The 57,671-nt window shown below is 66.1% G+C and carries 47 protein-coding genes and 1 pseudogene (2 of these 48 running past the window's edge); 19 read left to right on the top strand and 29 right to left on the bottom strand.

Annotated features, from left to right (window positions below; all coding sequences use genetic code 11):
* A protein-coding gene (locus ACOGXQ_RS17695; RefSeq protein ID WP_419944921.1) for a 6-phosphofructokinase crosses the window boundary here: on the bottom strand, positions 1–181 show its 5' end (the start). It extends 887 nt beyond the left edge of the window; the window shows 181 of its 1,068 coding nt (coding positions 1–181); the start codon lies at positions 179–181; its stop codon lies off the left edge, out of view.
* 145 nt (positions 182–326) lie between these two features.
* On the bottom strand, positions 327–1,709 hold the full coding sequence (locus tag ACOGXQ_RS17690) for an ATP-binding protein (RefSeq protein WP_419944920.1): 1,383 nt from the start codon (positions 1,707–1,709) through the stop codon (positions 327–329).
* 208 nt (positions 1,710–1,917) lie between these two features.
* On the opposite strand from ACOGXQ_RS17690, the gene ACOGXQ_RS17685 reads away from it, so the two are divergent.
* Positions 1,918–3,228, top strand: a complete 1,311-nt coding sequence (locus ACOGXQ_RS17685; protein WP_419944919.1) for a serpin family protein — start codon at positions 1,918–1,920, stop codon at positions 3,226–3,228.
* Positions 3,229–3,311: 83 nt separating this feature from the next.
* On the opposite strand, the gene ACOGXQ_RS17680 is transcribed toward ACOGXQ_RS17685, so the two are convergent.
* The gene (locus tag ACOGXQ_RS17680) at positions 3,312–3,509 is read right to left on the bottom strand and encodes a hypothetical protein (protein ID WP_419944918.1); all 198 of its coding nucleotides are present in this window, start codon (positions 3,507–3,509) and stop codon (positions 3,312–3,314) included.
* 135 nt (positions 3,510–3,644) lie between these two features.
* Positions 3,645–4,928 (bottom strand): leucine-rich repeat domain-containing protein, encoded by a 1,284-nt coding sequence (locus tag ACOGXQ_RS17675; protein ID WP_419944917.1) that lies wholly within the window; start codon positions 4,926–4,928, stop codon positions 3,645–3,647.
* Between the two features lie 179 nt (positions 4,929–5,107).
* Between ACOGXQ_RS17675 and ACOGXQ_RS17670 the strand changes: the two genes are divergently transcribed.
* The 3 genes from ACOGXQ_RS17670 to ACOGXQ_RS17660 all read left to right on the top strand — a co-directional run bounded on the left by ACOGXQ_RS17670 (position 5,108) and on the right by ACOGXQ_RS17660 (position 7,408).
* Positions 5,108–5,266 (top strand): transposase, encoded by a 159-nt coding sequence (locus ACOGXQ_RS17670; protein WP_419944916.1) that lies wholly within the window; start codon positions 5,108–5,110, stop codon positions 5,264–5,266.
* Between the two features lie 53 nt (positions 5,267–5,319).
* A complete protein-coding gene (locus ACOGXQ_RS17665; protein WP_419947425.1) occupies positions 5,320–6,129 on the top strand; it encodes an IS30 family transposase in 810 nt (269 codons plus the stop codon).
* Positions 6,130–6,460: 331 nt separating this feature from the next.
* Positions 6,461–7,408 (top strand): nucleotidyltransferase domain-containing protein, encoded by a 948-nt coding sequence (locus ACOGXQ_RS17660; RefSeq protein WP_419944915.1) that lies wholly within the window; start codon positions 6,461–6,463, stop codon positions 7,406–7,408.
* Between the two features lie 24 nt (positions 7,409–7,432).
* Here the strand turns inward: ACOGXQ_RS17660 and ACOGXQ_RS17655 are convergent, their stop codons facing one another.
* Positions 7,433–7,741 carry a hypothetical protein gene (locus tag ACOGXQ_RS17655; protein ID WP_419944914.1) on the bottom strand — a complete coding sequence of 103 codons (309 nt, stop codon included), beginning with the start codon at positions 7,739–7,741 and terminating at the stop codon, positions 7,433–7,435.
* Between the two features lie 186 nt (positions 7,742–7,927).
* On the opposite strand from ACOGXQ_RS17655, the pseudogene ACOGXQ_RS17650 reads away from it, so the two are divergent.
* Both ACOGXQ_RS17650 and ACOGXQ_RS17645 read left to right on the top strand, forming a co-directional pair.
* Positions 7,928–8,503 (top strand): annotated as a pseudogene (locus tag ACOGXQ_RS17650) (DUF5131 family protein).
* A 650-nt stretch (positions 8,504–9,153) separates the two neighbouring features.
* A complete protein-coding gene (locus tag ACOGXQ_RS17645; protein WP_419944913.1) occupies positions 9,154–9,570 on the top strand; it encodes a hypothetical protein in 417 nt (138 codons plus the stop codon).
* 187 nt (positions 9,571–9,757) lie between these two features.
* On the opposite strand, the gene ACOGXQ_RS17640 is transcribed toward ACOGXQ_RS17645, so the two are convergent.
* The 4 genes from ACOGXQ_RS17640 to ACOGXQ_RS17625 all read right to left on the bottom strand — a co-directional run bounded on the left by ACOGXQ_RS17640 (position 9,758) and on the right by ACOGXQ_RS17625 (position 11,873).
* Positions 9,758–10,330 (bottom strand): Uma2 family endonuclease, encoded by a 573-nt coding sequence (locus tag ACOGXQ_RS17640; protein WP_419944912.1) that lies wholly within the window; start codon positions 10,328–10,330, stop codon positions 9,758–9,760.
* A gap of 6 nt (positions 10,331–10,336) precedes the next feature.
* Entirely contained in the window at positions 10,337–10,747 is a 411-nt protein-coding gene (locus ACOGXQ_RS17635) for a DUF4276 family protein (RefSeq protein ID WP_419947424.1), read from the bottom strand.
* A 383-nt stretch (positions 10,748–11,130) separates the two neighbouring features.
* Positions 11,131–11,703, bottom strand: coding sequence for a Uma2 family endonuclease (locus ACOGXQ_RS17630; RefSeq protein ID WP_419944911.1), 573 nt, complete (start codon positions 11,701–11,703; stop codon positions 11,131–11,133).
* Complete coding sequence (locus ACOGXQ_RS17625) at positions 11,700–11,873, bottom strand: hypothetical protein (RefSeq protein ID WP_419944910.1); 174 nt, start codon at positions 11,871–11,873, stop codon at positions 11,700–11,702. Before ACOGXQ_RS17625 ends, ACOGXQ_RS17630 begins: the two co-directional genes overlap by 4 nt.
* Positions 11,874–12,048: 175 nt before the next feature.
* On the opposite strand from ACOGXQ_RS17625, the gene ACOGXQ_RS17620 reads away from it, so the two are divergent.
* The 7 genes from ACOGXQ_RS17620 to ACOGXQ_RS17590 all read left to right on the top strand — a co-directional run bounded on the left by ACOGXQ_RS17620 (position 12,049) and on the right by ACOGXQ_RS17590 (position 22,974).
* Positions 12,049–12,345 carry a helix-turn-helix domain-containing protein gene (locus tag ACOGXQ_RS17620; RefSeq protein ID WP_419944909.1) on the top strand — a complete coding sequence of 99 codons (297 nt, stop codon included), beginning with the start codon at positions 12,049–12,051 and terminating at the stop codon, positions 12,343–12,345.
* A 177-nt stretch (positions 12,346–12,522) separates the two neighbouring features.
* Positions 12,523–14,229, top strand: coding sequence for a tetratricopeptide repeat protein (locus ACOGXQ_RS17615; protein WP_419944908.1), 1,707 nt, complete (start codon positions 12,523–12,525; stop codon positions 14,227–14,229).
* A gap of 364 nt (positions 14,230–14,593) precedes the next feature.
* Entirely contained in the window at positions 14,594–16,702 is a 2,109-nt protein-coding gene (locus ACOGXQ_RS17610) for a type I restriction-modification system subunit M (protein WP_419944907.1), read from the top strand.
* Positions 16,699–18,075 (top strand): restriction endonuclease subunit S, encoded by a 1,377-nt coding sequence (locus ACOGXQ_RS17605; RefSeq protein WP_419944906.1) that lies wholly within the window; start codon positions 16,699–16,701, stop codon positions 18,073–18,075. The genes ACOGXQ_RS17610 and ACOGXQ_RS17605 overlap by 4 nt, the downstream gene beginning before the upstream one ends.
* Complete coding sequence (locus tag ACOGXQ_RS17600) at positions 18,075–21,179, top strand: type I restriction endonuclease subunit R (RefSeq protein WP_419944905.1); 3,105 nt, start codon at positions 18,075–18,077, stop codon at positions 21,177–21,179. The genes ACOGXQ_RS17605 and ACOGXQ_RS17600 overlap by 1 nt, the downstream gene beginning before the upstream one ends.
* A 311-nt stretch (positions 21,180–21,490) precedes the next feature.
* Positions 21,491–22,300: an HNH endonuclease gene (locus tag ACOGXQ_RS17595; RefSeq protein WP_419944904.1), complete on the top strand. Its 810-nt coding sequence runs from the start codon at positions 21,491–21,493 to the stop codon at positions 22,298–22,300.
* Positions 22,301–22,341: 41 nt separating this feature from the next.
* Complete coding sequence (locus tag ACOGXQ_RS17590) at positions 22,342–22,974, top strand: hypothetical protein (protein ID WP_419944903.1); 633 nt, start codon at positions 22,342–22,344, stop codon at positions 22,972–22,974.
* Positions 22,975–22,992: 18 nt separating this feature from the next.
* Here ACOGXQ_RS17590 and ACOGXQ_RS17585 read toward each other — a convergent pair whose 3' ends face one another.
* The 11 genes from ACOGXQ_RS17585 to ACOGXQ_RS17535 all read right to left on the bottom strand — a co-directional run bounded on the left by ACOGXQ_RS17585 (position 22,993) and on the right by ACOGXQ_RS17535 (position 36,773).
* Positions 22,993–23,922 (bottom strand): hypothetical protein, encoded by a 930-nt coding sequence (locus ACOGXQ_RS17585; protein WP_419944902.1) that lies wholly within the window; start codon positions 23,920–23,922, stop codon positions 22,993–22,995.
* A 112-nt stretch (positions 23,923–24,034) separates the two neighbouring features.
* The gene (locus ACOGXQ_RS17580; RefSeq protein ID WP_419944901.1) at positions 24,035–24,991 is read right to left on the bottom strand and encodes a hypothetical protein; all 957 of its coding nucleotides are present in this window, start codon (positions 24,989–24,991) and stop codon (positions 24,035–24,037) included.
* A gap of 133 nt (positions 24,992–25,124) precedes the next feature.
* On the bottom strand, positions 25,125–26,747 hold the full coding sequence (locus ACOGXQ_RS17575) for a hypothetical protein (protein ID WP_419944900.1): 1,623 nt from the start codon (positions 26,745–26,747) through the stop codon (positions 25,125–25,127).
* 419 nt (positions 26,748–27,166) lie between these two features.
* Positions 27,167–27,787: a DUF4276 family protein gene (locus ACOGXQ_RS17570; RefSeq protein ID WP_419944899.1), complete on the bottom strand. Its 621-nt coding sequence runs from the start codon at positions 27,785–27,787 to the stop codon at positions 27,167–27,169.
* Positions 27,784–28,887, bottom strand: coding sequence for an AAA family ATPase (locus ACOGXQ_RS17565; protein ID WP_419944898.1), 1,104 nt, complete (start codon positions 28,885–28,887; stop codon positions 27,784–27,786). The genes ACOGXQ_RS17570 and ACOGXQ_RS17565 overlap by 4 nt, the downstream gene beginning before the upstream one ends.
* 185 nt (positions 28,888–29,072) lie before the next feature.
* Positions 29,073–30,437 carry a cytochrome P450 gene (locus tag ACOGXQ_RS17560; RefSeq protein WP_419944897.1) on the bottom strand — a complete coding sequence of 455 codons (1,365 nt, stop codon included), beginning with the start codon at positions 30,435–30,437 and terminating at the stop codon, positions 29,073–29,075.
* A 15-nt stretch (positions 30,438–30,452) separates the two neighbouring features.
* Entirely contained in the window at positions 30,453–31,424 is a 972-nt protein-coding gene (locus ACOGXQ_RS17555; RefSeq protein WP_419944896.1) for a TIGR03621 family F420-dependent LLM class oxidoreductase, read from the bottom strand.
* Complete coding sequence (locus ACOGXQ_RS17550) at positions 31,421–33,178, bottom strand: PEP-utilizing enzyme (protein ID WP_419944895.1); 1,758 nt, start codon at positions 33,176–33,178, stop codon at positions 31,421–31,423. The genes ACOGXQ_RS17555 and ACOGXQ_RS17550 overlap by 4 nt, the downstream gene beginning before the upstream one ends.
* 167 nt (positions 33,179–33,345) lie before the next feature.
* Positions 33,346–33,738 (bottom strand): Rieske (2Fe-2S) protein, encoded by a 393-nt coding sequence (locus ACOGXQ_RS17545; protein WP_419944894.1) that lies wholly within the window; start codon positions 33,736–33,738, stop codon positions 33,346–33,348.
* Positions 33,735–35,072 (bottom strand): aromatic ring-hydroxylating oxygenase subunit alpha, encoded by a 1,338-nt coding sequence (locus ACOGXQ_RS17540; protein ID WP_419944893.1) that lies wholly within the window; start codon positions 35,070–35,072, stop codon positions 33,735–33,737. Before ACOGXQ_RS17540 ends, ACOGXQ_RS17545 begins: the two co-directional genes overlap by 4 nt.
* A 108-nt stretch (positions 35,073–35,180) precedes the next feature.
* Complete coding sequence (locus ACOGXQ_RS17535; RefSeq protein WP_419944892.1) at positions 35,181–36,773, bottom strand: AMP-binding protein; 1,593 nt, start codon at positions 36,771–36,773, stop codon at positions 35,181–35,183.
* A 102-nt stretch (positions 36,774–36,875) separates the two neighbouring features.
* On the opposite strand from ACOGXQ_RS17535, the gene ACOGXQ_RS17530 reads away from it, so the two are divergent.
* The 3 genes from ACOGXQ_RS17530 to ACOGXQ_RS17520 are packed head-to-tail and all read left to right on the top strand — an operon-like array spanning position 36,876 to position 37,948.
* Positions 36,876–37,061: a hypothetical protein gene (locus ACOGXQ_RS17530; RefSeq protein ID WP_419944891.1), complete on the top strand. Its 186-nt coding sequence runs from the start codon at positions 36,876–36,878 to the stop codon at positions 37,059–37,061.
* A 24-nt stretch (positions 37,062–37,085) separates the two neighbouring features.
* Entirely contained in the window at positions 37,086–37,379 is a 294-nt protein-coding gene (locus tag ACOGXQ_RS17525; RefSeq protein WP_419944890.1) for a carboxymuconolactone decarboxylase family protein, read from the top strand.
* The gene (locus tag ACOGXQ_RS17520) at positions 37,379–37,948 is read left to right on the top strand and encodes a pyridoxamine 5'-phosphate oxidase family protein (RefSeq protein ID WP_419944889.1); all 570 of its coding nucleotides are present in this window, start codon (positions 37,379–37,381) and stop codon (positions 37,946–37,948) included. The genes ACOGXQ_RS17525 and ACOGXQ_RS17520 overlap by 1 nt, the downstream gene beginning before the upstream one ends.
* A gap of 131 nt (positions 37,949–38,079) precedes the next feature.
* Here ACOGXQ_RS17520 and ACOGXQ_RS17515 read toward each other — a convergent pair whose 3' ends face one another.
* Positions 38,080–38,523 (bottom strand): nuclear transport factor 2 family protein, encoded by a 444-nt coding sequence (locus ACOGXQ_RS17515; protein WP_419944888.1) that lies wholly within the window; start codon positions 38,521–38,523, stop codon positions 38,080–38,082.
* 87 nt (positions 38,524–38,610) lie between these two features.
* Here ACOGXQ_RS17515 and ACOGXQ_RS17510 point away from each other — a divergent pair, with 87 nt between their 5' ends.
* A complete protein-coding gene (locus ACOGXQ_RS17510; RefSeq protein ID WP_419944887.1) occupies positions 38,611–39,708 on the top strand; it encodes a phosphotransferase in 1,098 nt (365 codons plus the stop codon).
* 25 nt (positions 39,709–39,733) lie between these two features.
* Complete coding sequence (locus tag ACOGXQ_RS17505) at positions 39,734–41,068, top strand: cytochrome P450 (protein WP_419944886.1); 1,335 nt, start codon at positions 39,734–39,736, stop codon at positions 41,066–41,068.
* A gap of 95 nt (positions 41,069–41,163) precedes the next feature.
* On the opposite strand, the gene ACOGXQ_RS17500 is transcribed toward ACOGXQ_RS17505, so the two are convergent.
* Positions 41,164–42,222: a lysylphosphatidylglycerol synthase transmembrane domain-containing protein gene (locus ACOGXQ_RS17500; protein WP_419944885.1), complete on the bottom strand. Its 1,059-nt coding sequence runs from the start codon at positions 42,220–42,222 to the stop codon at positions 41,164–41,166.
* Positions 42,223–42,297: 75 nt separating this feature from the next.
* Between ACOGXQ_RS17500 and ACOGXQ_RS17495 the strand changes: the two genes are divergently transcribed.
* Complete coding sequence (locus tag ACOGXQ_RS17495; RefSeq protein ID WP_419944884.1) at positions 42,298–43,542, top strand: glycosyltransferase; 1,245 nt, start codon at positions 42,298–42,300, stop codon at positions 43,540–43,542.
* Between the two features lie 26 nt (positions 43,543–43,568).
* On the opposite strand, the gene sucD is transcribed toward ACOGXQ_RS17495, so the two are convergent.
* From sucD to ACOGXQ_RS17460, 7 genes are all read right to left on the bottom strand, one after another.
* Positions 43,569–44,453: a succinate--CoA ligase subunit alpha gene (gene sucD, locus ACOGXQ_RS17490; protein WP_419944883.1), complete on the bottom strand. Its 885-nt coding sequence runs from the start codon at positions 44,451–44,453 to the stop codon at positions 43,569–43,571.
* A 161-nt stretch (positions 44,454–44,614) separates the two neighbouring features.
* Entirely contained in the window at positions 44,615–45,757 is a 1,143-nt protein-coding gene (gene sucC, locus ACOGXQ_RS17485; protein WP_419944882.1) for an ADP-forming succinate--CoA ligase subunit beta, read from the bottom strand.
* A gap of 62 nt (positions 45,758–45,819) precedes the next feature.
* On the bottom strand, positions 45,820–48,186 hold the full coding sequence (locus ACOGXQ_RS17480) for an ATP-dependent helicase (RefSeq protein WP_419944881.1): 2,367 nt from the start codon (positions 48,184–48,186) through the stop codon (positions 45,820–45,822).
* A 102-nt stretch (positions 48,187–48,288) separates the two neighbouring features.
* Complete coding sequence (gene argJ, locus ACOGXQ_RS17475; protein WP_419944880.1) at positions 48,289–49,587, bottom strand: bifunctional glutamate N-acetyltransferase/amino-acid acetyltransferase ArgJ; 1,299 nt, start codon at positions 49,585–49,587, stop codon at positions 48,289–48,291.
* 296 nt (positions 49,588–49,883) lie between these two features.
* Entirely contained in the window at positions 49,884–56,153 is a 6,270-nt protein-coding gene (locus ACOGXQ_RS17470) for a leucine-rich repeat domain-containing protein (RefSeq protein WP_419944879.1), read from the bottom strand.
* A 214-nt stretch (positions 56,154–56,367) separates the two neighbouring features.
* Positions 56,368–57,426, bottom strand: coding sequence for a hypothetical protein (locus ACOGXQ_RS17465; RefSeq protein WP_419944878.1), 1,059 nt, complete (start codon positions 57,424–57,426; stop codon positions 56,368–56,370).
* A 144-nt stretch (positions 57,427–57,570) separates the two neighbouring features.
* Positions 57,571–57,671, bottom strand: the final stretch of a protein-coding gene (locus ACOGXQ_RS17460) for a hypothetical protein (RefSeq protein ID WP_419944877.1). 457 nt of this gene lie beyond the right edge of the window; only the last 101 of its 558 coding nucleotides appear in the window; the start codon falls outside the window, past its right edge; its stop codon occupies positions 57,571–57,573.

Below are 57,671 nucleotides of genomic sequence, written 5' to 3'. Positions count from 1 at the left end.
GCGCGCCACGCATGGCCTCGGAGTTCAGCTCGACGCTGTCTCCGTCGAGCACGCCGTTCCAGCCCCGCTTGTACCCGACGACGCTGCGGTCGAACTCGTGGCCGGCCACCCGGACGACTGCCCGGATCGCCGCATTCAGACCTGCACAGTCGCCGCCGCCTGTCAGCACCCCGATTCGCACGGGCTCAAGCTACGCGACTTCTGCCGGGCGCCCTCCACACACCCAAAATGCCCCGAACGAACCGGCCCCGCCGCCGCACACCGCCGAAAACCGGCACCCAACACACCCCAAAAGCGGCCAGAGCAATTCCCGTGAGCAATCAGGGCTAGACAGCGGCCGCCAGGATCCACTCATAGGCAGGCTGAGCGCGTACGCCCGCGGGCGCCTCGGCAGGAAGGCCACGGTGGTCGAGCGTCAGCAAAGACCGCTCAGCCGACGGGAACGCTTGACCGGCAGCGGCGAGAGCACGGAGTTCACGGGTGCCTGTCTCCGCGTCAGTGGCATCCGCGCACACCTGGATGAGTTCGGTGGTTCCATCGAGATGACGTGCAAGGAAGTCCACTTCGAAACCCTCGGGTGTCCGGACGTAGGTGACCTCGCTCCCCCGACGCTCCAGCTCGATCAGGACTGCCGTCTCCAGGGCGTGCCCCGTATTCGCCCTCCCGGTTCGGTCGTAGACACTGATGAGTCCAGAATCGATCGGGTACGCCTTGCGGGGGTTGACCATCCGCTGCCGCACCGACGCGGCCTCCATCCACACCGTTCGCACCAGAAAGCTGTCCTCGAGGCAGCTCAGATGCTGATGCACGGTGTCTCGCGCAATCGCGATCCCCTGGGAACGCAACGAACGGTGAAACTTCTCGACGCTGAACATCGCGCCAGCGTTGGCCAGCAGTTGACGTGCCAGCCATCGCAAGCCGACGACGTTGGTAACGCCGTGGCGGTCGATCACGTCCCTCAGCAGGGCAACGTCCACATAGTCGGTCAGCAGCCGGCGCCGCATCGCGACATCCAGTCCCTGTGCTTCGGGGAAGCCGCCGATGTCGAGCCACTCGACAAACGCATCCTCGACGTGCGCCCGCTCGGCGCGGCGCATCAGTCGGGGAGATTCGGGCAGCGTCACGCCGCGATGTCGCAGCGCCTCGTCAAAGCCGAACGGGTGCATAAGAACCTGCCAGGCCCTGCCCCGAAGCTCGGTTGCGATTTCGCGCGACAGCAAAGCCGCCGAGGAGCCCGAGACGAACACCTCCGCGCCGTCAGAATCGAGCAGGCGACGAACGAGTCGCTCCCAACCCGGCACGACCTGGATCTCGTCAAGAAACCAGCACATCGGCGCGTGAGCGCTAACGGACGCTGCGAGCCAATGTCGGTCGGTGTACTCGTCAATCAACGCACCCAGCTTCGGCGCGTCGAGCCCATTCAGGCGTTCGTCTTCCAAGGTGATGAAGGGAAGATGTTCGTCAGGCGTACTTGCAGCGCTGCGCTCGGAGCGCAGCTGGTGCAGGTACGTCGTCTTGCCCGCACGACGCATGCCGACTACCGCAGTGGCCTTGCCGACGAAGGCGGATCGGCCGGCGACGCGGCGCGGCGTGAGCGCAGCCGGACGGCGCGCTTCCTCCAGCCGTGCGAAGAAGGCGTGACGCAGTCGCGGCGAGGGTGCGTCTGCCGCCGCCGTGAGCGCCCACGTGTCGTCTGCTGATGATGCCACCGCAAGTATTCTCCTTCTCAAAAGGAGAATCTAGCACCAATTTCGCCTCTGGAAAAGGAAAATTAACCAACGGCACGGATCGCCGCTGCCGTTCGCGTTTCTGTGCCGCCACCTGCTGTCACGGCAGTGACGACCCTACGGCTGCGGAGCAGTCCTGTCGCCCGGTTTTCTGGACAGCTTCGACAGGCAGCGATAGCGTCGAAGGGACATGAACAGGTCGCTCGGACTCCTAGCCGTGTTCTGCGCGGTTGCTGTGGCCTGTGGCTCGTCCGCATCCAGCCCGAGCGCAGACGGGACTGCTGGCGGTTCCGAGGCCCCTGCGACGACGGCGGCGGCAGCGTCCACCAGTGCTGCGGCAGCCGAGCCGTCGGTTCCCGCGGCGATAGAGCCGGTCGCCGATCGTCTGGCGGCAGATCCCGAGGCGCCGATGGCCGAGTGGGTCGCGGGGATCAACACAGCCGGATGGGACTTCCACCGGCACCTGGCCGGCAACGCGGTGTCCAGCCCGATGAGCATCGGCGTCGCCTTCAGCTTGAGCCGCGCCGGAGCGTCGGCCGACACCGCAGCGGTGCTGGATGACATCTTCGGGTTCCCGTCGGCGGGCAGCCACAGCGCTGCCAACGCGGTCGACCGCTTGCTGGCTGAGGCATCAGCGGAACCCAACACCGTGGAAGTCGCCAACCGCCTCTTCCCCGACGACGGATTCTCGCCGCGACCCGAGTTCCTCGAGACCGCAGCAACGCACTACGGGGCGACGATCCAGCCAGTCGACACCGCTGACGGCGATGCCGCAGCCGAGGTCATCAACGACTGGGTCTCGGGCCGCACCCGTGGCCTCATTCGGGTGATCGTCAACCCCGACGCCGTCCAAGACCAAAGGCTGGTCTTGGTGAACACGGTGTATCTCAAAGCCGACTGGCTCGAGCCCTTCCTGGCAGACCTCACCCGCGACGGCGAGTTCACCACCGACACCGGCCAGGCAGTCACTGTGCCGTTCATGCAGGACCACGAAGCCGTCCCCCGCAACCATGTCCTGCTGGATGGCGCCGACGCCGTGGAACTGCCTTATGTCGGCAACGACCTGGCCATGTGGCTCATCGTCCCGCACGAACCCGACGGCCTCGCCGCCGTCGAAGCCTCGCTCGACGCTGCCTCGCTGGCCGAACTGCCCGAGATTGCTCGGCGGGGCACCGTTCACCTCACCATGCCCAAATGGGAGCAGACACTGCCGCCCGCCGACCTGTTCAAGTGGCTGTGCCCGCAGGGATTCTGCGCCGGCGCAGGGTTCGACGGCATCGCCCCCGGCATCTTCATCACCTCGGCACTGCACAGCGCCAAAGTGATCGTCGACGAGAAAGGCACCGAAGCAGCAGCAGCCACAGCCATGGCGTTCAACGAGTCCGCGCCTCCCCCACCCGATCTCACCGTCGTCGCCGACCGGCCGTTCCTGTGGACGATCCTCCACCCCGAGACACAAGCCATCCTCTTCGTCGGCCGCCTCGTCAACCCTGCCGCCTAGGAGGCTGGTCGGTTCTTGAGGTTCGCGGTTGGTGGTGTGGGCGGGTGGCCGCGGGTGGTGGTGTGTGGCGGTCGGGGTGTGTGTCAGGCGATGACGCCGAGGCGGCCGGCGAGGTCTGGGTTGAGGGCGGCGGTTCGCCATTCGAGCCAGTGGCCGGCTTTGGCGAGGCCGCGCCAAGGGGAGATCAGTTGCTCAAGGTCCGATGGTGAGACCACCCGCCGTAGCCACGAGCTCGCCGCGAGCAGCACCGCTGCGGCACGACCTGCGCCGCGGCTGCTCACGCCCCTTGCGGACGCTCTGTGCCACCTCCGCCGCCGGGCGAGCTATGCGGATTCGCTCCTGCCACGATCCGCCCAGCGCGGCTTCCGTGATCGGCGGCGTCGGTCGAGCCCGGCACGCGCAGCGGCGAACCCGGCTCAGAGCCCGCCGACATAGTCGGCGGTGGTCGATTGAAGCTGAGAATGCGCAACGGAACTCGGCGGGCACTCAATGTGCCGGAGTTCGGCAGACCTTTCGCGACTGATGGAGACGGTGTTGCCGCCGGGCACCGAAATGCTGTGCGGGGATTGAGAGTCTGCGAACCCGCTCTGTGCGCTCCCCGCATTGACAGTCACTCGTGATCTTTTCTTGCTCGTCGTGGTTGTGCTGGGACTCGTATCTCCATAGGTGCTGCAAATTCGGCTCGCGGTGATGTCGAGAGTTCGGAGTCCGGTGAGATTGGCGATGTCGAGATCGTTGAGCACGTCGTTGTACTGGAGATGGAGGTCTTCGAGTGTGCTGTTGGCGTTGGGGAAGGTGATGCTCATGCGGTCGCCGTCGAGAGAGGTGTAGGCGACCCGTTGGTCGTTGATCAGCAGCTTCGTCAGCGACGGGATGGCGCTCTGGGCGGGCAGCGCCCACGACTTGACCCGGTTGCGAGTCAGCACCAGCGTCTCCAGGGCGGGCTTGTCGCCCAGGCTCAGCGCGCTGAGCGTGTTGCCCCGCAGGTCCAGTTCGCGCAGCTTGGGCAGGCTCGCCAAGGTGATGCCACTGAGCCCGGCCTCGCGAACGTGCAGTATCTCCAGGCATTCGAGGTTCGGCACCGACTGCGGGCCCGACAGCGGGTTCGCTGTCAGATACAGCCGCTTCAGCCGCGACAGGTCGCCCAGGCCGTCGAGGTCGTCCAGCGACGTGATGCGGTTGGCCTTCAGCGACAGCGTCTCCAGCGACCCGAGCTCTGACAGGTCGACCTCGGTGAGCCGGTTCGCGCCCAGCGACAGGTACCACAGCGAGTCGAAACCCGCGAAGCTGATCATCCCCGCATCGGTGATCTCGTTGCCCCACAGCGACAGCTCGCGCAGCCCCGTCGCGTACTGCAGTCCCTCCAGGATCCGGATCGGCGCCGCTTGGGTGTCCAGTCGCGACGCCGACAGCTTCCGCAGCGACCGCAGAGCGCCGCGGGTGACCGGCTCGCCGGGCCCGAGACCCAGATGATCCTCCAGCACCGCCAGCAGCACCGGATCGGGGACCGTCACCGTCTCATCGTCATCAGCCGCAGCAGCTACCTCGGCCGCAGCGACGCGAGCGCACGGGCCCACGGACTCCTCGTCGGAGCCCATTCCCTGGGCGCCGACCCCCCCCCCCCCGGGAGCGGACGTGACGACCACGGCCGCCCAGACCGCGACTGCCAACACCAGCTGAAATACACGAGCGTTCCTCATGACCGCGAACCCTACACAACCTTGGCAGGATTGCATTGCCTCGTTTGGTCTCATCCGTCGGCATGGGGCCAGATGCCGTGCGGTTAGTCCGATGGTCGGCCTGACCAGCTCGTGCGCGACGGAGTCCTGCGCACCAGCACGAAGACTGGCTCCGCGACGCCAGCGCCGTCGACACCTTCTTGGCGTGGCACCCCCAGATTCTCGACTGGCACCACACAGGACGGCCCAGCAACGGCCGCATCGAAGGCACCAACAACCTCCTCCAAGTCCTGCGCCGCCGAGCCCACGGCTTCACCAACCACACGAACTTCGAAGCCCGCGGCATCCTCACCACCTAACCTGACCCCGCCGAGCCCAGCAGCCCCACCCCACAAAAACGCGAAGGCTCACGATTTATCGCGAGCTGGGCCGCTGCGGCGGGGTCGAGGGTGTCTATGACGCTGAGGCAGCGCAGGCCGATGCCCGGCTGCGGGCGTTGCGTCCCAAGGCCGCCAAGCTCGAAGCGGGCCCGGCGCTGGCCGGCGAGGTGAACGACAGGCTGGGTCTGTGCTGGTCGCCGCACGCGATCAGCGCCGATCTGGCCGCTGTGGGCGCGTCGGTGTGCGCGGAGGCGATCTATCGGGCGGTGTGCAGCGGCCGCTGCCTCGGCGGCGACGCGTGGAAGTGCCTGCCGCGCCAGCAGCGCTGCCGCAGGCGGCGCAGCCGCCGCGGCGACAAGGCCAGCCCGCTGGGCGAGTACCGCCCGCTGGGCGAGCGGCCCGCCGCCGCGGCGGACCGGTCCGAGCCGGGCCGCTGGGAAGGAGACCTGATCATCGGCGCGAACAACAAGACCGCCGCGGCCGCCCTCGTCGAGCGCACCAGCCACCACGCCCTCGTCGTGGCGCTGCCCGACGGGTACCGCGCCCCTCAAGTCGCCGAAGCGGTCACCGCAGCCCCGGCCCGCCAGCCGGCCCATCTCGTGCGCTCGCTCACCTGGGACCAAGGACGCGAACTCGCCCGCTGGGCCGACATCGAAACCGAGCTCGGCATCGATGTCTACTTCTGCGAGCCCCACAGCCCCTGGCAGCGCGGAACCAACGAACAGACCAACGCACTGCTGCGACGCCGGCCGCCCAAAGGAACACCCCTGGACCTCAACCCCCTGCGACTGTCGATCATCGAGGACAGCCTCAACACGATGCCCCGCCGACTCCACAACTGACAATCAGCCGCCGACATCTACACTCAACTCACTCGCAACCACCGATAGAGCTTGCCGTGCGTCGGCAATTTGCGCAGGGCCTGCCGAAGCCTGTTTCCGCAGGTCAGCGGGCCGCGACCTGCCCGCAAGAAAACCGCGACACACCACTAGAAGCCCAGCTCGACGTCACCGCTCGTAGGCGGTTCTATCTCGAGCTGCTCCCCCGCGATACGCGAATTGCGGAGCGTGCTCGCTCATGGCCCTCCAGACCTACCGGTAGTCGATGTCGAAACACCTGTGCGACACGAGGTTCTTCATTCCTCGCCGTCCGACGTGCAGGTATTCTCGTTCTATGGCCGCCCCGGACATCGAAGCAGCGCGCCGAGCTGCCGACGAACTGGTGCGTGCCGGCGCTGGGCGCGTGTTGCTGTTCGGATCGGTAGCGCGCGGGGAGGCGACAGACCGCAGCGACATCGACTTGGTGGCGATCTACGACGATCTGGACTACAAGGTGCGCTCCAAGCGTCGCTGCGCCCTGGAGGCCCAGGCCGGTGCCGTTGCGGGCTGCCCAGTCGACGTAGTGGTCACTGATGCTCCCGAGTGGCAAGTGCGCACCACCCGGGTGCCGTGCTCGGTTGAAGCTCGTATCGCCGGCTACGCGGTCGAACTGGCCGACACCGGCCGCCACGCAGGGATCGACTGGAACAAGGAGATCGGATTGCCTTCCAACCCAACCGCAGAGCTGGCCAGCCGATTCGGGGAGATCTACAACGCAGCGCTCCGCCTCGAGAACCACCTCCGACCCACTGTGGCCGAGATCAGGGACGCCGACGCCGGCAACACCGCCAGCCAGCACCACAAGGAAGGCGTGCGCTTCGCGTCCGCTATGTCCGAAGTCCTTGCCATCGTGGAATCAGCGGCGAAGGCCACTCACATCGCCTCTGTGGGCACTGCGCCGGCATGGAAGCACAACATTCCCGCTCTGCTCAAGAACCAGCCCGAGCCGATCCGCAATGCCTTCTTTGCGTTGGCGGGCAGCACCCTCGACCTCACCGTCCTCGACGAGTGGCGGAAATCGAACTACCTCGAGAACCGGCCTGATCTCCCGACCGAGGACGACCTCCGCGAACAATGCACCGTGGCGCTGCACATCGCTGCGATCGCCGTCGACCAGTGCCGCCTGCAAGGCATTCCCGAGCAGGATCTCGCACTGTGGGACGAACAGGTCTCACTGGTGTCTGATCTCCTTGACGGCCCGCTCCGATACCGCGACACACCCGACATCGGAATCGAGCTGTGATCGGCACGGCACAGCCCGTTCCTTTCAGCCCTCCAGCTGTCCCCTGAGCTTGGCCACGGCTCGGCTACCGCCCTCGTACTGCGCGAGCGCCGCGACCACCTCGTCTCGCGGGTGGTCGCCTTCGCTGAGGCCGAGTTCCGACGCTGCGGTTCGGGTGACTCGGACTGCAGGGGCTGGCGGCTCCCGCCACTCAGGGAGGGCCTCCTTCCAGCCGTCGACGCAGCCAACAGCGTGCAGGGTGCAGCGACGCCAGAAGTAGTCGTCCTGCTTCTTGTCGGGAGCCTTCCAGGTCACGACGGTGGCGTCGTAGCAGTTGCGGGGGTTGTCGGTCACTTGCAGATTCCTGTGTCCGGTACGCAAGGCGTGGCTCACGGCCTCGATGACCTGTTCCCGCGTGGCGCCGGTGGTGAGGAACGCCAGCTTGCCCTGCACGCCTTCCACGAGACCGTCGCCGGCGAAGACGATCGGCACCGACTCTTCCTGCTTGCGCTTCCAGTACTGGTCCCGCTCGCGCTGAGCCTGCAGGTCGGCTACGCGTTCCTCTGGACCGAGGCGACGTGGAACCCGGCCACGGGCGGCGATCGGGTGTCGCCGGGCTGTGACCGCTGCTATGCGCAGACCCTGGCCGAGCGGCTCAAGGCGATGGGGTCGCCCAAGTACCAGGACGACGGCGACCCGTCGACGAGCGGGCCGGGCTTCAAGCTCACCTTGCATCGGTCGTCGCTCGATGTGCTTCGACGCTGGAGCGCATCCCGCCTCGTGTTCGTGGACTCGATGAGCGATCTCTTCGGTGACGATGTGCCGCCCGAGTTCATCGTGCAGGTCTTCGGGGTGATCAGCGAGACGCCCCAGCACACCTGCCAGGTGCTCACCAAGCGAGCGCAGCGGCTGAGCCGGATCGCCGGCGGGCTCGACTGGCCGTCGAACCTACCGATGGGCGTGAGCGTGGAGACTCGCCGGTAAGCGTTCCGCATCGATCACCTGCGCAAGGTGCCCGCAGCGGTGAGGTTGTGGGGAGGCAGGACGCCCAAGGCCGGCGGCCGGGAGCTCGAGGGCGAGGTGTGGGATGAGCTGCCTGTCGGGGCAGTGAGCTAGCGCTTCGGCGGTCGGTAGTCCCGGGGGTCACGACACGCGTCGTACATCGCCTTGTCGATTGGCAGCCACGTAGTGCCCGGGACGCCCCTCGACGATCGCACACGACGGCCGGCGGGAAATGCGGACTCGTAGACGAGTTGCCGACCTTGGGCTTGAGCAATCGTCTTGGCCAGCCGGACTGCAGGGCCAAAGTCGGTGTCCTGGCTGACGATGATGGCGAGGTCGTAGCGCTGTTCGTGCGTTGCCCGGACCAGGTCCCCCGCGAGGTTGCAGCCCAGCGGGCGGGGAGCAGATGCCCGCAGCGTAGCGGGCTGTCCGACTCAGCATCTATACAGCGCACTCCGCTGACGGGTGACTGCGCGGAGCATCGCTCGAAACCAGGTTGGTTGGTGCTCGGCCCGTGACTTATGGTGCTCGTGTACTACAACCTCTGTGGGCATTACACCTAGCAGGCTGCTGAAACATGCAGGTCTGGCCGGAAGCGCAAGCCCCTGACCTGCGGGTTTGCAACTGGACACCGCCTGAAAATCGACTGTTTCAGCATCCTGCTAGACGAGGCACTCACCTCGATTTTGTGGCCCACACGACCCGACGACAACCTTGGTAACTACCAGATCGAGATTGATCGCCATCTGCCTGGCAACGAGCACATGCGTTTGCGCAGAGCGGAGCGGCTTGACCTCAGGTCCTGGGTGATGATGTCGTTGTCGTACCCCAACGGAGAGGTCCGTTGGGTCGGCGTCGACGAACTCAACTTCGTCGCATGGGAGCTCGCAGTGCGCTACGAGACCGCTTGCCGACTCGCCGAACTGCACTACACCCAAATCTGCGACGGCCCAACTGACGAAGAGTTTGCGGTCCGCGTCTCCGAGATCGAACGGCTGCTCGGCGAAGCCGATCGTCTGTCTCAGATGGAACTCTCGATACGCCCAGCAATCCCCGATGACAGCGGCATCATCCGGCTGCTTGCTGCGTCGCCCCGCCCGCAGCCGATCATTCCGAGACGCTCCCGCCTCGAAGAGCTGGCGCGTTCCTGCCTTCCCGATGCTCGCGGAGATGCGGTCTGAGACCCATACCGTCCAGTCCCACGCCAGCATCCCGAAGCGAAACGGCTTCTTGCTGCCAGCAGCACCCTGAGGCTCTTCGCAACCTGATCAGCCGAGAGAGTGATCTCCATGAACACAATGCGACCGTCAGCGAGCTGCTGCCTCAGATCAGGCGTCTTCTGCGCGGCGGTTAGCGCCGCAACCTCGCTCAGTCGGCGAAGAGGCGGCTGAGCGGGTAGGTGAAGCCGGGCAGCACTGAACCGCCATCGAGGATGTCGGCCTCGGTCAGGGTCTCGGCTGCGTCGGTGCCGGCGCTGCGGATGTCGACTGTCTTCGAGTCGGGATGCACCACCCACACCAGCCGCACGCCGAAGCCGAGCCACATCGCAGCACGTTCTGCGAGCTCGCCGAGCCGATCGTTCGGCGACGCCACCTCGACCACGAGGTCGGGCACCACTTCGGCATATCCGACGGACACTTGCCCGGGCGGCAGTCGCGCCGCCGAGGTAAAGGCGAGGTCCGGTTCGCGCACCGTGTCGGGATCGTGCTCAACCAAGATGCCGGAATCAGTGCCGACGACGGTGCCGAGGCCGTGAGCCTCGGCATGGTCGGCAAGCCGTGCGCCCAGCCGCAGAGCGAGCTTCCCGTGCAGCTGTCCGGCAGACATGGTCTCGCGGAACACTCCCCTGACCAACTCGCCACACACGCCCTGAGCGTCGAGGCGCAGCAGGTCCTCGGCGGTGAGCAACGTAGCCGGGAAGGTGGGTGTGACGATTGCCATTTATTCTCAATATCTTTCGTTCTGCCGACAGCCGACTTCAGCAAGCACCTCAGGGGCGCTGTATCGACATTCTCTCATCCGGCGGGGCGATGGGAGAAACGAATTCCCCGAAACCCGCGGACGAGGCGATGGCGTCGTCGCGATTGGAAACCGAGGGATTCGTCGAATCGGCAGGCCACGAATGCGAGTCCTGCAGGGCCTCAAGCCGGCTCGTCCAGGCATGGAAGCGGGGCAGGCTGCTCTGATTGCGTCAAGTCCGATCTCCTTTGCGATGGCTGGGCCATGCAGGCGCTTGCGAAAACTCGGAACTACGAGTTCGATGCGCCTGCTCGGCGCCGTGGCCCGATCGTCGTTGATGTCTTCAGGGGCAAACTGGCGAGCAACCTGTTCGAGCGCATGCAGTGCGCCGGACGGCAGACCCGGAATGATGTTGAATGCCGTCGGATCTGAGAACAGCAGCGCCTCGAATTGGACTTGCCAGACCCATTCGCCCTGATGAGCACCGTGACGTCACCGAGATCGGTCAACTCCACATCAGCAAGCGAACGAAAGCCGCGCACCGACACTCGCTCAAAGCGGCTTCGAGACTCAGCCGGCGGCGCCCCGGGCTCTCGCAGGTCGGGTTCGCTGTCCATGAGACCGGCAACCTTGCGTCGAAGTCAACCCAGCGTCCGCCCCGCATCCTGAGATGCGCCCAGACGCATCGCGATCCTACGGCGAGGGCCAAGCGGCATGGCCTGCACGGGGGTTAGCGTGATGCTCGACAACCGCGAGGGGTCGCGTTCAGCGGCTTCCGGGGTTCAGTCGGCGAATAGCTGGCTGAGCGGGTAGGTGAAGCCGGGGAGCGTTGGGGTGCCGTCGAGCCTGTCCGCCTCGGTCAGCGTTTCCACGGCGTGGATGTCGGCGGTGCGGACCTCGACCGTCTTCGATTCGGGATGCACTACCCACACCAGCCGCACGCCGAAGCCGAGCCACATGTCGGCGCGCTCTGCGAGTTCGCCCGGGCGATCGTTCGGCGAGGCCACTTCGACCACGAGGTCGGGCACGACATCGGAGCAGCCGGTGGGGGCGGCGCTCGGCGGCAGTCGGTCTGCCGAAGTGAATGCGATGTCAGGCTCTCTGACGGTGTCGGGATCGCGTTCGAGCAGGATGCCTGCATCGGAGGCCACCACGGTGCCGCAGCGCCGCTCGTCGGCGTAGTCGAGGAGCCTGGCGGCCAGCCTCACCACGATCATCCCGTGTCGGTATCCGGCAGGCGTCACTTCGCGGAACACTCCCCTGACCAGCTCGCCTCGCACGCCCTGAGCGTCGAGGCGCAGCAGGTCCTCAGCGGTGAGCAACGCAGTCGGGGAGGAATGAATGGCAGTCTTCATTTAATTTGAATGCCTTTCATCACTTCAGGCAACGGCCCTACACCGCGAGCGTATTTGACGACGGTGATCGAGATGCTGTCTCGCCATTCTCGCGCCCCGACGATCCGCCAGAGAAACGAATTCCCGACAGCAGCGCTGGCGGGCGAGGACTTGGGCTGGTTGCCTTCCATATCGGTCGCCCGGCGGTGTCAGCCGATTGCGTGCGCACTGGGTTCGCGGCATGATCCGCCTCCACCGGCAGCTTCAGCCCATGCCATGCGGTCGCGTCTTGCTACGACTGGGTCCTGCGAGACTGCTGACGGCGGTGGTGTTGCCAGTTTTGGCAACACCACCTAGGATGCCTGTATGGCACCCGAACGCCGTGTAGCAGACATCTTGCGCAAAGCTCGCGAGGCCCACGGGCAGTCGTTGCGCGGTGCCGCGCGAGAACTCGGCGTCGACGCGTCATACCTGTCGCGAGTCGAGTCCGGCGAACGGTCGCTGACGCCTGGGCTGCGGGAGCGCGCGGAGAGTCTGTACGGGATCGATGGCGATGCTCTGGCCTTGTCGGCGGGGCAGGTGCCGACTGATGTAGTCGAGATTCTCCAGCGTCATCCTGAGTTGCTGGATGAGATACGAGCCAAGCATGGTCAGCCCGGCTAGCGCGTACCTCACCCAGACTCTTGCTGGCCGGTTTCAGCTCGTTGGGCATGTGGCGGACGGCAACTTCTCCCATGTGTTCAAGGCCGTCGACCAGCGCCACAATGCTGTGGTCGCTGTGAAGATGCTGCGGCCAGATGCCGCTGTGATGAGCTCACCTCGGAAGTCAGGACGAAGGAAATGACGATCACCCTGCCCGACGACCGAACTGTCAAGCCGTTCGGCTTGCAGTCCAGCCGTATCTCCGTTCCGCCGGCATCCGAACAGCCGGCATCTGACGTGGCCGGGGCCTCAGATGACTTCGCTGAGCATGTCGACGGGGATCTGCTGCAGGCACGTGCACTGGCCGAGAAGCACCCCGACTCGCCGACTTCGTTGGCGCGACTGGCTGCTAGCGAGCTTAGTTTCGGGAACCGGGTGAGTGCCCGCGCAGCGGCTGATCAGACGCTCACGTCTGACAGCCTCGATCCGCCGGCGATGTTGGTCGCTGCGCACACTTTTCTGACCTTGGGGGAGATCGATTCGGCCGATCAAGCGCTGCAAAGGGTGCTCGGCGAATCCGGCGCTGGTGAGGGCGCCAAACGCGCTGCAGCTGCGCTCGCTGCACGCATAGCAGCGCACAACGGACAGCCGCACGCAGCGCTCGAGCTGCTCGAGCAATGCGATGACCTAGCAGGCCTGACGCTCAAGGGCACTCTTCTGATTGAGACAGGCCGCTACCACGACGCGATCCGTGCGCTGCGGGCAGCGTTGAACGAGGCGCCTGACTCTCCCGAGGCCCTGTGCAACCTCGGCTACGCGTACGCCGCAGCGGACTCTGTCCGCAAGGCGATGCGCAGTACGTTGGCGGCGACGGCTCTTGATCCGACAGATCGAACTGCTGGCCTCAATCTCGCCTCTCTCATGCTTCCCAAGGATGCAGCAGGGACGGTAGACGTCATCGACCGGTTGATCTCCTATCACCCTGACGATCTCCGGCTCGTGCGCGCAGCAGCTGCGGCAATGTACGAAGCTGGCGACAGGACCGGTGCCCTGCGTCGCCTGCGGCGCCTCCAGGGCTCCACCAGGCTGCTCGAAGCCACTCCTGTCGAACGCGAGGAATTCAACCTCGATGTCCTCCTGCTGTCCGAGCAGCACATGGTCGCCCCGTCGTATGCCTTCGAGCACGCAGCGCAAGCACTCAAGCGGTGCGAATACCGCAGCGCAGCAATCGCCCGCCTGCTAGCTGCGGGGGCCACCACATCGAAGGATCTGCCGATCCTCGAAAGGGCCTACGGCGAGCTGCTCAAGCAGCACGAACGGACCGCGCTCTTTGCTGTTGAGTACACATTGGCGCTGCTCCGGTTCGATTTCGACCGCTGCGTAGAGGTGTCCGAGGAGTGGGTGCAGCACGAACCGTTCTCGGCTGACGCCCACGTAGCCGCCACCTACGTGCTCGCTTCCTACGCAGGCCACTACAGCGAAGCAGCCCGTGTCGGGCTCACGGCGCTCAGGCGAGGCATTCACAGCGACGGCCTCCGCAACAACACAGCGTTCGCTCTCGCCATGGACGGCAGGCCCGATCGGGCAGCACGCGTGCTCCCCGACTTGTCGGAATGCGAACTGGCGCTGGCAACAGCGGGACTCATCGAGGCAGTCCGGGGCGATGTCGACAGGGGCGTCAAGATGTACGGAGAGTGCGCGGACCAATTGCGTTCCGATGGACGCGACGATGTTGCTGAACTGGTCAGCCTCTACCAGCTTCTCGCAGAGGTGATCGGCGGCAAGGAACAACCCGAAGGTTGGTTCGAGGCAGTTTCCAGCTGTTGCAAGAGCGCAGATCCCCGTTTCGCGATCATCTTCAACGCAATCACACGTGAAGCCGCACGTTCCGGGGACTTCCGCTGAGTCTGGCGAGCTTGGCTTCAGCCAGCGGCCCCTAGCCAGTCCAGTTGGGGTCGAGTTCCATCCGTCGGCCGATCCGATGCAGCAGAACGGGGCTGAGCTTCTGACCGAGTAGAACCGTCACTGGCCGAACGGCAACGAGAGGGCGATCAACAGGGACGGGTGGCCAAGAGTTCCGGCATCCGCGCGGTCTGATGCGAATGTCCGCCCGCGTGTGGGGTCGGTGAACTCCACCGGTGGTTGCAAACTCCACGACCGGCCGTCTTGACGGTCAGATACAGCCGCCAGTGGAGTTCGCCCTGCATCGCGGTGGAGTTCCGCAAGAATGCTGCCCGGCGTAGTCAAGTCACGAGCGAACGGGGATCGTGTGAACGCACAGACGCACAGTGAGCTGGCGAATTTCATCTGGGATATCTGCAATTTGCTGCGGGGTCCCTACAAGCGCAACGAGTACCGCAAGGTGATTCTGCCGCTGACGGTGCTGCGCCGGTTCGACTGTGTGCTCGCGGACACCAAGGACGACGTGCTCGCTGCGGACAGGGTGCATGCCAGCCAGTCCGAGAACGTGCGCCGTCAGTTGCTGGCAGCGGCGGCGCAGCGGCCGTTCTACAACACCTCTCCGTTCGACTTTCCCCGCCTGCTCGACGATCCCGACCAGATTGCTGCGAATCTCAACGCGTACATCGCCGCGTACTCGCCGAACGTGCGCGACGTGATGGAGCGCTTCGACTTCGGGTCCCAGATCGCCCGCCTCGACGAGCGCCGGCGCCTGTTCCAGGTGATCCAGCGGTTCGCAAGCCTCGACCTGTCGCCGCAGCGCGTTGACAACATGCAGATGGGCTACGTGTTCGAGGAACTGATCCGCATCGGCGCCGAGCAGTCCAACGAGGAGGCCGGGGAGCATTTCACGCCTCGCGAGGTCATCCGGCTCATGGTCAGCCTGCTGCTGTCGCCCGAGCCTGACCTGGGCAAGGCGCACATCGTCAAGACCATTTACGACCCCGCCTGCGGCACGGGCGGCATGCTCACCGTTGCGGAGGATTTCCTGCGCAGCCACAACGCCGACGCCCGCCCGCACCTGTTCGGCCAGGACATCAACAACGAGTCCTGGGCGGTGTGCCGCTCGGACATGCTCATCAAGTGCGACAACGCCGACAACATCGTGCTGGGCGACTCGTTCACCGACGACGGGTTCCGGCGCCGATCCGACGACACGCCGTGGACGTTCGACTACATGCTGGCCAACCCGCCGTTCGGTGTCGAGTGGAAACAGCAGCAGAACGCCATCAAGCGAGAACGCGACACCCTCGCCTACCAAGGCCGCTTCGGCGCCGGCCTGCCGCGCATCAACGACGGCTCGCTGCTGTTCCTCCAGCACATGCTGTCCAAGATGCAGCCTGTCGCCGTCGACGGAACCGGAGGCAGCCGCATCGCCATCGTGTTCAACGGGTCGCCGCTGTTCACCGGCGACGCAGGCAGCGGCGAGAGCGACATCCGCAAGTGGATCATCGAGAGCGACTGGCTCGAAGCGATCATCGCCCTGCCCGACCAGCTCTTCTACAACACCGGCATCTCCACCTACATCTGGATCCTCACGAACCGCAAGGAACCGCAGCGCCGCGGCAAGGTGCAGTTGATCGACGCCCGCGAGTTCTACGTCAAGATGCGCCGCAGCCTCGGCGACAAGCGCAACGAACTCTCCCCGGACCAGATCGCCGACCTCACCCGCATCCACGGCAGCTTCACCGACGGCGAGACACGCCCCATTACTGACGAGGACCCCATCACGCATGAGCCGCGCACTCGGGACCGCGTGGTCAGCAAGGTCCTCGACAACGACGACTTCGGCTACCGCAAGATCACCGTCGAACGGCCCCTGCGGCTCAGCTTCGCCGCCACTCCCGAACGCATCGCCCGCGTCGAGGACCAGACCGCGTTCGCCAAGCTCGCCACCAGCAAGAAGTCGCCGGGATCGGCCTACGACGCCGAGGTGGCCCAAGGCGAAGCCCGTCAGCAGGCCATCCGCGACACGCTCGCAACCCTCGCAGACACAACCGGAGGGGAGACCGTCAGCAACCGCGACGAGTTCACCGCACGTCTGCGAGCCGCCGCCGAAGCGCACGACGTCAAGCTGTCCGCACCCGAGCGCAACGCCGTCCTCGCAGCGCTCAGCGAACGCGACCCCCAAGCCGACGTCTGCCAGGACCGCAACGGAAACGACGAACCCGACGCCAGCCTGCGCGACACCGAGAGCGTGCCCCTCGGCGAGGACATCGAGGACTACATGGCACGCGAAGTCCGCCCCCACGTCCCCGATGCCTGGGTCGACGACGCCAAGACCAAGACCGGCTACGAGATCCCGCTCAACCGCCACTTCTACGTCTACGAGCCGCCCCGGCCACTCGAAGCCATCGAAGCCGACCTCAAGACACTCGAATCCGAGATCGGGCAACTGCTCGCAGAGGTCACCGCATGAGGCAGTCCTACGCGGCCTACCGGGACTCGGCCGTGGACTGGGTGGGGAGAATCCCGGAACACTGGCAGATCATGGACTTGGGTCGCATCGGCTCCTTTTTCAAAGGCGGCGGCGGAACCAAGGCAGACGAGACAGAGGAAGGTCACCCCTGCGTGCGATACGGGGACCTCTACACCCGTCACGACTTCCACATCCGCGAGAGCCGCTCCCGAATCAACCCAGATCGCGCTGCTGTGTACACGCAGATTCAGTACGGGGACTTGCTTCTCGCAGGATCAGGCGAGACCTTGGAAGAAATTGGCAAGTCGGCAGCGAATCTGCTTCGTGAGCCGGCGTTCTGCGGCGGTGATGTCGTCATCTGTCGGCCCGAAGTCGAAATCGACGCCACATTCTTGGGCTACGCCGCCGACTGCGCCGCGTCACGGCATCAGAAATCGGGCATGGGCCGCGGCGTCACCGTGATGCACATCTACAGCAGCGAACTCAAGAAACTCGCGATCGCTGTGCCTCCCTTGGAAGAACAAGCGCAGATCGGCGTATTCCTCGACTCCGAAACCGCCCGCATCGACAAGCTGATCACGATGCAGGAGTCGCTCATCGAGCGGCTCGACGAGTATCGGACGGCCCTGATCACACGGGTGGTGACCAAGGGGCTGCCGCCCGAGGCTGCCGAGGCCGCCGGGCTGGAACCGGCGCCGCGGCTGAAGGATTCGGGCGTGGAGTGGCTCGGTGAGGTGCCGGAGCATTGGGAGGTGTACCAGTTGCGCCGAACATTCAGCATTGCGAATGGGGGAACGCCAGCAACGAGTGACGATGACAATTGGGATGGCGAAATCGTCTGGCTGACTCCTGATGACCTCGGTCGAAATGAAGGCAAGTCGATCGCCGAGGGACGACGGAACATCACGCCAGAGGGAATCCGGAACAGCGGTGCTCGTCTCTCGCCACCGAGTTCGGTAGTGCTCTCGACCCGCGCTCCCATCGGTCACCTTGCGATCACAGAGATGCCTGCGGCAACGAATCAGGGGTGCCGAACGCTTGTGCCCACGACCGGCGCTGTCGGCGGCTTTGCGTACTACTCGCTCGTTGCGAGTAGGGCCGTGCTGCAAGCCGCAGGCAAGGGATCAACTTTCATGGAGCTTTCGGCGGCGGACTTGGCGCAACACCGATTGCCGCAACCGCCTCCCAATGAGCAACAGGCGATCGCTGAGTACCTCGGCGCTCAGTCGGGCCGTATCGACACTCTGCGGTCGAAGGCCGAGTTGTCGATCGAGCGTCTTGGGGAGTACCGCTCTGCTGTGATTTCGGCGGCGGTGACGGGCAAGATCGATGTGCGCGATGAGGCGCTGGCGGGCGTCGGGGGTGGTGTGTGATGGCTGTGCAGACCTCTGAGGAGGCGTTCGAGTCGTCGGTGGAGTCGATGCTGGCAGGGGCGGGCTGGGTGTCGGTGACGCCTGATGAGTGGGATGTGGATCGGGCGCTGTTCCCCCAGCGTGTGGTCTCGTTCGTGCGCTCGACGCAGCCGGAGTTGTGGGAGCAGGCTGGGGCGTCGCAGGGCGATCAGCTTGAGTCGCGGCTGTTGGAGCGGTTGTGCAGGGAGCTTGATCTCAAGGGCAGCTTGGAGGTGCTGCGTCACGGGTTCAAGTTCTTGGGCAAGGTGTTCCGGCTGGCGTATTTCAAGCCCGCCCACGGCCTGAACCCCGATGCGTTGGCGCTGTTCGGCGCGAACGAGTTGACGGTGACTCGTCAGGCTCGTTGTCATCCGGGCAGGGGCGACACGGTCGATCTGCTGTTCGCGCTGAACGGTGTGCCGTTGGCGACGTGCGAACTGAAGAATCCGATGACGGGCCAGAACTGGCAGCACGCGGTCAGCCAGTACCGCACGGATCGTGAGCCGGGTGCGCCGCTGTTCCGGTTCGGCAAGCGGGCGCTGGTGCATTTCGCGGCGGACCCTGACGAGGTGCACATGACGACGAGGCTCGCGAAGGGCGAGACGCGGTTCTTGCCGTTCAACCGCGGCAGCCATCCGGGCGAAGTGCGCTGCGGCGCGGGCAACCCCTCTCATCCGTCGGGCTATCGGACGGGCTATTTCTGGGGCGAGGTGCTGGAGCGGGACCGGTTCTTGGACGTCATCGGCTCGTTCATGTTCACCGAGCGCCGCGAGGAGAAGGTCATCGACGCGAAGGGCACCCGCACGGTCAAGCGTGAGACGCTGGTCTTCCCGCGCTATCACCAACTCGACTCGGTGAGCCTGCTCATCGAGACCGCCCGCGCCGAGGGGGCGGGGCACAACTATCTGGTGCAGCACTCGGCGGGCAGCGGCAAGACGAACTCGATCTCGTGGCTGTCCCATCGCCTGTCGAGCCTGCACACCATGGCCGACGACAAAGTGTTCGACTGCGTGCTGGTGATCACCGACCGGCGTGTGCTCGACGCGCAGCTGCAGGACGCAGTCTCCCAGATCGAGCACACCCAGGGCGTGGTGCAGGCCATCGACGAGGACTCTGCCCAGCTTGCCCGAGCGCTTACCGACGACACCAAGATCGTGATCACGACGCTGCAGAAGTTCCCGTTCGTGATGGGGGGCCTGCTGCGCATCGCCGGCGCGGACTCGCCGGATGGGGCGGGCGATGCCGAGGCCGCTCAGGCGGCGGGGTGGGCGCAGGGGCTGGCGTCGCGGCGCTATGCGATCATCGTGGACGAGGCGCATTCGAGCCAGACCGGCGACACCGCCCATCAGATGAAAGCGCTGCTGGGGGCGGGGGCGCTGGCTGGGGGCGAGGACCCCCAGGACTGGCAGGACGGCCTGAACGCGATGGTGGAGTCACGCGGCCCGCAGGAGAACCTGAGCTTCTTCGCGTTCACGGCGACGCCGAAGGGCAAGACGATCGAGCTATTCGGGCGTCCTGACCCGAACGACCCTGACGGCAAGCCGGTGCCGTTCCACAGCTACAGCATGCGACAGGCGATCGAGGAGGGCTTCATCCTCGACGTGCTCGGCAACTACACCGACTACGACACGTACTTCAAGCTGGTCAGCACCGCCGAGGAGGACCCCGAGTTCCCCAAGCGCCAAACGGCGACCAAGCTCGCGAAGTTCGTAGCGCTGCACGAGCACAACCTGTCCCAGAAAACCGAGATCATCGTCGAGCACTTCCGCAATCAGGTGATGCACGCCATGGGCGGCAGGGCCAAGGCGATGGTGGTCGCGGGGTCGCGGCTGCACGCCGTGCGGTACATGAACCATTTCACCCGCTACATCGAAGAGCACGGCTACGACGACGTGCGCCCGCTGGTGGCGTTCAGCGGCACCGTGGTCGACCCCGACACCGGCTTCGAGTACACCGAGCCGAGGATGAACATCGACATCGTGTCGGGCAAGCCGATCAGCGAGGCCGCGCTCGCGGGCCGGTTCGACTCGCCCGACTACCAGATACTGCTCGTTGCTGAGAAGTATCAGACGGGGTTCGACCAGCCGCTGCTGCAGGCCATGTACGTCGACAAGCCGCTGTCGGGCGTGCATGCGGTGCAGACCCTGTCGCGGCTGAACCGCACCGCGGCGGGCAAGCAGCCCCCGTTCGTGCTCGACTTCGTGAACTCCCCAGCCGACATCGCCGCTGCGTTCGCCCCGTATTTCGACGTGACGCAGTTGGAGGAGCGCTCGGACCCCTACCAACTGGACAGCCTCGCCTACGAACTCGACCAGGCAGGCGTGTACCAGCAGCCCGAAGTGGACGACTTCGCCTCGGTCTTCTACCTGCCCGCCTACAAACAGCAGACCGGCGACCACGCCCGCCTCGAAGCCGCATTGCAGCCCGCCCGGGACCGCTTCGCCGACCTCGACGAGGAAGCCCAGGACACATTCCGGGACCGGCTCACCGCGTACGTGCGCCTCTACACGTTCCTGAGCCAGATCATCCCCTACGCCGACTGCGAACTCGAACGGCTCTACTCGTTCGGACGCATGCTGCTGCCCCGGCTGCACACCCCCGACGAACCTGACCCCATCGACCTCGGCGGCGATGTGGAACTGGAGTACTACCGCATCCAGAAGATGTCCAGCGGAGCCATCAGCCTCGACGACGACAGCGACGACGCCACCGTCTCCAGCCCCGGCGACGTCGGCACCGGCAAGCCCGAAGAGGAGACCGAGCCGCTGTCACAGATCGTCGACCGCCTTAACCATCTCTTCGGCACTGACTTCGCCGAGAGTGAGCGCCTGCTACTCCAATCCGTGCACAACGACGCAATGCAAGACAGCGACATGATCGTCACCGCGCAAGCCAACGACTTCGACAAGTTCTTTCTCGCCCAGCGTCCACGCCTGCGAGCGATCATGCTTGAGCGTCTCGCGGAGAACGAGACGTTCGTCAACCGCTGCCACAACGAGGCCAGCATCGGCGAAGTCGTCGACACCGGGCTGATGCAAGCGATCTTCGATGCCGCCCACACCGGCTCATCGAAGCCAGCAAGTTGATGGGCAGCTGAGTACAGCCCGACGAAGCCCCTGATGACGCGCTCGCCTCACTGCGGCAGAGTGTCCCAGTACTACCGGTGCGACTGGCCGAGGTGTCTTGGGGGGCTCTCGCCTGCCATGGGTGCACCCAGGACAGATGCGGCTCAGCGGTACTTGGCGGGGGCCTACGACTCGGTCGAGGGGCTTCTTCAGGCCTTCAAGACTCTTCGCGTGATGCGGGCAGGCCAGCAGTCGGACTCGGTCAAAAGGGCAGCTGGCCCACGTCCGAAAATGCTCCCGGAACCGGCGGCCTTCGGCGGTACGGTGCCAGTGTGACCCCCAATCACACTGCAGAGCAGGCCACGGCCGAAGGCGCCGACGAACGGGCGGCGCGTCTGGGCGCGCTGGCCCGGAGCCTCAAAGTCATTCGCTCGGACAAGTCGTACTTGGCCGTGACGCTGACTTCCGACCGCGATGGGTGGGACTTCTCGTTTCATTCAAGCTTTGCTGGCTTCCCGGATGGCAAGGGGGCCGATCACGGTGTCGAATTGCGTGAGCCGTCGCTGGTCTACCCCGAGAGGATGACCCGCATCTGGGACACCTTGGGCCAGAGCTGGATCGTCGTGAACGAGGACGCACAACTCGTCCTCTATCTGCGGATCGGCGGCCACGCCCTCGTCGCGGAAGATGTGGCGCAGCGTCACCTTGCCGAGTTCATCAAGCCGCAGGCGTACGTCAACGTCGGCCCGATGGGGTTTCGCCGCTACGACCCGGAGTCCCGCGAAGCCCAGCAGCGGCGCCCGAGACCTCGACTGAGAAAGCGAGTCCTCGCGCGGGACGCTTACATCTGCCAGATGTGCGACAACGCTCCCGTGCACGAAGACGGGCTGAGCCAGCTCCAAACCCATCACATCAAGCCGTTCGGCAAAGGTGGACCCACCGCCGACGACAATCTCATCACCTTGTGTCGAGGCTGCCACGAAGGCCTTGACCCGCACGATCAGCCGTGGCGGTTCTGGTATTCCGATGCCCCCATGTTCAGAGCGCTCGACGAACTGGACGCAGAAGCTCACGACAAGGGCATCGAGGCCTACCGTCGGCTCGTGGCCAAGGCGATCAATAGTCTCGACCGCCGAGAATAAGTGAGCCTTGATTCATCATCAGCCAACACAGAAAGCTTGCGATGACCAGCAGCGCTGACGAATCGGCGGCCACGGATCGCAGCCTGCCTGATGTTCCCCGATTGATCTTCTTGGACTCGAACATCGTTCAGAACCTCGCATCATTTGGCGAGTTCATCTACGAGAACGGACCCGTCACTGATGTCGACAGCAAGTTGGAGAACAAGGGTCAAGACATACGAGACGATGTTCTCGCGCTCGCAGAATTGATGGACCTCGGTCGACGAGGTGGTCTGCCATTCGTGATTTCGCCAAGAGTTGCTGAGGAACTCTCAGTGCCACGAAGAAGTCTCGCAAAGCGCCAACAGCTTGCGTTCAGCAGCAACGAATGGTCCCACTATTCGTCTGGGCTATTGGAAGCGGTCGCTGAGGAATCAGACTCGTCGTCATCGCCTCGCGCCATCCGAGTCAATCCGAGGCAACGGCGCTGCGGGCCTGAGTCGATGTCGACACTCCGGGATGAAGGCGACCGCCAACTCATGGTCGACGCCCTAGAACTCGGCTGCGACGCGTTTCTCACGATGGACTACAAGATCTGGGATGCGCGGGACTCCATCCGGCGCTTCGGAATCCGAGTCCTGCGCCCAGTCGAACTCATGAATGAGATGCGCCCTCTGGCCGGTTTGGTCCGCTAGCCGGCTCTCAGACTCGATTCACCACGGTAGGTAAACCTCACCGTGGACGTCGTCGGCCAGTTCGAGAAATGCCGGTGACCCGTTATAGCGACGAAGCTGGCTACTCACCGGTGCGTAGTGGCCTGAGTCGGGTTGCGATGGGGTCCGGAAGGCCTCATGGTGGATTTCCAGTGCGAGATCGATCGAGGCTCGGTCGCCGATCGGTCGCTGGGCTTGCACTTGCATGATGCCGTAGCTGCCTGAGCGAAACAGGATGCCCTTGAGCCCCTCCAACCGACGGAACCACTGCGGGCGCTGTATGGACTCGACAAGGAGCACTGTTTCGACGACGTCGGCGTCGAGGCCATTCTCAGCCGCAGCTCGCCGTGCGTAGCTCAGGAGCTCTGGTCCGATACGCCGGCGCTGCGTGGCGACGATCTCCGCGAGCGTGCGTTGCGGTGCCCGCGTGGAGCGAATGAACGCGAACGTGAGCATGGAACCCAGCAACGCAGCCCAGATCTCGTCACGGATGCTCTCGAGATCTGGCACCAATGCCGAGAGCCGGTCGCCGACAAGCATCGCCGCGGCCAAGCACGCCGCAACCGCTGCGGAGGTGACGAGATGCAGCACAAGCAGCGGGCCCCGGCGTTCGTCTGACCGTCGAAACCGCATGATGCGCCAGACAGCGCGCAACGATGTCGCCCCGGCATGGACCAAGAATGTGACGGCCGCGAACGGCCAAACAGGCCAGTCGAGTGCGTCCATCTGGCGCACCCCGAAGATCCCGACGAGCACGATCGGCCCGAAGCGGAACACGATGTAGCGGCTCGGCACCAGCGCCTTGACGTGGGACCAGTAGTCGGTCAGCGAGAAATAGTTCTGGGGCCACTCCGACTGGATGCGCCGGTAGATGAGATTCAGAGCGAGCGCGGCCACGAGTCCTGCTCCTGCCGATCCCGCCATCGTCATCTCAGATACCTCGCATCTTCCGCTCGACTGGCAGTGCAGGGCAATGTAGTGAATCCCTCCCCGATTGGGCCTCGCCTCCGCACATGCGCACCCACCAAACGCGAGACAGGATCTAAGTCATCTGCACTCGGGGTTCGCGTTCGAGTATGCGTTCGACTCGGTGGATGATCCTGTGCAGCTTCTTGAGCTTGCAGTTCTCGCCCCAGCAGGCAGCACGTCGTTCCAGCATGAAGGCAACTGCGCAAAGGGCGAGGTACAGGAACTCAAGAAAGCTGAAGTAGTCGATGGACGGACGCTTGGTGTCCCAGTTCCAGGTGCCGATGATCGCGAGTGCTTCGGAATGGACGATGCCGCTCATCCGGTGGTACGCATCAAGTCCCTGCGGCAGGTCCATCTCGTTGCAAAGCATCTCTCGAACGCGCTGAGAAGCCGAGGGGACACGACTCGGCTCCCGGCTGGAGTGCTCGTCTGCCCTCTGATGTTCCGCGTGGATGCTCCGGATGGCTCGCTCAATGTTGTGCTGGTAGACCGACGCTTGGTTCCTCGCGGAGGTTATGTCCGAGCGGAAGTCGTCGCCCCAGAACCCGGTTGCATCAGATTCCATCGCTTCGAGGGACTTCAATCTGCGGCGAAGAGGCTCCGCGGCGAGCCGCAACCCTCTCAGCAAGCGGTCCTCCGGCCGCGCTGCGGGGTCGAACACCCAAGTCGCGAATGCACAAGCCTCGATGGTCGCCCGGCATATCACATAGAGCGAATAGGCGCTGCGAGTGCCCGTCGTAGTCCGAAGCCCGACGAAATAGTCATGGACCGCGTACACGCGCAGCCGCGCTTCGGATTCGACCACTTCGACTGCGCTGCCCGGGCCGGCCTGCGTGGCAGCGCCTGGGTGCGTCCGTGTGTCGCTCCATGGCGAGCGATCGGCTGGCGCTTTCGACTCCAAGAGCCAAATGTCAGGGTCACCGTGGGCTTCGCGCATTCGCAGCCCGATCTCCCAGCGACGCAGCATCACATGAGCGCGCCTCAACGCGCCCTTGGACTTGACAGGGGTCATCCGCACGGGCTTGTCCATCGGGCTGTTGAGGGACGTCTCGTCCCGGCGTGCTCGCGCGAGGTCGAATGTGCCGCAGAGATGAGCATCGACACCTGGCGCTCATGCGAGATGCACCCACATGTTCGGAGCAACTGTGTTTCCGCGGCCGGTCTCACGCTGTCGGGGTTGAGACTGACTCGTCGTCCCCTTGGGAATCGCCGATCCATGCCCGGAGGTTGCCGAGGAGCGTCGCTGCGCTTCTGTAGAACTGCTGCATCGTGGCGATCCTGTCCTCAGTGACCCCGAGGCGGCGGAGCCGTTCTTCGTGTTCTCGGCTGCGCAAGTGCGAGCTGAGGCTGCGGACCTCGTTGAGATTCCGAAGGAATCCGATGTCGTTCTCGACTGATGGGTAGTCGAGTTCGCGGAGCCAACGCTCGAGAAGCGAAATCGATCTCATGTCTCTCGTGTCGCCAGCCAGCTCTGCTCGCAATTGCTTGGCATTGAGTGCTTCAACCAAGGCGAGATGCAGGTCCTTGATGAGATCCTCGAACTCCTTGTCAGTGTCGTTGAGAGGCGTGCGCAACCGGTCGAGCGCTGCCGCGTTCGGGCCTTCCAGTTCGCACAGCAGGTCCCAGTCGAACCGTTCCCGCCATGCGTCGCGGAACTTGCTGTACTCCTGCCTGAAGACGAACACGGGCGATTCGGCGTCCGCCCATTGGCCCATGAGCTGACGCCTGATCGCGGTCTGGCTGCCCGTTCTCGGCAGCACGACGTTGTGGGCCTTCCAGTGGTCGCGCTCGGTCGCAGGGATGTCCCGTCCGAGATCGCCGAGCCAGACCATCACGAAGCCGTCCGCGTTGTCGTTGTCGATGCGCACGCTCCACAGACCACCGCACCTCAGGTAGCCGTCGGTCACTTCGTACTTGTCCGAGTCGGCGTAGTACTTCTGCAGGACTTCGCGGCGGAACCAAACCGGCGTCAGATAATTCGGAGCGTCCGGATTCGCACCGAAGAAGTTGCCCAGCTTGTCCGGGTCGCACGTGAATCTGACTTGCCTTCCGACGTCGTCCTCGCCGATCGTGAACTCCTGGTATTCCTCGACATCCTCCTCGTTCCACGGCCAGATGCCCGATAGCTCCCGCGGAGGCGCTGGAATCACCAACTTGCCGTGCATCATCGACAGTGTCTGGTCTCCCATACCCCACTCACGACCGTGGTTGCACCACCAACGAAGTCGGTGATTCGGACCGCGCCTCTCGCAGGGGCTATCGCCGATCTCATCTGCGAACGCCGCGGTGTGATCTCCTGGGTGGAAGACGCGCGAATCCATGAAGCGCACAAGGTCCAGTTGTCGAGCGGCCAAGTACTGCATCAGGTACTTGGTGCGAATCCTCACGCTTGACTCGGACACCTCCGCTGCGGGTTCCAGCGAGCCGTCACTGATCAGCTTGTGGAACTTCGTGTGGTCGCTGTTGGGCCGCAGCTCAAGCATGTGACGGAACTCCTCAACGATCTCGGGCAGGATTTCTGGCCCGATACCTGAGTTGTCATGCACAAACACGATCGGCAGCGCATCGTCATGAGCGCAGCAGTGACGGGCGTATTCGACCCGGTCGCCGCTCCGCCAGAATCCCGGCAGACCGTCACCGACGTGACTTTCCCAGTCCTCACGAGCGAGCACCTCTGAGCGACACGTCGAAGGCATCAAGACAGCGTGGAGGAACAGTCCGTCGACAGCGTCCTCACACAGGTACACGTCGGTCCAGTATGTGCTCGTCGCAAGGAAGCCCTGCACCTGCGCTTCCTGCTTCAGGGATTCTGGTAGTGGGGTACTGCTCATCGCTCCTGTTTCACCTCTCGATCATCGGTGGGCCGGGATGTCCGCAATCTTCGCTGAGGGGTGTGACAACCGTGAACTCGAGGGCGCTTGGCCAACTCCGAGTCCAGTTCGAAGTGTGGTGAGTCCCGTGCCCTGTTTGCGACGATGCCGATGGGTGGCTGGCCGACGAGCACCGGCGTCGCCGTGCCCTGGATGACTTGATGGAGCAGTGATCAGCCGAGTCGGGGCCGCCTGACCCCGATGACGCGGCCGCGATGACCGAGCGCTTCTTCAACCGACAGTGATCCTCGACGCCAGTGTGGTGCTCGACAACCCCGAGGGATCGCGTCCAGCAGCTCCCGGGGTTCAGTCGTTCCAGCCGCGGATCGCGAGCCTTACAGGGATTCGAGCCGGCTTGTCCAGGCATGGAAGCGGGGACAGGCTGCTCTGATTGCGTCAAGTCCGATCTCTTTTGCGATGGCTGGGCCATGCAGGCGCTTGCGAAAACTCGGAACTACGAGTTCGATGCGCCGGCTCGGCGCGGTGGCCCGATCGTCGTTGATGTCCTCTGGAGTTGCAAACTGGCGAGCGAGCTCTTCAAGCGCATCCGCAGCGTTGGGCGGCAGGGCTGGAACGACACCGAATGCAGCTGGGCTCGAGAACAGCAGTGCCTCGAATTCGTGCTGCTGGACATATGCGAACTGGGGAACCGTGTCAGTACGCCGAGGATTGTGCTGCCTCACGCTCGCATCGATTCGCGCCTCGAGATCTGACGCAGACTCGCCGTCTAGCTTGCGCTTGAAACCGTAGAAATCGACCAGGGATGTGACTGCATCGAAGTTCCACGAGAGTCCGGCCAAGACAGGTGCAAGTCTGTCGACGCTGATGTTGCCACCCTGACCTCTGGGTTTCATCGCTGCCGCTGCGACGCCGTGCGCCACGAGATGCGGCGCCAGCACCTGTTTGACGAATTCTTCCTCGGTGTCGCCCTCTACGACGATGGCCAAGTGCTTCACGGACGGCCACCAAGCAGGTTCATCTGCCAGAGGTCTCCCGTCGTGTAGTCCTGATCGAGCCACCGCTCGTACTCGTCGCGACTTCTCCGGCACGCAACCGTTCTTGACTCCTGTAGCTCCATCACAACGATCTCGTCGAGGCCGAAGCAGTTCACCAGTTGCGGCGACTGTGTGGCCACGATGACTTGGCAGTGACTGGCAACAGAGTCGATCATCGAGCCAACGAGCGTGACTGCGGCCGGATGCAACCCGAGCTCGGGCTCGTCGATCAATGCGACACTCGGGAGCATCTCGGGAGGCAGGTTCAGCAGCGTGACCAAAGCAAAGAATCGCAGCGAGCCATCCGACGTCAAATGGGCGCCGAACGTCTTATCCGAGGCCGCGCTACGCCACCTCAAGAAGACGCGCCCGTGCTCTTCTTCGAGCACAAACTGATCGAAGCTCGGCAACACCCGGCGGATGTTCTCCTGCACCCATTCGAAGCGGTCGGGGTAGTCGTCCTGGAGACGCAAGAGAACCGCAGCAATATTCCCGCCGTCTGAGCGCAAACCTCGGTTGTCTGACATGTCCCAGCGCTGCTTCATGCTGGAACCGGCGGACGTGTCGTGGAACTGGAACGTGCCGCAGTCCTGGAGCAGTCGGCGGACGACCCGTGCCGTCGTCTCGTTGACATCGGCGAACTGGCCTCGCGCAGCCGAGTGGATACGGGCCTCGGTATGGCCGCTACCAAGCGATCGCAACGGTGCTTCACCCTCGATTTCGTGCCGGCTGAAGCGCATCTGTTCCTCGGTGAACACGAACCGGTCCGGGGCACCGTAGGACAGCGTGAACGAGTACTGGTTGACCCCGCCCGGTACGGCGAGACGAATGTCGGCCTCCATGCGCGGCGTCACCCTGTTGCCCATGAACAACTGGTCGTCAGCGCCGCCTTGGCGAGCTACGAACTCTTCGAGCTTCTGCGAGCGGAGCATCCAGCTCAGCATCTCGAAGAACCGGATGACGTTGGACTTACCGGACCCATTGGCGCCGATAAGCACGGTGACTTCGCCAAGTTCAGAGAACTCCACATCCGCCAGCGACCGAAATCCGCGGATGGACACGGACTCAAGTCGAGTCGGCGGCTCGCCGGAGTTCGGTTCAGTCGGCGCGAGCCTTCGCACGCGACGTTCGCTGTCCATGGGTCAGGCCACCTTGCGTCGGATTCAATCCATCACCCGTCAGACACCGCCAGATGCTTCAGGGCGTAACGCGATCCTACGGCGAGGCCCGATGAAGGCAAGAATTCTCAGGCTGCAGTCAGGTGCACATCGAGGCGCTTGAGGCCACGCAGCATGAAGCTGGGGTGGTACTCGAAGGTGTTGGCGGCGTCCAGCTCGAACGACGAGAGGCGGCTGGTGAGCTCTTCCAATGCGACCTTGCCCTCGAGTCTCGACAGGGCCGCGCCGACGCAGAAGTGGATGCCCCGGCCGAACGCCAGGTGACTGGTGGCGCCCTCGCGCTCGGGGCAGAACGACTGCGGCTCGTCGAACATGTCGGGGTCGCGGTTGGCGGCCGAGTACATCACCACCACCCGCGAGCCGGCCGGAATGTCGACCCCGGCAACGGTGGTGTCGTGGCGCACCACCCTGAACATGCCCTGGGTCGGCGTCGACAATCGCAGGGTCTCCTCGACGACCGAGCGGGCCCGCGCGGGGTCGGCGCGCAAGGCCTCCCACTCGGCGGGGTGCTCGCCCAGCAGGCGCATCATCTCGGTGAGCATCTTGGTGGTGGTCTCGTTGCCGGCAACCAGCAGCTGCTGGATGATGCTGAGCATCTCGGCCATGGTCAGCGGTGCCTCGGACACCTCGGCATCGTCGATCCCGTCCTCATCGCGGTTGACGCGGGCGTTGAGCAGGTTCGTCAGCAGGTCGTCCTGCGGCGACGTCTTGCGGATCTCAAGCTGGTGCGCGAAGTACTTCTGGTACTCGATCACCTCACGTTCGGCGTCGAGACGCTCTTCGATGCTGATGTTCGTGCCGATGCCGGCGATAGAGGCGTCGCTCCAGCGCTTGAAGTCGGCAAGCCGGTCATCGGGAACGTTCAGCGCCTTCGCGATCACCGTGACCGGCAGCGGCACAGCGAATGCCTCCACGAAGTCGAGCGCGGCGCCGTCAGCTGACTCAGTCAGCATCTCGTCGATCAGCCCGGCGGTGATATCGCGGATCGTCGGCTCGAGATCTGCGATGACCTTGGGCGTGAACGCCTTGCTGATCAGGCGCCGGAAGCGGGTGTGCGCCGGCGGATCGGCCGTGAGCATGGTCCGCACACGCGGGTAGCCGCCTTCGGACCGGTACAGCTCGGCCATGCGTTCCGCCAGCTCAGTGCTGATGTAGCCGCTGGTGTCGAACTCCGAGGAGAACGTGTCAGTGTCGCGGACCACCTCGACCACGTCGTCATAGCGGGTGATCAGGAACAGCTCCGAACCCGGCATGGCGGCCTCGAAGACGGGCGCATCCTGCTGCATCTTGGCGTAGTAGGCGTGCGGGCACTGCTGCACCGCAGGGTCGAACAGCCCGAAATCGTCGAGGTCCACGTTGGGGTCGGCATCGGCGCCGGCAGCGCCTGAGTGGCTCTCGCCTGTCTCGGTTTCGGCTGGGAGCGTCTCGGCCATGGGATGATCCTCCCGCTAGGTGCCCGACAGGGCTGCGACCACCGGTGCGAACGCCTCCATGTTCGCGCCGCCGACGGTCACGTAGCTGATGCCGTAGGCGTCGCGGCGCTGCTGCAGGGTCTCGCAGATCTCAGCTACCGAGCCGATGAGTGCATGCGGGTGGCGTGCCAGCTCGTCGGCCGGCATGCCGAATGCGCCGGCCATGGCCTCCAGCGTCGGCTGCGTCGCATCGGTGACGGTCGTGAAGTAGGCGCCGATCTCGATCTCGAGGTCGGCGAAGCGATCGCCGGCACCCTCGCGGACCCAGCCGACTTTGGCGGCGGTGCCTGCGGCAGTGCCCGAACCGATGCCGTGGGCGCCGATCTTGCCCGCGGAGTTGTCGAAGTTGATCGACACGATGTCGGCCATCTCGCCCGCGGTGCGCAGCACGCGCGGCGAGCCGCCGCCGATCATGATCCGTGGCCCGCCCGGCTGCGGCGACGCGGGCACCGCTGCCATGTCACGCACCTGCACGTGCTCGCCGGCGAAGTCCAGTTCCTCGCCGGCGAAGAACGCCCGCGCCAGCTGCACATGCTCGATCATGCGGTCGATGCGAACGCCGGGCCGGTCCATCGTCACGCCCATCGCCTCGTATTCGCTGGTCACCCAGCCCGCGCCGAACCCCGGCTCCAGACGGCCATCCGACAGCAGGTCGATCGTGGCGAGGGACTTGGCCAGCACGACCGGCTGGTGGTAGTCGACGCACATCACCCTCGCGCCGATGAGCAGGTTCTCCGTGACCGCGGCGGCAGTGGCCATTGCCGGCAGCGCAGCGAGGTTCTGGGGCGGATGACTCGCGGCGGTCATCGCCGCGCCGGGACCGAGGTAGTGGTCGGCGAGGTGCAGGCAGCTGTAGCCGAGATCCTCAGCGGATCGAGCCAAGTCCTTCCACTCCGCTGCCGTATCGGCGCTGAACGCCTGGACCCCGAAGCGGAACGGCCGGCTCATTGCGGCACCTCCACCGGCACCTCCAGCACGGTCACCTGGCCGGCGTTGCCGTCGACTTCCACCAAGGCGCCGTCGGGAATCCGCTCGGTGGCGCCCTCGACAGAGACCACGCACGGCAGGCCCAGCTCCCGGCTCACGATGATGGCATGGCTGATCTGCCCGCCGACATTCACCACCGCCGCGCCGGCGGTCATGAACAGCGGCGTCCAGCCGGGGTCGGTGTTCGGCGCGACCATGACGTCGCCCGGTCCCAGCGCGCCCGGGTCGCCGGGGTCGGTGATCACCCGTGCACGTCCCGTGTACACGCCTGGACTGCCGGCCAGCCCCGCGAGCACGTCGCCCGCAGCAGCATGTTGCACCCCCGAGTCGCCCCTGCGAGGCCAGTCGCTGAGGGGAGGGACCTGCCCGTCGGCGATGATGAACGGCGGCACCAGATCGGCGAGCTGCCGCCATTGCCCATCGCGTTCGGCCAGCGTGTCGCCGAAAGAGGCGGGATCGGCCACGAAATCGTCCAGCTCGGCGGACACCAGCATGAAGATGTGGAAGGGATCGTCGATATTGCCGGCTTCGGCGTGGCGACGACCCAGCTCGCGGAACACCATCCGGCCCTCGTGCACCGTCTTGATGATGTTCGTCTTGGTGCGCTCCCGGAAGACCATGAAGTTGCCGGCCACCAGCGCCGCCTCGAACTGACCGCTCAGCTCGTCGTTGCCGATCTCGGCCAGCTTGGCGCGCACCTCATCCGCCAGCGCCTCGCGCTCGGCCGCCCGGACTTGCGCTCGTCGTTGCGGCGACTCGTCGTCGTCCTGATGGCGGACCCGGTCGAGCATCGCCAGCACCAGTGACGGCTTGGTCTCCCAGGTCTCCGCGCTGATCTCCCATTCGTTGGGTCCGCGGCTGCCGTAGGTGTGCAGGAACGCATCGAAGTCGGCGGCGAGATCAGCGGCGGCCGGTTCGCCGGACGACCTCAGCCGCTGTTCGAGGCCGTCCACCCCGGCGTCGAAGAGCGCCATGAGCGACGGCGCTGAGCGGATCTTGCGCGACATGTCCCACAGCGCATGGCTCGGCGCAGCGGAGTCGACATCGCCCAGCCCGGCGAGCAGTCGCATCGGAATCGTCGCGTCGCCGATGGCCTCGCCGATCACGCCGAGGATGCCGGGCGCGACGCCCGACGAACTCGACGACATGTAGTGCTGGTCGAAGCCCCACACCAGGTCGGGCAGCGTCGAACGGGCCCGCTCGACCAGCTCGGCGTCGCTGAGCGTGCTGAGGTCGGGGCGCTCGTTGCGTACCTGGTTCACGTGGTCGCGGTCGTCGAGCAGATCGGGCCAGTCGGTGCGGGTCATGATCCAGCCGAGGTGGGCCATGATCGAATCGGTCAGGTGCGGCTTGGCGTCGTCGGGGTGCTCCACGTAGGGCGGCACATCGGGATGGTCGCCGAAGAACGCCGTATCAAGCTGCTCCACCGTCACCGCCGGATTGCGCACACCCTGCATCCGCACATTCGAGAGGTTGATGTAGAAGTGGCCGCCGAAGAAGCCGAAAATCTCGGGCAGAACGGGGTCGTACTCGTGGGGCTCGTACAGGCTGGCCCGGCAGGAGCCCTGCGCTGCCCCGTGGATGATCCCCTCGTCCCAAGTGAACTTCTGGCACAAGGGCGTCACCGGCGACGGCATGACCTCGCCGGCGTTGGCCCGCGTGTAGTGCGGCCAGCGCTCACTGGGCTCATAGTCGGTGAACCACCGATCCTGCATTGACGCTCCCCTCATCGCACATGGCGAGCACCCGACTCGCTGCCGCGCGTGGGCACAGTGCCCGGTGACCTTACTGCGAGCGGCACGACGAGAACGCAGCGGCGGAGGGACGGGCCGCTCAGGTCACGGTTTCGCCTGCCGGCTCCGCCTCTGCCGAACTTGACAGTTCAGCGTGTTCTGAGCCGAGCGCCGATGTCGACGCCGTCGTCGGCATCGACCATTCGGGGGGTCAAGTCCACGACGGCCCCGTCAACGGTCTCGGTGATCGCGTGGATCGCCACGTCCTCGAAGGCCGGCGGCCCCTGCACGCTGCCGTCACGCACGTCGAAGCCGGAACCGTGCAACGGGCAGACCAGTACCGGACCCCGCAGCCGGCCGCTGCTCAAGGGGGTGTCGGCGTGGCTGCAGTTGTCGACCAATGCGTGCAGTTGCCCGTCGACGCGGCACACGACGATGCCGTGAGCGCCGAGTTCGGCAAACGACCTGAGCTGGCCGTCGCGAAGGTCGCTCAAGTCGCCGATGTTGACTGAATCGGAATCAGCCTGCGGAGCATTGCTCACAGAGGCCCCATGGCGAGGTAGCGGTCGATGTTGTCGTGGAAGAAGCGGATGCGGCGCTCCTGGGCGGGCATGTAGTCGCCGCGGTAGCCCCTCGACCGCAAGCCCTGCTGCTGGGTCGTCCAGATCGCGACATCCTGATCGATGCCGGGCCCGCACGAGACCTCGCCGACCTTGCCGATCTCGTGCTCCACCTGGTGGTCGATCGACACCCAGTCGCGCATCGAGTTCGAGAAGTACTCCTTCGCGCCCTCGGGGAACAGCGTGAGGTACCACATGTCGAATATGCACTTCTGCGGATCGGTGGGGTGAGGCGTGCCGCGCAGCCAGATGCACCCGTCGGGTTTCATGGAGAAGCTCACGTTGGGGAACACCGTGTAGTGGTAGTGATCGGTGAGCTGCTCGTCCGAGTACGAGGAGAAGTCGTAGCCCTTGCTGGCGCCGAGCTCACGCTTGCGCTGCTGCAGCGCCGCCCGCAGACCGCTCACGTCGGCGGTGAACGGCTCGGGATCCAGCTCCCAGAACTCCATGTCGGCCTTGAGGCTCTGCAGCGTGCGGCTGGTCTTGCCGCGGAAGTGAGGCCCGGGGCCCCCGCCGGGCATCAGCATCCGGGCGTGACCGCTGGGGTACATGTCGAACTGGCAGCCGCTGTGGTGCTCATTCATCGAGTGCAGCGTCTGGGGGTGGACGAAGGGCAGGTGGTAGCTCTCGTTGAAATTGTCCTGCACGCACTTCCAGTTCCAGTCACCGATGATGGTGACCCAGTGGGTGCGCTTCATGTCCGCCATGCGGTAGGCGTCGAGGTGGTCGGCAACCGGACTCAGCCACGAGCGCAAGTCATCGCACGCCGGATCCATGTTGAACCAGATGAAGCCGCCCCAGGTGTCGCAGGGGATCTCGACCAGGTTCCGCTTGCCGCACGGACTGCCCTGCGGAAAGTCGTCTTCATCGTGGACCCAGCGCAGCACGCCCGCGGTGTCGAAACGCCAGCCGTGGTAGGCGCACTGGAACTCGCCGGTCGCCAAGGTGCCGACCTCGCTGCTGACCAAGCGATTGCCGCGGTGCTGGCACACGTTGAAGAACGCGCGGATGCGGTCGTCGTCGCCTCGCACGCACAGGATCGAATCGCGGCCGATGTCGTAGGTGACGTAGTCGCCTGCGGCCGGCACCTGGTCGACGCGGCCGGCAATCTGCCAGACCCGGGGCCACAGGGCATCCCATTCGGCTTGCGCAAACTCCGCGGAGAAATAGCGCTCGCCGGTGATCGGGCGAGCGCTCAGCTCGGGCTCGGGCGCCTTGGCACGGCTGATGCCCCTGATTTCGACGACATCGCTCACGAGTGCTGCCCTCCCTCGGCCGGCTCAACTGGTGTTCTGCCAGCTCCGCTGTATTGACAGTAACGCGGCGACGTCGAGAATCGCCCCTGAGCGCTCAACCTGCTGGCGTCAGGGGGACGGCAGCTCGCCTGCCAGGTATGCCTCGCGCAGCCGTCGCTTGTTGATCTTGCCCATCGTGTTGCGCAGCAGATCGCCCACCAGCACATAGCTGCGGGGGCACTTCATCGGCGTCAAGCGCTCGCGCAGCCACCCGGCAAGATCGCCCGCAAGCTCGCCTGCAAGTTCACCCGTATCAGGGTCGCTGCCGGAAGCATGCGTCGTCTGCTCCGGAACGATCAGTGCCCGAAGCTCCTCGCCCATCTCGGGGTGAGGCACGCCGATGCACGCCACATCGGCGACCATCGGGTGTTCCGCCAGCAGCTGCTCCGCCTCCGCTGGGTAGATGTTCGCTCCGCCGCTGACGACCATGTCGCTGAATCGGTCGGTGATGTACACATACCCGTCGTCGTCGATGCGCCCGATCTCGCCGAGCGTGAACAGGCCGGGTTCGGGGTTGGACTCTGCGGTCTTGGTTGGGTCGTTCGGGTAGATCATCCCGCGCCCGGTGGCGTCGCGGAAGTACAGGCGGCCCTCGGTGCCGGCGCCCAGCTCGTTGCCAGCCTCGTCGAGCACCAGTGCCGAGAAGGGTCCGATCGGCCGGCCCACTGATCCGGGGTGCGCCAGCCACTCCTCGCTCGTGATCGAGCACACGGTGCCCACTTCCGTCGCGCCGTACGCCTCGGTGAACACCGGGCCCCACCACGAGATCATCGCCCGCTTGACATCGATTGGGCAGCTCGCCCCCGTATGGGCCACCGTCTGCATCGAGCCGACGTCATACCGATCTCTGACGTCGGGAGGCAGCGCCAGCAGCCTCACGAAGTGGGTCGGGACCATCACGGCACTGCCCGTGCGGTAGCGATCGATGGCTACGAGCGTGGCCTCGGCATCGAATCTCCCCAGGATCACCGATGGGGTGCCGGTGGCCAGCAGGCGCATCCCCGACAGCGGCCCGGTGTGGTACATCGGCCCCACCACCAGGTGCGTGCCCGAACCCGCAAACCGCCCCGTGGCCAGCGCCGCCAGGTGCTCGCTCATGTTGGCGCCGCCGGCGAACATGGTCGGCGGCAGTTCAGTGCCCTTGGGTTGGCCGGTGGTGCCGGAGGTGTACAGCAGGTTCGGCAGCGGCGTGATCTCATCGGGCGGATCCGCATCGTCGGCACCGGCCAGGAACTCCTCCCAGGGTGTGATGCTGCGCCGCAGCGCATCGTCCAGCCCGTCGCAGCCCCACCCGACGATCCGGTTGACGCCGGCGGTGCGGGCTGCGCTCAGCCCCCGTTCGGCGGTCGACGGGCCGACGAAGACCACCTCGGTCTCAGAGTCGCTGAGGATGTAGGCAGCCTCGGCGGCGTTGAGATGGAAGTTCACCGGCACAGACGAGCAGCCGGCCAGCAGGCCGCCCAAGTGGGCCAGTGCCACCTCGGCTGCATTCTCCGCGAACACGGCGATGCGCCGGTGCGGGCCCAAATCGGTTGCCAGCAGCGCCTGCGCGCAGCGATTCAACGCAAGGTCCACCTGCGTCCACGTCATCTCGCCGCTCGGGTCGACGAGGGCGAACCCGCTCGGGTCCGCTGCGGCTGCTGCTTTGGCGAACGCCGGCATCAGGCGTTGCTCGCTGCGGTCGTCGGCCCCGCCTGCGGGAGACTCGTCACGGAGCGGAAAGCTAGTTTGAACGGGTCAACAGACCACGGAGTCGGAGGAGCCATGGCGCGCATCGAAGTACCTGCTGGAAAGGGCAAGGAGGCATCGCGGCTGTGGAACGTGGCGCCGCATCTCGGTGAGGGACTGCACGCCATGAGCGCTGCGGTGTACGAGCAGTGCAGCCTTCCCATCCGCGAACGCGAGGCGATGCGCATGAGGATCGCCCAGCTCAACCGGTGCCATGTCTGACTGAACACTCGGGCTGCATCGGCGATGCAGCAGGGCATGGACGACGATCTCTACAACTCCGTCGACCGCTACTACGAGGTCGACGAGTTCTCGGCGCGGGAGAAGCTGGCCATCGAGTTCGGCGAGCGCTTCGCGATCGACCACACCACCATCGACGACGAGTTCTGGACCCGAGCGAGCGAGCACTTCTCTGAGAAGGAACTGCTCGAGCTCACGGTGACCGCAGGCTTCTGCACTGGGATCGGCCGCGCGCTGCAAGTGCTGGATGTCGCCGTGGATTTTGATGTGCTGTGGAGCCGAGAGCCGGCGCAGCATTGATGAGCGCACCGGACGCTGCGGGCGGCCACGCTGCCGGCGAGGATGAGAACGGCGCTGACTACGTCGACAGCTACGAGGACGTGTCGATCTTCACGCTGTCCGAAGAACGCGAGCAGCGACTGCTCGACGCCCAGACGGAGTGCACGTTCATGTGGACGAACAGCGCCGGCGAGCCGGTGGGCGTCATCATGAACTTCGTGCTGCGCGAGGGGCGCTTCTGGATCACCTGCACACGTCAGCGCAAGCGGGTGCCCGCCGTGATCGCCCGACCGCGTGTGGCGCTCGCCGTCACCAGCCGCGGCACCGACATCGGCAACAGCCAGACCGTCACCTACAAGGGCACGGCCACCGTGCGCGACGACGCCACGACCAAGGCGTGGTTCTACCCCGCCCTGGCGGCGCGGGTGCGCCCCGGCGACGATGCAGCGCAGGCGGCGTTCTGTGCGCACCTCGACACCGACGGGCGGGTCATCATCGAGATCGAGCCCGACCTGCGCATCGGATTCGACTCAGAGCAGATGTTCAAGAACTCCCCCGCCGGGCGCACGACGTCTCACGTCCGAGGCTGAGCCCCGAGTCCGAGCGGCCCGTGAGCCCGCATTCACATGAGATTGGGAACAAGAGCGGGATACAGCGGGTGCGGCAACAGGGACGCCCGCCTGCCCAAAACGCTCACCGACACCTCCGGGCAGCCAACGATTCACTCTGCCCAGGCGTTCAAGAACTGGCCGGAGAGATCCTGCGGCCCGCCGTAGTGAATGATCAGCTCGCGGCTGGCGAACCTCCAGCCTTCATCGGTGAGGACGTACGCGTCGTCGTAGTGGGCGAGGAGCTTGCCCTTCTCGCCGCCGGCGCGCTGGAAGTGCTCGGCGATGTACCAGCGGCCGGTGCCGGTGCCGGATTCGGCGTCCAGCTCGTACGTGCCGTTGAGCACCATCTGCACCACCGCTGCGAAGCTGCTCATGGCGCCGTGCCAGAACTCCACGATGGCCTCGCGGCCGTCGAGCCGGCGGCCCTTCCCGAGGTCCCAGTGCGCGTCAGGTGCCCACGTCGATCCCCATTGATCGCCGTCGAAGTGCACCACCGCGTCGGCGTAGAGGTGAACCAGCTCGGCGATCGGATCTCGGGTCGGTGCGTTCGTCATGTCGTCACTTCCTGTGTGCGCAGCCATTGCCGCACGGATTTTGGTCCGCATGGATTTTGGTCCGCATAGATCGCATAGATTCTGGCGATGCACAACGAGATTCCCGCCAGCACCTCCGACATCTCGGTCGACTGGCTGAACGAGCGGCTGGCCGACGACCCTGACGTCGGGATGATCGTCAGCATGGAACGAGAACCGCTCGGGGTCGGCGTCGGGATCCTGGGCGAGCTGGCGCGCTTGAAGCTGACCTACGCCTCGGGCCACAGCGGACCGGCCACACTCATCGCCAAGTGCCAGTCGGCGTTTCCCGAGAACATCGCCCTGTCGCAGGCCATGGGCTTCTACGTGCGCGAGATCAACTTCTACAACCAGATCGCCTCGCAGGTCACCATGCGCGTTCCGCACTGCTACGCAGCCGACATGGCACCCGGCGGCGTCCCGTTCGTGCTGCTGCTCGAGGAGGTGACCGAGGCGCGGATGGTCGACCAGCTCGACGGGGCGAGCCGGGCCGACTGCGAGCGGGTGATCGAGTCGATGTCGACGTTGCACGCCCGCTTCTGGGAATCCGACGAGCTGTACGCGCTGGACTGGCTGCCGCCGATGAACAACGACCTGTACAAGGGCGCGGCCGCAATCCAGACCGCTCTGTGGGACGGCTTCGTTGCACGCTGGGACGGCAGGCTCCCGGGGCGAGTCTTGGAATGCATGCCCGAGATCACCTCCCGCTACGGCGAGCTGCTCGATTGGTGGGCCGATCAGGGCAACGCCACGTTCACCCATACCGACTGCCGCGCCGACAACTACCTGTTCGGCGGTTCCGCCGGCGACGGTGTCACCACGGTGCTGGACTTCCAGCTCTGCACGCGCCATGTGGGCGTATGGGACATCGCCAACTTCCTCGGCGCCTCGATCACCACGGAGAACCGCCGCGCGTGGGAGGACGACCTGGTGCGCGGGTACCACGCTCAGCTCTTGGCCAAGGGAGTGAGCGCCGACTACACGTTCGAGCGCTGCTGGCGCGACTACCGGTACTGCCTGTTGCAGCAGGCATGGGCACTCACCGTGATCGCCGACCTCGATCCCGGCAACGAGCGCGGGCGGGCCTTGCTCGATGCGATGACCATGCGCCCGTTCCAAGCTGTGGAGGACCTGCGGTCTTGGGAGAATCTCGACAAACTGAGGTAGCGCGTGCGCGGAGAGGGACCCGACAATGAGCGACACAGCGGCTGACGAACAGCGCCGCGAGACCCCTGGAGAAGGGGCCGCGAGCGGCACAGCAGAACCGATCGGCAGCTTCTTGGACCCGGCGATCCAGGACGACCCCTTCGACACCTACGCCGCCATGCGGGAGCAGTGCCCCGTTCACCGCCTGCCCGAGAACGACCTGTACATGGTCACCCGCTTCGACGACGCCAAGTCGGTGCTGACCGACCCGGGCACCTTCTCCAATGATCCGCGTGGGACGGCGCGCCGCGCCAGCGAGGCCAGCCGGGCGTCGGCTGCGGTGTTCGCCGAGCGCGGCTGGGTGCGGGCCCAGACGCTGCAGCGAACCGATCCCCCGGTGCACACGCACTACCGCCGCTTGGTGAGCCGTGCCTTCACCGCGAAGCGGATGGAGTCGCTGGTGCCGCGCATCGACGAGCTGTGCCACGAGCTGATCGACGGCTTCATCGACTCCGGCGAGTGCGAGTTCGTGGCCGATTTCGCTCTGCCGCTGCCGGGAATCATCATCTGCGAGCAGCTCGGGCTGGATGCGTCGGAGTACCCGACGTTCAAGAGCTGGGCCGATGCCATGCTGGCAACCGCGCAGAAGGTGCTCACCCCGCACGAGGCCGTCGCGTACGCCGAGGTCGAGCTCGAAGCGCAGCATCACCTGGCCCGGGAGTTCGCGACGAGGCGCGCTGAGCCGGCCGACGACATCATCTCGTGGCTCGTCCATGCGCATCTCGACGACGATGCGTCCTCCATCAACTCGACCGCGATCGACGAGCCGCTCACCGACGAAGAACTGCAGGATCTGTTGCACCAGCTCGTCACCGGCGGCTTCGAGACCACCACGGCTGCGCTCGGCACTGGGCTGTGGCTGCTGCTCCGCTACCCCGACCAGATGGTCAAGCTGCGCGCCGACCGGTCGCTGCTGAACAACTTCATCGACGAGAGCCTGCGTTTCGACAGCCCGGTCGCCGGACTGTGGCGCACCGCCACCTGTCCTGCCACGGTGGCCGGCGCCGAGATCCCGCAGGGCGCCAGCGTGATGGTGCGGTACGCCGCAGCCAACCGCGACCCTGCCAAGTTCGACAACCCCGACACCTTCGACATCGAGCGACCGGATGCCAAGGACCACCTTGCGTTCGGCTGGGGCAACCACTTCTGCGTCGGCGCGTGGCTGGCGCGGGCCGAGCTTCGCTGCGCGTTCACCGCACTGCTGGACCGCTTGGACGACATCGAGCTCTCCCGACCGCTCGACGAGCTGCCGCACGAGTTCAGCTTCATGCTCCGCCCGCTGCGGGAGCTGCCGATCCGGTTCGCTGCGGCACGCCGCTGAAGCCAGCCAGCTCGCCAAGACGCGGCGAGGTGAGCCTCGTCGCCGAGCTGCCTGCTGTCTTCCGCCCTCGTTCGCAGTCTCGATGCAATGTGGGCTCACGGGCCGCTCGGGCCACGGCTGCGCCTTCCGGCGCGGCCGGCCGCCGCTGCGAGCGGCAGCAGCACCAGTTCGTGGGCGAACTCCAGCACTCGCACGGCGACGGCGAACGCGGCTGCGTCGCCCACGCCGAAGCGGTCTGCCAGCAGGGCTGCTACCACGACCTCGCGCACGCCGAGCCCTGCGGGCGTGATCCCGACCATGCCGACGACGATGCCGGCGGCGGTGGCGCCGGCTATCAGCCAGATGTCACCGGCGCCGGCGGCGAGCAGCGCGCCGGCCAGCAGTACTGCCGCCATGAGACGCTGCGCCACGGCCAGCCCGTAGACGAACGTCGCTCGCCACACGGTGACGCGCTCGGCGCTGAGCGAATCGGGATACATCCGCCCCGAGAGCCGTTGCAGGGCAGCTGCTCGGCGCATCAGCCCGTCGATGCGACGCCACCAGGCCCCGGCACCCGCCAAGGTCCACGGCAGCGTTGCCAGGCCGATCGCAGCACCGACGCCGATCACGATGCGGGCGAGCCAGCCTCCCGCGGTGCCCAGCCAGTCGGCCGGTGCCCACAGCGCAGCGAACACTGCCGACCACCCCACCAGCGTGGCGGTCTCGACGATCACCGAGGCCCCGGCGGCCGCCCGGTTCACACCCAGCGGCGCAGCCAGGCCGGCCCGGGCAGCGATGGGCACCAGCCCGGTCGGCAGGTAGCGCGTGGCCTGGGACAGCATCCAGATGCGCAGTGCCGGGCGCGGCGGCAGCGGCGTGCCGTAGCCGCCGATCAGCTCGCGCCAACCGAGCGCCAGGCACCAGGTGGCGGTCATCGACACCATGACAGCGCCCAGCAGCCCCACGGCGTCGACCTGCAGGTCGATCCGGCGCAGGTCGTCCCAGTAGCGCACCGCCAGCCAGACGATCACCGCCGCAGTCGCCAGCCCGAGCACCCACCGCACCCCAGCGCCGGATCGCTGCCGTTCGCCGGTGCTGCCGTCGCGTCCCGTCACGTCTGCACGCCCGTGATGCCGAGCGTCCACCATGTCCGGCACGCTTGGCGCATCTGCCACCGAGCCAGCATCGCGCCGAGCGTACTTGCGCTCTCGGGGACGGCTGCGGGCAAGGCCCGCTGCGAGACTGACGGTGTGCGAGTGGTGTTGGTGACCCCAGGATTTCCGACGTCGCTCGACGATCACCACAAACCGTTCCTGGCCGATCACGCACGAGCACTGGCCGCCGCAGGCGCCGAGGTGACGGTGGTGTGCCCCGCGCATCCGGACGCGCCGCGCCACGGGGAGGTGGGCGGCATCGAGGTGCGCAGGGTGCGTTTCGCCCCGGCGAGGGTCGAGGCCCGGGTGGCACTAGGCGAGAGCTACCGAGTGTTCTCCGGGCTGTCGGCACTGTGGGTGATCCCGATGATTGCCCGGCTCGTCCTCGCCGCCGCACGCCAGGCACGCCGGCACACGAACGGTGACGCCGCAGTCATACACGGCCACTGGTGGTTCCCCTGCGGGCTGGTGGCCGCCGCTGCTGCCGGTATGGCTGGACGCCGGATCGGGAGTGTCGTGCAGGTGCACGGCTCGGATGCCGCAGTCACCACCAACGCCGTGCACCGCTGGCTGGCACGCCGGGTGCTGCGCCGCGCGAGCGCTGTTGTGACGGTGTCCGAGGGTCTGCGGGATTGGGCTACCTCGCTGATGCGACGACCTCGCGGCCGGCGCCCCTCGCAGACTGCCGAACCGGCTGGACGCAGAAGCGGGCCCTGGCTGCAGGTCGTGTCGATGCCGGTGGGCAGCGACCGGCTAGGAGCGCCCACACCGGTGCGCGAGGACGGCCCCGTGGTTGGCGTCGGCCGACTCATGGCCGAAAAGGGCTTCGATGTGCTGATCGAGGCGGTGGCGCTCATGCCCACCGATGAGCGACCTGAACTGGTCATCCTCGGCGACGGACCCGATCGTGCCCTGCTCGAAGCACTGGCACTGCGGCGAGGTGTGAGCGCAAGGTTCACCGGGGCCGTGGCGCCGTCGGAGATTGGCGACTGGTACCGCCGCGCGCGTCTCGTGTGCGTGCCCAGCCGCCGCGAAGGGTTCGGCATGGTCGTGGCCGAGGCCCTCGCCGTGGGTCGCCCCGTCGTCGCGACCGCAGTCGGCGCCGCACCCCAGTTCATCACCGACGGCACCAACGGACGCCTCGTCCCGCCCGACGACATCGAAGCGTTGTCGACAGCACTCACCGCCGCCCTGCAATCAGACCCAGACATACCGGACCAGCACGCGGACCCGCTGGCGGCATTCAGCCCACAAGCCCACGCCACGGCCCTGCTTGAGATCTACGCCAGCCTGACTGCGCCGGTCAGCAGCGACTCAGCCGGGCACGAGCAGAAGCCATAGCTGCGGAGGCGCACCTCTTCGCGTAGCTACAGCGCGGCGACGATCTCCGCCATCAGCTCGCCGGCCTCAGTGGGATTCAGGCCAACCCGCACCCCGGCGTCGCGCAGCGCTTCCATCTTGGCCTCGGCTGTGCCTTTGCCGCCCGAGACGATGGCACCGGCGTGGCCCATCTTCTTGCCCGGGGGCGCCGTCACACCGGCGATGTAGCTCGACACCGGCTTGGACATGTGGTGCTTGATGAACTCGGCCGCCTCTTCTTCGGCCGAGCCGCCGATCTCGCCGATCATCATCACGGCCTTCGTGTCGGGATCGGCTTCGAACGCCTCGAGGCAGTCGATGAAGGAGGTGCCCGGCACGGGGTCGCCGCCGATGCCCACGCAGGTCGTCACCCCGATGTCCTTCTGCTGCAGCTCGTACAGCGCTTGGTAGGTCAGCGTGCCCGACCGGCTGACGATGCCGACGGGGCCGCCCGGCTTCGCTATGTGACCCGCGGTGATGCCGATGTTGCACTCCCCCGGCGTGATGATGCCCGGGCAGTTCGGGCCCAGCAGCCGGACGTGGGGATAGTCGCGCTTGAGCATGTTGAAGAAGCGGGCCTCGTCATGCGCCGGCACACCCTCGGTGATGCAGGCCACGAATTCAATGCCCGCCTCGGCGGCGTCCATCACGGCCGCGAATACACCTGGTGCGGGGATGAAGATGCACGAGGCATTGGCACCGGTCGCTGCGACCGCCTCGGTGCAGTCGGCGAACACGGGCACGCCCTCGACGTCGGTGCCGGCCTTGCGGGGATTGGTGCCCGCGACCACGTTGGTGCCGTAGTCGCGGTTCAGCATGCCGTAGTAGCGCCCTTGCGAGCCGGTGAGGCCCTGGTAGACGACCTTGGTGTCCTTGTTGACGAAGATGCTCACGTCACGCTCCTGGCGCGGCCGCCGTGACCGCATCACGTTGATCTGAACGAATTGCCCTTCGGGGGATGCTCACGTCACGCTCCTGGCGCGGCCGCCGTGACCGCATCACGTTGATCTGAACGAATTGCCCTTCGGGGGATGCTCACGTCACGCTCCCGTGATCAAGCCGCGGCCATCGCGACGGCTCGACGGGCGGCGTCGAGCATGGTCGGTTCCATCACCAGCTTGTCGTTGAGGTGAGGGGCGAGGATCTCGCGGCCCTCCGCGGCGTTGGTGCCGTCGAGGCGCAGCACGATCGGCGCTTCGATGTCGACCGCGTCGAGCGCCCCGATGATGCCGTTGGCCACTTCCTCGCCGCGGGTGATGCCGCCGAAGATGTTGATGAAGATGGCCCGCACATCGGGGTCGTTGTTGATGACCTCCAGCGCATTCGCCATCACCTGGGCGTTGGCGCCGCCGCCGATGTCCAGGAAGTTGGCCGGCTTGCCGCCCACCTGATTCACGACGTCGACGGTGCTCATCGCCAGCCCGGCGCCGTTGGCGATGACGCCGACGCTGCCGGCGAGGCCCACGTACTGCAGGCCCTTGGCGTGGGCGGCTTCCTCACGCTCGTCACGGGGCTGGGTTTCGTCGTACTGCGCGTAGTCCTCATGGCGGAAGACGGCGTTGGCGTCGAGGGTGACCTTGGCGTCGAGGACATGCACCCGATTGTCGGGCGTGAGGATCAGCGGGTTGATCTCGACGAGATCGGCGTCGCCCTCGGTGTAGGCGGTGTACAGCTTGCGCAGGATCTCGACGGCCTGGTCGGTGGCGACGGGGTTGAGGTTCGCCCCCTCCACCCAAGCACGGGCGGCCTCTTCGGTCAGCCCCTCGGCGGGGTCTACCAGCACCCTGCTGATGGCGTCGGGGTTCTCAGCCGCGACGGTCTCGATCTCGACGCCGCCCTCGGCGGACAGCATCCCGAGATGCTTCTTGGCTGAGCGGTCCAGCGTGAAGCTGGCGTAGTACTCCTCGGCGATGTCGGAGGCCTTCTCGATCCACAGCCTCCGCACGATGTGGCCGTTGATGTCGAGCCCCAGGATGTTGCCGGCGTGCGTGCGGGCATCGTCCACCGTGGCGGCGAACTTGACGCCCCCCGCCTTGCCGCGCCCGCCGGTGTGCACCTGCGCCTTCACCATCACCGGTGTGCCCAAGCGCTGCGCGGCGGCCACGGCCCCGTCGACGCTGAAGGCGACTTCGCCGTCGGATAACGGCATGCCGTAGCTGCGGAAGAACTGCTTGCCCTGATACTCGAAGAGATCCACGGCGGGGAGCATAGGAGCGGAGCGCAGCCGCCCGCTGCGGAGGTTGTCGGGGCTGCGAGGCTCTAGGAGCGGATGCGGCGGAGGTTGGCGAAGCTGGCGACGAGGGTCTTGGTGCCGACGTCAGCGAAGTGGACGGTGACCTCCCAGTCGTCGCCGTCCGGCCGCACCTCCTGGACGACGCCGGCGCCGAAACGGGCGTGCAGCACATCATCGCCCACGCCGTAGCCGAGGTCGGTTGACGGCGTCGGCGCGAGCTCGCCCCTGCTGGCGGCAACCCGGCGGCGGGCCTTCTCCCGGCGAGCCTCCCGGCCCTTCGCCGCGCTGTCGTCGTGGCGGGCAGGATCGCTGCGCGGCCGGCGCCGAGCGGCCACCTCCGACTCGTCGAGCCGGCTGTAATCGCTCGTGTCGGCCGAGATCGCACCGCTGCGCCCGACGGTCCCGCGGTTGGCGCCCCAGTCGCTCGTGACCGGTCGCCGCGACGAGCCGTAGCGGCCGGTGTCGGGCGACCGGTCGTCGATCATGTCGGCGGGGATCTCCTCGATGAAGCGGCTGGGCGGGTTGTAGCCGGTCTGGCCGTGCAGCATCCGGCTCCACGCGTGGGTGAGGTACAGCCGCTGACGCGCACGGGTGATGCCGACGTAGGCGAGCCGGCGTTCCTCCTCCAGCTCCAGCGGGTCGGTGAGGGTGCGGTAGTGCGGGAACACGCCCTCTTCGAGACCGGTCACGAACACCACATCGAACTCGAGTCCCTTGGCGGCATGCAGCGTCATGAGCGACACCTGGGAGCTGTCGCCCATCTCGTCGACATCGCTGACGAGCGACACCTGCTCGAGGAACTCGTCGCACGACTCGAACTGCTCCGCGCGGCCGATCAGATCCTTCAGATTCTCCAGCCGTCCTTCGTCTTCGATGCTGTTCCGCTCACGCAAGTCACCCATGTAGCCGGATTCCTCCAGCGCGTTCTCGAGCACGGCGGCCGGTCCTTCGGCAATCCGTGCCGCACAGCCCGCAAGCAGGTCGCGGAACTGCATGAGGCCGGTGCGAGCCTTGCCCCGTATGTCGGTCGTCTCGAGCCGCCCGATGACATCGCTGAGCGACACGCCATCACGGGCTGCCGCCTCGTCGAGCTTGGCGATGGAACGGTCGCCGATGCCGCGGGCGGGCTCGTTCACGATGCGTTTGAGCGACACCTCATCTGAAGGGTTCACCGCCGCCCGCAGGAACGCCAGTGCGTCCTTGATCTCCCTGCGGTCATAGAAGCGAGTGCCGCCGATGACCTGGTACGGCACGTCGCTCGCGACCAGCTCCTCCTCGATTACCCGCGACTGGGCGTTGGACCGGTAGAAGACCGCTGCGTCGCGCCAGTCGATCCGGCCCTCGCCGTGCAGGCGCCGAAGCTCCGAGCAGACGTAGCTGGCCTCGTCGTCGGCGTCGGCGCCCCGGTAGCTGATCGGTTGGGCACCGCCGGAGCGATCGGTCCACAGGTTCTTGAGCGGGCGGCCGAGGTTGTTGCGGATGACGGAGTTGGCGGCGTCGAGGATGGCCTGGCTGGAGCGATAGTTCTGGTCCAGCACGTAGGTCGCGGCATCGTCGAAGGTGGCCCCGAACTCCAGGATGTTGGTGATGTCGGCACCGCGGAAGGCATAGATCGACTGGTCGGAGTCGCCGACCACGAACACGTTCTGCGACCGGCCGGCGAGCAGGCCGATCAGGCGCACCTGCGCCAGGTTCGTGTCTTGGTACTCGTCCACCAGGATGTGCGCGAAGCGCTGCCGGTAGTGCTCGGCCACGTCGTCGTGACGTTCGAGCAGCTCCGCGCCCAGCATCAGCAGATCGTCGAAGTCCATGGCGCCGGCGCGCCGCAGCCGCTTCTGGTACTCGGAGTAGATGCGAGCCACCTCGCGCGCGAACGGGCCGCCCTCGTCGGGCGTGAGGGCGAGATCGACCGCCTGAGTCGGCGTGATCAAGCGGTTCTTCAGCGTCGAGATGGCTGCGTGCACCGTGCGGTCCGGGAACTTCTTGGGGTCGAGATCGAGGTCGCGCACCACATAGCGGGTGAGCCGGCGAGAGTCCGCTTGGTCGTAGATGCTGAACGCGGAGGGGTAGCCGAGCACGTCGGCGTGGCTGCGCAGGATGCGGGCGCACGCGCTGTGGAAGGTGGAGATCCACATCCGCTGCGCCACCGAGCCGACGAGGCTGCCGATGCGCTCGCGCATCTCCCCCGCCGCCTTGTTGGTGAAGGTGATGGCCAGCAGGCCGAACGGGCTGACCTGCCGGTGAGCCAGCAAATAGGCGATGCGGTGGCTGAGCACCCGGGTCTTGCCCGAGCCGGCTCCGGCGACCACCAGCGCGGGGCCGTCGCCGTGCGTGACCGCCGCGCGTTGGCCGCCGTTCAGCGGCGCGAGGATCGGGTCATCGGCCGAGGTCACCGGATCGGCGCTCGCTGGCTGCGGACTGACGGGTTGCGGACTCGCTGGCGCCGGCTGCACCCAAGGCGATGCACGGGCACGGATTGGCTCATGCGGATCGGCTCATGTCGTGTAGTCGGCGTTGATGCGGACGTACTGGTCGGTGAGATCGCAGCCGTACACGGTGAACGAGCCGCCGGCGCCGTCGGGGCGGACGCCCAGATCCGCCGAGATCAGCACCTCGTCGCGGGCCAAGTAGGCCTCGAGCTCGGCAAGGGCCTCGGGGGTGGCAGGCGTGGGATACACCTCTTGGTCGCCGAAGCGGATCCTGACGTGATCGGGGTCGATATCGGTCTCGTCGCTGCACTTGCCGATCGCCATGGCAACCCGGCCCCAGTTGGGGTCACGGCCGTGCACGGCGGTCTTGACGAGCGGGGAGTTCACGATTGCCTTGGCGACACGCTTGGCCTGCGCATCGTCGCGGGCCTCGTTCGCGGTCACCACGATGAGCGTTTCGGCGCCCTCGCCGTCGAAGGCCAGCTGGCGCGTCAGGTCCAGGCACACCTCGCCGAGCGCCGCCTCGAACTGGGCCTCGTCGTCGACAGGACCGGCGTCCCCGCCGGCCAGCATCACCACCATGTCGCTGGTGGAGGTGTCGGTGTCGACGCTCAGCGCGTTGAACGTGACGTCGCACACCCGGCCCAGCATCGCGTCAAGCGGTCCGGCCTCGATCTCGGCATCGGTGGTGATCACCGCGATCATCGTGGCCATGTCGGGCTCGATCATCCCCGAGCCCTTGGCGATGCCGACGACGGTCGCTGTGCCGTTGCCCGCGGGGACCGTCGCACGGGCGACCTTGGGATGCGTGTCGGTGGTCATGATCGCCTTGGCGGCATGCACAGCGTCTCGTGACCACCAGCGACCGCCGGTCTCGGGCGGCGGGATCATGCGCGCGTTCCACAGTGCCAACCGCTCAGCGCTGCGCTGCTCTTGCATCCACCGGTCGAAGTACTCGTCGACCTTGCCTGGCGGGTACGGCACGCCGATCACGCCAGTGGAACCCACCAGCACGTGATCGGGTTCGCAGCCCACTGCCTCGGCGACCCGCTGCGCGAGGTTCTGGGCGTCGCAGTTGCCCTGCTCGCCGGTGGCCACGTTGGCGTTCTTGGACACCACCACGACCGCCTCGGCCCGGCGGTGTTTCGCGTTGGTCCGGCTGAGCTCCACGCTCGCGCCGGCGAACAGACTCTTGGTGAACCTGCCCGCAGCCGAGAGCGTGCTGTGGGGATAGGCGGCCACAATCATCACGTCGTCGGAGCCGTCCTTGATGCCGATGTTGCCTGTATGACAGGCAAAACCAGCCGGCAGGACCACCGGCTCTGCTCGTCTCGCCGAGTCGTGCTGGTGCCTTCGACGGGTCATGTCGATTCCTCGCATCCGCGGGCAGTCAGGCCGATCCGCAACCGCAGCGCCAAGGTAGTTGCGATGCTCGCGCGAACCTCGACCAATTGCGCAGAGCCGGCCTGTCGATCAGCGGCCGCGGATCGGCGGTTGCATGATGTGGGGCCACGCGAAGCGCGCCTCGCCGAACGGCACCTCGATCACCGCCGTCAGCCCTGCCATCGGGTCAGCAGGCCGGCAGGCGCATCGGCGTGGCCGGTCGCAGCGGTTGGTGCGGTCCGCTGCGACCTCCGTCTGGTTCGTTTGGCGTGCTGCGCCTATGGGGCGGTCTGGTTGTTGCGTCCGGTGACGGTGAGCCCGGTGTGGTTGTCGATGGGTGTGAAGTCGGTGATGTGGTTGCCGGCGAGGTCGAGGGTGAGCAGTGCTGTGAAGTCCTCGAGCACGCTGATGTCGGCGATCTGGTTGTCGGCGATGTTCAGATGCCACATGGCGGTGCTGGCGGAGAGCGCGCTGATGTCGCCGATCTGGTTGTCGGCGGCCTCCAAGTGCCGCAGCCGGGTGAGGCCGCGCAGGGGTTCGAGGCTGGTGATGCTGTTGCGGGAGATCAGCAGGTTCCGCAGCCCGGTGAGGTTGCGCAGCGGCTCGATGCTGGTGTGGTCGTTGTCGACGGTGACCAGGGTGGCGAGATTGGCGAGCCCCGCGACAGGTGTGAGGTCGCTGTGGCCGACCCCCGACATCCGCAGATGCTCCAGGCTCGTCAGCGCAGCCAGCGTGTCGATGCTGTGGAGGGGGTTGCCGCCGATCTGCAGGCTCCTCAATGATGTGAGACCGGCGAGCGGCGTGATGTCCGCGGCGCCCACGGCGACCACGGCCAGCCGCTCCAGACCGGTGAGCGCGGCGAGCGGGCTGAGGTCGCCGATGTCGTTGAAGCTCAACGACAGGTACTCCAGGTCCTCCAGTGCCGGCATTGCCGCGAGGCTGGTGATGCCGTTGTCCAACAGACGCAACTCCCGCAGAGCGTCCATGCCGGCGAGCTGCGCGAGGTCGGTGAAGCCGTTGCGGTACAGATCCAGCTCAGCCAGCACAGCCAGACCGCTGACCGGTGAGATGTCGGTGACGCGGTTGTCCGCGATGTCCAGCACACCCAAGACCACCGCGTGCTCGAGGCCCGCCAGGCTGACGATGCGGCCCGCGTCGTCGCTGCCCCGATAGTCGAGCTGTTCGAGCATCGCGACCCGCCCCACCACTAGCGGTGTGCCGGCGGCCAAGCCGAGCTCATCGCGTATCGCGGCGGCGAGCACCCCGTCGACCACGCCTGCGGGGGTGTCGCGCTGGGGCAGCGAATGCACCACACCGGGCGCCGCGAACGGCCCCGCCACGTCGACCAGCTCGTTGAAGCGCACATCGAGATAGCGATAACCCGCCGACCCGGCCACCCACTTAGCTGGCAGCTCGACAATCTGGTTGCCCGACAGCCACACCGACTCCACGCCGGCGCCGAGCACCGGCCCGAGCGGGCCGATCGCGGCGATGTCGTTGTCGAACAGGTACAGGTCCTCCAGCGACACCAGGCCACCCAGCGCCGAGATGTCGGCGATGTCGTTGCCGCCCAGGCCCAGCGTCTCCAACCCGGTCAACGCAGACAGCGAGGACAGCGAGGACACATCGGTGATGTCGTTGAAGTCCGCATACAGCTCCACCAGCGCGGTCAGCGACCCCACCGGCGAGATGTCGGAAATCTCGTTGCCGTACACATACAGCCGCTCAAGTGCCGTCAGCGAGCCCAAGCCGGAGATGTCGTCGATGCCGGTACGGTCCAGCCACAGCACCCGAAGCGACGACATGTCCGCCAGCGCGGAGATGTCCTCTACCGGGTTGGCTGACAGCACAAGGGTCTCGAGCGATGCAAGGCAGGCGAGCGGCGCGAGATCGGTGGCGCCGTGGCCGCTGAGGTCCAACACCCTCAGCGCCGTAGCCGCTTCCAGCCCGCCCAGGTCCGTGATGGCGGCGTCGCTGCCCGAGCCATCAAGGCGCGGCAACCGCAACTCGGTCAGTGCCGACATCTCGGCGACCGTGATCGGATCGCCCGCCGACTTGCCCAGCGCCGCTTCCACCCCTGCGCGCAGCACGGGATCGACGAACTGGACCATGGCAGGGCTGCAATCGGGTGCACTGCGGTCATCGGAGACGTCGGACTTGGTCGTCGGTGCCCCTGACCCGGCAATGTCACTACGCGCCGAGCGCGCCAGGTCGGATTTGCCGGTCGCTCCCGATGCCTGCGCGGCGTCGCCACGGTCGATCGCCACTGTGTATTGGGTACTGCGAGTTGACGCGACGCTGCTTGACACCGTGATCGTCAACTCCGCTCTGAGGGCGGGCTGGGCTGCGCTTGTGGAACCCCAGCAGATCACGGTCCCTGTGGCGTTCAGCGCGCACGAATGCTCTTCGCCTGCCGAAACAGAGGTGAATGAACCCGACGGCGGACTCGATTGCCCGTATCCGTTGTCGCCCCAGCACACCACGGAGCCGTCGGTCTTGAGGCCACACGAGTGCTCTTCGCCTGCCGACACTGCGGTGAACGAACCCGACGGCGCTCTCGACTTACCGTCGTCATTTTCCCCCCAGCATGCGACCGTGGCGTCGTCCTTGACGGCGCAGTTGTGCCGCCACCCCGCGGACAACGCTGTGAACGTGCCGCTCGGCGGCCTCGCCTGACCGTCGTTGTTCAGCCCCCAGCAGCTCAACGAACCACTGGAGAGGATCCCGCACGAATGATTGCCCCCTGCCGCGACCGCCGAATAGGTGCCGCTCGGCGGACGGGACTGGCCGCTGAAGTTGTACCCCCAACAACGCGCGCTGCCTCCGGTAGTCAGCCCGCACGAATGACCCCAACCCGCCGACACCGCAGCGAAGCTGCCCGCTGACGGCCTCGACTGCCCGAAGTAGTTGTCACCCCAGCAGTCGACGCTGCCACTTGATGTCAACGCGCACGCATGACCCCACCCCACTGACACCTGGAAGAACACGCCAGACGGCGCCGCAGTCACCATCGGATAGCTGCCTCCCCAACAGCGCACCGAACCCCCGGTCAACAACCCGCACGAATGAGAATTGCCCGCGTCCATCGACCCGAACCCGCTGCTCGAAGTCAACGCAACCTGATGGCCCCCCACAGCGCTGTCGGCATCGGCAGGGACTACCACCGCAGTGCCGCCCACCGCCGTGTGTCCGACCGTCACCAGACCCACCTCGGATGGCACGACCACCCGATAGGCCAAGACCTCCGAATCGAACCCAGGCATCAGCTCATAGGGCAGACACCCCGCACCCGGACAGTCAGACTCGCCCGTCTCGGCACGCACAGACAGCGACAACAGGCTCGGCGGATCCTCTGCTCTCACCGTGTACACGCGCTCGGGTCCGAAGCCGAACAGCGACGACACCCGGATAGTCAGCACGGCGCCCGGCGTGAGAAACACCGAACCGCCCTCAGCCACCTCGTTGCCAAGGTCGTCGAACGCCGCGACCTCCAGACCAAGACGCGCTGCGTCGCTGAGCGTCCAGTTCGCCCTCACGGCGTCGGCAACGGCCTGCACCGTGTACTCGAACGTGTCCGACACAAAACCGCCGGTCAGAAGCTCGAGCCCGCTGTCGGTGTCAGTGAGCGTCAACGTCGCCAGCTCTGCCGGATTCGACTTGCCGAGCGCATCGTCTCCCCAGCAGGTCACGCTCGCGAACCGGCCCAGCGCGCAGCTGTGGCCCTCACCGGCCGACACCCGAGCGAAGCGCCCGGTCGGCGCATCGTTCTGGCCGAGCGAGTTGCGCCCCCAACAGGTGACCGAGTCGGTGCCGGCCTCGCGGGCGCAGGTGTGATGCGCGCCCGCGGCGATGCCAGCGAATTCGCCGCCCGGCGCACTCAGCTGACCGTACGTGCTGTCTCCCCAACAGAAGATGTTCGAACTCACATTGACGACACACGTGTGTGCAGCACCTGCCGCGACCTCCAGGACTGCCCACGGCAGGGTGGCGGGCGGCAACCGGCCATCGCCGTCATCGCCCCAGCACACCAAGTCCGACGAATTCGTGACAGCACACGTGTGCGCCGCTCCGGCCACAATCGTCTTCGCACGGTCCTCAGGCTCGGAACCGAACCGGTCGAACGGCACTTCGGTCTGGCCCTGCGTGTTGTCACCCCAGCACACGACGCCCCGATCGGGCCGCAGCCCGCACACGTGAGCGTCGCCGACAGCGATCTCGACGAACTTGCCCTCGGGAGCGTCGGCCGTGCCCGAACCCGCCACCGCCGTTGTCAGCGCCGCGGGGACATCGCCCCAGCACTGCACCGCACCATCGATGCGGATACCGCACACATAGCCGACAGTCGGTGCAGACGACAACGACGCAAACGCAAACACCGGCGTCTCGCTTGCCACGGCACTGGCGCCCCAGCACAGCACCTGACCGCTCGCCCGCAGACCACACGCATGCTCGCTGCCCGCCGTCACCTGCACAAACCCGCCATGAGGACCCTTCGGAGTCACACCCGCCAGCAACAGACGCCCAAGCTGGGCAACTGCATCAGCCGGATCCACAATCCCTCGCCCAAACTCCCGAGTCGGACGAGGCACGATCCGATCGTCGCCCTCACGGCCCCGCGGCGTGCGGGACGGAACAGGCCGCAGACTCAGGTCGGGAACACGTGGCTCGATCGCAGAATGCTCCAGGGCAGCACGGACCTGCCCCACCGTCGCACCCGGATGGCGGTTCAGCATGTGCGCAACAACCCCCGACACATACGCCGCCGCTGCCGATGTCCCTCCTGCCTGTCCGGTGCCGCATCCGTCGACTGTTGTGCATTTCGTCGTTGACAAGACTTGCCCACCGGGCGCCGCGACATCTAACGATTCGTTCGCTGAACTCGACGCCCTGCGCTCGCCGGTCTCGTCAACGGCACCAACGGCAATGGCATTGCCCTGCAAGCTGAATGCGCCGGGCCGACGAAGCTCGTCTCGCCTGCTGCATCCTTCAACTTCATAGGCATAGAGTTCCCGACCTTCGTCGTCAGGCCCGACGACGCGGCCGTCACCGCAGTTCCCCGCGCTCGCGACTGACACAACTCCAAGCATCGCCGCGGCACGTAGCGCGAGTTCGAAGGTGTCATCGGTGACCTCCGAACTAATCTCGACCCCGCCGACGGTTTCGTCGTCACTCTGGCTCTGCCCGAGTGGTGTCGAGAGCGAAGCGCTGATGACGCGGGCACCATGATTCACCGCTGTCGCGACGGCTGCCGTCAGCGGCATGACTGTGGAGCAACCCAGAGGCAGTTCCAGACCGCTGGGATCTGTTACTTGAATGGGGAGCAGCTTCGCATCCGGCGCGACACCCGCGACATAGCTGTTCTCTTCAGAGTTTCTCGCGTGTTCGGCGGCGATGATGCCCGCCATGAGCGTGCCATGTGGTGTCGCGCCGACTCGATGGCAGGAATCAAGTCCTCCGGTGACGATCTGGTCGTCGAGGTCAGGATGCCCCTCGTCAACACCCGTGTCCAAGACGGCAACCGTGACCGGGTTCTCGCTCTTCCAGTCGGCCCATAGCCGGTTCATTGTCGGCTGTGGGAGATGCCACTGCACTGTAGGCATCTCCTCCGTGTGCGGGAGGCCGGTCTCGTTGTGATGGCCATCGGTATGGGGTGCGTGCGCCCCGTCATCGTGAGCGACCTGCGCGCCTCTGGGCGGCACGCCCACGGCGAACACGGTGTCCTCGTCTGCCAATAGCTCGCGTACCTGATCGGCAGTGCGGCCTGCCAACTCGACGTACTCCACCACCAGGCAGCCCCAGGCGATTCGCACCACCTCCGCGACAGTGAGCACAGCATCGGCGTCCGCGAGGCTCGCGGGCGGGTCCACGACGGTGACGCCCGCGACATCGAGGGCCGGAGCCGAATCACAGTTCGCATCGCCGGGGGTGACCGTCGCCGCAGACTCTCGCAGCCTCTCAAGGTCGATCCCTGAACGCGTCGGGGTGGTGAATGGATCGAAGCTCGCCAGCTCATCTGAGCTCGACGCGGTCGACTCCGGCACTTCGACCTCGACGCTGTGCGACCACGGTGCCAAGCTCTCGGCGTTTCGTGCCCGAACAGCGAACCAATGCGCCTCGGCGTCCGGCGGCAGACCGGCCACCAGCGCAGACGAGCCGTCGAGCTCAACCACCACGCCATCGACATCGCCATTGGCATCGAGCAGCAGCCACTGACCGTTCACCAGAGCGATGACCTCATAGCCGTCAGCGTCCGGCACGTCACCCCAGTCCAATGAGACGACACCAGGTGCCCGCCATTCGCCCTCAAGATCGGTTACCGAAGCCAAGGAAATCAGCGCAGCCTCGGACTGTTGAGCTGGAACGGGATCATCGCCAGCTGTCGCTGTGTGGCCTGCGTGGTGCCCGCGCTCGGGGCCACCTGGCTCGGTCGTCAGCGCAGAGCTCGACAGTTCCTCGACAGGCGAATTCACCGCCGCTGCGGATGCGGGCAGCAAGGCCACGAACGCGACGATGCACGCGCAGGCTCGCAGAAACCGACCTCTGAGCATGACAGACCTCCACCTGGAGAAAGCGAATACAGACAACTACTCAATGAGGCGCGCACCGTAGTAGCTGCAACTGCATCGCCACGGCATTTCGAGGCACCCGACAACGACGCCAGCGGGCAGCTCGCCGCCTCCGGCGCGACACGTGCCGGTACTCAGTGATGCCGCAAGCCGCCCAGCGGCTCGCGCACCGGATGCGTGCCTCTATTGCCCGCTGCTACTGCTGCTCGCCCAAGTCGATGCGATTCGGGGCCGACGAGTACGACTCGAGCAACTCGGCGATACGGGCATTGTGCGGCAAACCGCTGCCGCAACCGACCGACTCGGCACTCTCAGAGTCCGGGACACACGCCCAGATCGCCCACGGATCGGACCCGTAGTCGTAGACCTCCCACGGCCCGTGAGTTCCCGGCAGGAATCCCCGAACGCCCAGTCCCCACTCAGCAGTCAGGCAGCCTCGGCGGAATCTGAAGACCCTCAACACAACCGCCTGCTGCCCGTAGCCATCGTCGGGCTCTGTCGGAGCCGGGCACGCGAACGGCGCGTCGGGCAACAGCGGCCACTCATCAGGCGGCCGGCCAACAAAGCCTGCCTGAAGCTCACGCGCGCTGGCCGCCTCGGCCTCGCTCGGCCATCCCCATGTGAGATGCGCAGGCGCCCGAGCCACCCACGGCGGGCACGCCGGTACACCCTCATGCCACGGGAACCTGCCCCAGAACGGCGCCACGACAACCTGCGGAGACCACCCCCTCCTGTACCCGCGCTCGAGCACACCCCATCTGTCGATGTTCCCATACCCGCGATACCTCCAGACCGAGCGGTGGCAGCTGTACTCGTCGGCTTGGGTCAGCACCTCATGCGAGAACAGTTCCATCCCATCGTGCCTCGGCATGCCCTCGTTGTGCACCGCGACGATGAAGGGGTCGGACTCGAAGTACCGCTCGATGTCGGGCCTGTAGCTGTCGAGAATCCAAGCCTCGTGGGCCTGCTGGGACCACAGGCATCCGCGCCGCACCCGATACACCACCACATACGTGTCGCCGTCGGGCACATCCTCGGGACACGGCGCGTCAGGATCGATCGGCGGGAACACATCAGTGCCGCCCCCGGCATACACCCGCTGCAGCTCCCGCGCCGCCGCGACCTCAGCCTCGCTCGGCGGCCCCCACAGCTCATGACCCGAAGCCTCGAACACACCCGGTTCCCCGCTGCACGCCGACACCAACACAACCGCCAGCACCACCACCGCCAACCGAACCCGAACCTGCCGCCGCATCAGGACACAGATTCTGCCCGCTACGACCGAAGCCCCCGCAGCATGCATGCAGGTCCGGCAATGACACGCAGGTCGCATCCGACCGCGCCCCCAGCAAGACGACTGCGCCCGCTGCGCGCCTTCCCGCACAGCCGCGAGCCGGCGCTACTGATGCTCGCCCAAGTCGATGCGGCGTGGAGGTGGCGAGTGAGTCGCACTCAGTTCAGCGATGCGGTCGTAGTGCGGGAGATGACTCGAGCATCCAG

This window comes from Candidatus Poriferisodalis sp. (assembly GCF_965208485.1).
Classification (GTDB): Bacteria; Actinomycetota; Acidimicrobiia; order Acidimicrobiales; family Poriferisodalaceae; genus Poriferisodalis.
This window is presented reverse-complemented; position numbering and strand designations above follow the sequence as displayed.

Excerpts from the sequence above, each read along its gene's own strand:
- ACOGXQ_RS17685 (WP_419944919.1), top strand. The coding sequence starts at position 1,918 with ATGAACAGGTCGCTCGGACTCCTAGCCGTGTTCTGCGCGGTTGCTGTG.
- ACOGXQ_RS17675 (WP_419944917.1), bottom strand. The coding sequence starts at position 4,928 with ATGAGGAACGCTCGTGTATTTCAGCTGGTGTTGGCAGTCGCGGTCTGG.
- ACOGXQ_RS17660 (WP_419944915.1), top strand. The coding sequence starts at position 6,461 with ATGGCCGCCCCGGACATCGAAGCAGCGCGCCGAGCTGCCGACGAACTG.
- ACOGXQ_RS17645 (WP_419944913.1), top strand. The coding sequence starts at position 9,154 with ATGCGTTTGCGCAGAGCGGAGCGGCTTGACCTCAGGTCCTGGGTGATG.
- ACOGXQ_RS17640 (WP_419944912.1), bottom strand. The coding sequence starts at position 10,330 with ATGGCAATCGTCACACCCACCTTCCCGGCTACGTTGCTCACCGCCGAG.
- ACOGXQ_RS17630 (WP_419944911.1), bottom strand. The coding sequence starts at position 11,703 with ATGAAGACTGCCATTCATTCCTCCCCGACTGCGTTGCTCACCGCTGAG.
- ACOGXQ_RS17625 (WP_419944910.1), bottom strand. The coding sequence starts at position 11,873 with ATGGAAGGCAACCAGCCCAAGTCCTCGCCCGCCAGCGCTGCTGTCGGG.
- ACOGXQ_RS17620 (WP_419944909.1), top strand. The coding sequence starts at position 12,049 with ATGGCACCCGAACGCCGTGTAGCAGACATCTTGCGCAAAGCTCGCGAG.
- ACOGXQ_RS17615 (WP_419944908.1), top strand. The coding sequence starts at position 12,523 with ATGACGATCACCCTGCCCGACGACCGAACTGTCAAGCCGTTCGGCTTG.
- ACOGXQ_RS17605 (WP_419944906.1), top strand. The coding sequence starts at position 16,699 with ATGAGGCAGTCCTACGCGGCCTACCGGGACTCGGCCGTGGACTGGGTG.
- ACOGXQ_RS17600 (WP_419944905.1), top strand. The coding sequence starts at position 18,075 with ATGGCTGTGCAGACCTCTGAGGAGGCGTTCGAGTCGTCGGTGGAGTCG.
- ACOGXQ_RS17590 (WP_419944903.1), top strand. The coding sequence starts at position 22,342 with ATGACCAGCAGCGCTGACGAATCGGCGGCCACGGATCGCAGCCTGCCT.
- ACOGXQ_RS17585 (WP_419944902.1), bottom strand. The coding sequence starts at position 23,922 with ATGACGATGGCGGGATCGGCAGGAGCAGGACTCGTGGCCGCGCTCGCT.
- ACOGXQ_RS17580 (WP_419944901.1), bottom strand. The coding sequence starts at position 24,991 with ATGGACAAGCCCGTGCGGATGACCCCTGTCAAGTCCAAGGGCGCGTTG.
- ACOGXQ_RS17560 (WP_419944897.1), bottom strand. The coding sequence starts at position 30,437 with ATGGCCGAGACGCTCCCAGCCGAAACCGAGACAGGCGAGAGCCACTCA.
- ACOGXQ_RS17555 (WP_419944896.1), bottom strand. The coding sequence starts at position 31,424 with ATGAGCCGGCCGTTCCGCTTCGGGGTCCAGGCGTTCAGCGCCGATACG.
- ACOGXQ_RS17550 (WP_419944895.1), bottom strand. The coding sequence starts at position 33,178 with ATGCAGGATCGGTGGTTCACCGACTATGAGCCCAGTGAGCGCTGGCCG.
- ACOGXQ_RS17535 (WP_419944892.1), bottom strand. The coding sequence starts at position 36,773 with ATGCCGGCGTTCGCCAAAGCAGCAGCCGCAGCGGACCCGAGCGGGTTC.
- ACOGXQ_RS17530 (WP_419944891.1), top strand. The coding sequence starts at position 36,876 with ATGGCGCGCATCGAAGTACCTGCTGGAAAGGGCAAGGAGGCATCGCGG.
- ACOGXQ_RS17525 (WP_419944890.1), top strand. The coding sequence starts at position 37,086 with ATGCAGCAGGGCATGGACGACGATCTCTACAACTCCGTCGACCGCTAC.
- ACOGXQ_RS17520 (WP_419944889.1), top strand. The coding sequence starts at position 37,379 with ATGAGCGCACCGGACGCTGCGGGCGGCCACGCTGCCGGCGAGGATGAG.
- ACOGXQ_RS17515 (WP_419944888.1), bottom strand. The coding sequence starts at position 38,523 with ATGACGAACGCACCGACCCGAGATCCGATCGCCGAGCTGGTTCACCTC.
- ACOGXQ_RS17510 (WP_419944887.1), top strand. The coding sequence starts at position 38,611 with ATGCACAACGAGATTCCCGCCAGCACCTCCGACATCTCGGTCGACTGG.
- ACOGXQ_RS17505 (WP_419944886.1), top strand. The coding sequence starts at position 39,734 with ATGAGCGACACAGCGGCTGACGAACAGCGCCGCGAGACCCCTGGAGAA.
- argJ (WP_419944880.1), bottom strand. The coding sequence starts at position 49,587 with ATGACCCGTCGAAGGCACCAGCACGACTCGGCGAGACGAGCAGAGCCG.
- ACOGXQ_RS17470 (WP_419944879.1), bottom strand. The coding sequence starts at position 56,153 with ATGCTCAGAGGTCGGTTTCTGCGAGCCTGCGCGTGCATCGTCGCGTTC.
- ACOGXQ_RS17465 (WP_419944878.1), bottom strand. The coding sequence starts at position 57,426 with ATGCGGCGGCAGGTTCGGGTTCGGTTGGCGGTGGTGGTGCTGGCGGTT.